This is a genomic window from Rhodovarius crocodyli, from assembly GCF_004005855.1.
Taxonomy (GTDB): Bacteria; Pseudomonadota; Alphaproteobacteria; order Acetobacterales; family Acetobacteraceae; genus Rhodovarius; species Rhodovarius crocodyli.
Window position 1 is genome coordinate 50,919 of record NZ_SACL01000006.1, and the last position, 57,013, is coordinate 107,931.

Consider the following 57,013-nt stretch of genomic DNA (forward strand, 5'->3'; position numbering starts at 1 on the left):
GTGACGGGTGTCGGTATCGGCCTCGCCCAGCAGCACGGTCAGCGGGCGCGACAGGCCCGCGCGCAGGACCGCGGCATCGCCCACCCCGCCCAGCCCATAGGGCCAGGCGATCTCCATGCTGGGAAAGCTGTAATAGCCCGCATTGGCGCAGACCATCCTGCCCGCGCCCGGCGCGCCGCACAGCAGCAGGAAGCGGTGCAGGAACTGCGAGCCCGCCGAATGGCCGTAGCAGTCGAAGGGCCGGTTGCCGGTATCGCCCTGCCCGGCCCGGACCGCCGCCATCAGGCGCGGCAGGGCCAGATAGGCGGGCGGATGGCCCGGCACCCCGCCCTCATTATAGGCAGCGCCGCCCGGATAGGCCTGCCGCGAGAAATCCGGGCAGACCAGCAGCGCCTGGGCGGCCTCGGCATGGGGGGCCCAGGTATCGCAATAGCCATCGGCGTTGCGGCTGGCGCCGTGCAGCACGGCCACCACCCGCCCGCCGGGCGCCCAGCCCGCCGGGCGATAGACCCAGGCGGACAGCACGCCGCCGCGCGCCGTCTCCTCCGGGGTATCGACCTTGAAACGTGCGGTCGGCGCGGCCGAGCAGGCAACGCCGGGCATGGCCAGGCCCAGCAGCGCCGTCCGGCGCGTCAGCTCAGGAAACGTCCATCTGCAGGCCTTCGCGGCGGATGACACCACCCCACTTCTCCATCTCGGAACGCACGAAATTCCCGAAATCCTCGGGCGTGCCCGGCATCGGCACGCCGCCCATCTGGGCAAAGCGCGTCTTCGTCTCCTGCAGGCCCAGGAAGTAATTGATCTCGGCATTATACGCGAGAATGGCCTCACGCGGCATGTTCGCGTGGGCGAAAATGCCGAACCAGGTGTTCACGTCATAGGGCGCCAGTTCCGGCATCGTCTCGCGGATGGGCGGCAGTTCCGGCATCTGGGCGTTGCGGTCGGCGCTGGTCACGCCCAGCGCACGCACCTGGCCGCTGCGGATCTGCTGCACGCTGCTGGTCAGGTTGTCGAAGCTGAACTTCACGTTGCCGGCGATCAGGTCGACCATGAGCGGACCCGCGCCGCGGAACGGCACATGGGTGGCCTCGGTGCCCGTCAGCTGGGTGAACCACACGCCCGAGAGGTGCGGGGACTGGCCGACGCCCGAGGAACCATAGGGCAGGCCCGGATTCGCCTTCAGATAAGCCACGAATTCCGGCACCGTCCGGGCAGGGATCGAGGGATGCACCAGCAGCGCGTTCGGCCCGCGGATCATGTTGCCGACAGGCGCGAAGGAATCCGGCCGGTAAGGCAGGTTGCGGAACAGCGAATAGGCGATGGCATTCGGCCCGATGTTGCTGGACAGCAGCGTCGTGCCGTCAGGCGCGGTGCGGATGGCCTCGGCCGAGCCGATGGTGCCGCCGCCGCCCGAACGGTTGTCGGCCACGACCTGGATGTTCCAGCGCGTGCCCAGATGCTGGGCCAGCATGCGGCCCATGATGTCCGTCGTGCCGCCCGGGGCCGCGTTGATGACGATGCGCACGGGGCCGGGCGGGCGCCAGCTCGGCGCCTGGGCGCGTGCGGATACGGAAAGCAGCGCGGGCGCTGCGAACGGCGCCAGAAGGGCCGTGCGGCGATCGATCATGGACAGGTTCCCCGTTATTCAAACGTTGCACCAACCATGGCACAGCGCCGGGGAACGCGCCAGATTCCGTGAGCCGGCCCTACGGTTCAGCTTCTGGCCATGGCCAGCAGGAAACGCCCCTGCTCGCTGCCGGGAAAGCGGCGCATGATCGCCTCGGCCATCAGCTCGGCCGAGCCGCGCTCGCCCCGCGTGATCAGGCGGCCGAGTGCCAGGCCCGCGCGCGGCAGCTCATCCTCCGCCAGGCCCGATATCACCGCCTCGACCCAGTGGCTGTCGAGCGGCAGCGGCACGCTCTCCTCCTCGCGGCCGATGAGCTCGAGCGCGACGCGTGGGGCGCTGGGCGCGATCGCCAGCGCCTGGCGCAGCAGCATCAGCCCGGTCTCGCGGTCTCCGCGCTCGGTCACATGGTTGGCGGCCGCCACCAGCCCGTCGATGCCCAGAAGGCTCGAATGCGCGATCTCCCGCAGGCCGGGGTCGGGGTTCACATGCAGGCTCCAATAGCCCTCGCCCCGGCGCTCGGCAGCGGCGAAATGCGCCTCCAGGCCGAAGCGCACCGCCATGCGGAGCGCCGGCGGCACGGTCTCGAGCGCGTGGCGGTCGACGCGCTGGAAGCCGTCATACAGGTTCTTGCGGGTCTGCCTGCGGGAGTTGCTGGTGTTCCACACCCGGTAGGCGAACAGGATCTCGGGCAGGCATTCCAGGTGATACCCGGCAAGCCCCGCCCGCATCAGGAACTCCCAATCCTCGTTGCCGGTGCGGTCCTCGGAGAAGCCGCCCAGCGTGTTCCACACCGAACGCCGCAGCAGCATGTTCAGGTCACCCAGGCAGTTCTCCATCATGCCGAGAGACAGGTTGGGCCCGATGGGCATCCAGCCGAGCGGGAAGCGCGCCACGTCCTTGGGCGGTTCGCCCCCGCCGCTGAAGGGCTGCGGCTGGCAGGTCACGATGTCCGCACCCGAGGCCTGGGCCGCGCGCACCAGCGTCTCGACCTCATGCGGGAAGGCCGCGTTGTCGTCGTCCATCAGCAGCACGAAGTCGCCGGTGGCGGCCGAGACCGCGCGGTTGCGGGTGCGGCCGGTATAGCGGTTGGTCTCATTGCGCAGCAGCTTCCAGCCGCGCGCGGCGAAATCCGCTTCGAGGCTGCGCAGATAGGCCTGGGCCTCCGGCAGCGGGCTCGCGTCATCGACCAGCACCACCTCGATGCGCGGATAGCTCTGCGCCTCGATGCTGCGCAGCGCCTGGGCCAGCTGCACGGGCCGGTTATGGGTGGCCATGCAGATGGAGACGAGCGGCGTGGCGGCGGTCACTGCCGGGGCGGCCACCGGCCGGGGCGTCAGGCCCGCATGCCATTCGGCCCAACGCGCCCGGTTCTCGGCCAGGCCGATGGCCGGGCGGGCGCGCACCGCGCCCTCGGTCAGGGCGCGCTGCATCGCATCGGCCATGGAGGCGGCGTTGAGCGCATAGACGGTCGCGGGCTGGTCATCGACATGCACCAGTTCCCGCACCCCGCCCACGTCGGAGGCGATGAAGGCCTGGCCCGCCGCCAGGCATTCGAGCACGGTATAGGGCGAGTTCTCGACCAGCGAGGCGATGACCGCGAGCCGCCCGGGCTGGGAGAGGAACTGCTTGGCGCCGTCCGTATCCAGGTTGTTGCGCACCATCCAGGGCACGCCCCAGCCGGCCGAGGCCTCGGTGATATGGGCCAGCGCGTTGCCGCCGGCGACCTCGCCGATCTTGCCCAGGAAGGCGATGCGCCGCGGCTTCACGCCGCGCGCGATCAGGCGCGTGACGGCCGCGCAGAATATTTCGAGCCCCTTGCGGGTCTCCAGGCGCCCGAAGAAGACCAGCTCCTGCACCGGCACGCGCCCGCCATCGGCTTCCTGCCCGGCGATGAAGCTGTTGGGCAGCAGGTTGGGGGTGACGAAGCGCCGCTCCGGCAGCTGCCAGCCGCGTTCGCGCATGTAGTCGATGAAATACGCGCTGGGCGAGTAGAGGACATCCGCGCCCTCGACGCTGCGCTGCTCCGTCCAGTCGATCTCGAGCTCGGCCGGGTCGCTCATGAACTGGCCCGAATGCTCCAGGTGCCAGAAGCTCTGGCCATGGGCCTGGCAGACCAGGGTGGTGTTCTGAAAGGCGAGGCCGCAGCGCTTGGCGACCGTCAGCCAGTAACCGGGGCCCTTCCAGTCGTGATAATGGATGACGTCGAACTGCCGGGTCTTGAGCCACTGATAGGCGGCATAGGCGTGCAGCTTGGCCGGCCCCTCCACGAACAGCGACACCATCTCGACCCCGCGCGCCCGCCAATGGTCGATCCAGTGGGAGACAGGCAGGTTCTCGGTATAGGCCGACGGATAGAGGACGGTGACCTGGTGCCCCGCTGAAACCAGTTCCTCGGCCAGGGCCCGGAAGGCGGTGCCGATGCCGCCATTGCCGATGGGCCCAGGGAAATCAAAGGTGCACAGGCATACCTTCTGGACGTTCATGCCCGACGCTCCGCAACGAAAATGGCGGACCTTCCGCCCCAACAGGGTTCGACGGCGACCACCTCGTAACCCACTTCGGCGAGCATCCGCCGGACGGCGCCATGGCCCATGAACCACCACCAGGGCGCACCGCCCGCGGCGCGGAAGGCCTGCACGCTGCCGCCACGGGGCAGCAGGCGGAACTGGTCGGGCAGCGGCTGCTTCGCTTGCCAATAGGCCGCCATGGCCTCGCACTGATCGGGCGTCATGGCCGCGGCGAACCAGGCGCTGTCGGTGCTGAAGCCGCTCTGCGGCGGCATCGCCTCGGCCTCGACGATCACGGTGTCGATCACGAGGGTGGAGGCGCCCAGCGCCGCGAGCCGGTGCAGCCTGCGCCGGACATCGAATTCGTGGAAAAGCGTGCCGATGTCGACCACGACATCCGGCAGGCCGAGCCTGCCGCGCAGATCCGGCAGATCGAGCGGCGCGCGGACGAACCAGCAATGCGCCGTGTCCGTGTCCAGATATTCGCCACGGGGCCCGCTGTCGGCCTCATTGGAGTGGCGCGACAGGAAGTCACGCGCCAGGGCCTCTACCTCGGGGCCTGCCTCGGCGGCGGCCTGGAGCAGCTGCCCGTCCAGCTCGGCGGGCCGCTCGGGGCCCACGGCAGCCACCCCGGTCGCACCGGCATCCAGCCCCACGAGAACTCCGCTCAGGATACGGGTCATCGCCCATCCCGAGAACACGACGACCTTTCCGGGCGCACGCTGGTGGACGATGGGCATCAGTTCATCCGCGAACAGGACGGCTGTCCTGGGCGGGGCAGCCTGCGGGCTTTGCATGGGTTTAACCTTCAACTCGGAAGCCCACATCTCATGACGTTGGCCATCATGATCGGCGGCTGTGGCGGAAACGCTATCCGTGAGAACGCGGCAGTAAACAGAACGTGTCCCTGGCTTCAGCAGCCAGTCACGCATCCGTGCCATGTGACCCATGTCGCAAGGGCATGCCTGACCGCCGGAGGGCTGACAAGCTAAAGTTTTGCAATGACATGTCCGGATTTTGCGGGTCAGCCCCACCGAATTGGGATTTGATAACCCACGGCAGGACTTCTAAGGAAACGCGCCGTCATGATGCCGACACGAAAAACCATGCCCACAACAAGCCCCACCGACGCACGCCCCCAGGGCAACCGCGCCGGAAAGACGGGCCCCGTCGCCGCCAACCAGGATGATCCGATCTCGGTGCCGCAGAAGCTGGGTTTCAAGCCCGGCATGGTCTGCTCGGTGCTGGATGTTCCGAACGGTTTCCGGCACGGCCTTCCGGCCACCAGTGCCGCCGAACCCGAGCTGATCCTCGCCTTCGCGACCGATCGCGCCTCGCTCGGCCGCGTCGCCGCGCGCGCGCTGGATCTGTACGGGGTGGGTGGCCGCCTGTGGTTCGCCTATCCGAAGAAGGGCGGGCCGATTCGCTCCGACCTGGACCGCGACCATGGCTGGGAGCCGCTGACCCAGGCCGGCCTGCTGCCCGTCACGCAGGTCGCGCTGGACGGCACCTGGTCCGCGCTGCGCTTCCGCCTGCGCGAGGAAGTACCGACGCTGACCCGCAAGGGCGGCTGATCTTTTTCAGGTTTTTTTCGGAACACGGCGGGCCGGGATGGAAACATCCCGGCCCTCGCCGTTTCTGGACCCCGTGATGACGATGCCTGGCGGCGCCGTTCAGCCCGCGCGCTTCAGCAGGTCACGCAGTTCCGCCGCCACGGCCTCCAGCGAGGCCATGGCCGCATCCACGCCTTGGGCGGGCGTGTCGGCCGCGGGGGCGGTATCGTCGCTCAGCAGGCGCTGCACGCCCTTGATGGTGTAGCCCTGGCTGTAGAGCAGCCCCGCGATGCGGCGCAGCAGGGCGATGTCCTCGGGCCGGTAGTAGCGCCGCCCGCCGCCGCGCTTCAGCGGCTTCAGCTGCGGGAACTTGCCTTCCCAGAAACGCAGGACGTGCTGGGGCACGTTGAGGTCCTCAGCGACCTCACTGATCGTACGATAGGCCTGCGCGCCCTTGCGCACGCGGGCCTCGGCCGTATCGGCCGTCGCATCCAGTCCGAGAATGGCTTCCTGTCCTCTCACGAATCCTCGTCCATGGCGCTGCCCACGGGCTCATTGTTGATCCGCGCCTTCAGCACCTGGCTGGGGCGGAAGCTCAGGACCTTCCGCGGCATGATCGGCACCTCGACCCCGGTCTTGGGGTTGCGGCCGATGCGCTGGGACTTCTGGCGCACCGCGAAGGTGCCGAAGGCCGAGATCTTCACCGACTCGCCCTTGCCCAGCGACGTGGCCATCCGGTTCAGGACCGATTCGAGCAGCGCCGCCGATTCATTCCGCGACAGCCCGACCTGCGCATAGATCGCTTCCACGAGCTGCGCGCGCGTCAGTGTTTCCATGGGTGAACGAAGCCTCGCAAGATGCTGTGTCTCAACAAAAGCCGTTCCAGGGGGGGCACGTCAACCGTGCTCATCCCGCGGCAACCCCATTCCAGTGGATCGAAAGTGCCGTGCCGCAGGAATCGCAGCGCGGGCTCCAGTGGGCATGGTCGGTTCCGCAATGACCGCAACGCCAGCCTGGAGCCTCGGGGGCGGCCTGCGCCGCGGCCTCCGCGCGCGCCAGGGCCATGTGGCCGGCGTCGCCCTGCTCCAGCCGTTCCAGCGCGGCCAGCGCCTCGAACACACGGCGATCCGCGCCCGACATGGCGGCGGCCGTCTGCAGCTCGGCGCGCGAACGCCCCGTGAGGCCGGCGCGCAGCGCGGCCTCGCCCACCATCAGCCGGCTTTCGAGATGATCAGGGTTGCGGCGCGCGAGCGCCTCGGCGGCCTTCACGCGCTCCAGCGGCTCGGGCGGGGCCAGGTCCAGCCAGGCGCGGGCGATATCGGGGTGCGGCGCCACCTGCCAGCCCTGTTCCAGTACCTGCCTTGCGCGGCGGTGGCTGCCCTCGGCCTCAAGCCGGGCGGCATGGGCCAGCACGGCGGGCGCGAAGGCAGGGTCCGCGATGAAGGCCTGGCGTTCCAGCTCCGCGGCCTTGAGGGGGTCCGTCTCCTCACGCGCGGCGGCGAGCGAGAGCGCCGCGCGCGGCGCGGTGGCAGGCGCCAGGGACAGCGCCTCGCGCCAGGCGGCGGTGGCCAGCGCCATCTCGGCCCGTTCCTGGCGCAGCCAGGCCGCGCCGGGCTCTGCCTTCTCGGCCTGCTCGGCCAATTGGCGCGCACCCTCGAAGTCACGCTGCGCCACGGCCTGGCGCAGCAGGCCGCGCAGGCCCAGGAAGCGCGAGTCCTCCCGCGCGGCCAGGGCCCGGAAATGCCCGGCGGCCGCTTCCTCGCGGCCCGCCTGGCGCTCGGCCTCGGCGGCCAGCAGCAGCAGCTGGGGGTTGTCGCCCAGCAGGCGGCGGGCGCGGCCGAGTTCCAGCAGCGCCTGTTCCGGCGCGCCGGCCGCAAGCCGCACCAGGGCGCGCGTCACGGCACCCTCGGCCTGCTCATGGGCCGAAAGGCGCAGGCGCAGGCGGCGCCGCGCGGGCCAGCCGCGCAGCCAGCCGATGGTGCGCAGCACCAGGTGCAGCACGGCGAACAGCACCGCGAGCAGCACCAGCGTCACCGCCAGCGGGGCCGCGATCAGCCAGTCGCCCAGCCGCAATTCCACCGTCCCGCCCAGGCCCGTCAGCCACAGGGCGGCGGCGATCGCCAGTGCGGCCAGCACCAGCAGCTTGATGGCGCGCTTCATGGTTCAGCCCGCCAGCAGGCTGGAGATGGCGGCGCGCGCTTCCTGCAACTGCCGGGCGCGCGCGATCCAGGGGGCCATCGCCTCCTTGGCGGCGGGGTGCAGCGGCTCCAGCGCGGCCAGGGTCGCGTCGATCTCGCCCGCGGCGAGCGCACGGCGCGCGCGTTCCAGATGCGCCTCGGTCTCCTCGCCCCAGACCACCTGTTCACCACGGCGGATGGTGACCAGCCCGCCCAGCCGCGCCAGCGCCGATTCGGCCAGGCTGCCGCGCGGGGTGGCATCCTGCGCCGCGCGGGCGGCGCGGGCGGCTTCCTCGAACTCCAGCCGCAGCCGGGCCTCGGTGGGCGCGCCGGTGGCGGCGAAGCGGGACAGCGCCTCGGGCTGGCTGCCGAGGGCGGCCAGATGCGGGCCGAGCGGACGGCCGGCCTCAAGCGCCGTCGCGACACCGACCACGGCGGTCAGGGTGCGGGCGCGGGTTTCCAGCGCGGTCAGCGCCGTGCGGCTCGCGCTCTCCTGGCGGGCCAGCGCCTCGTTCACGCCGCGCTCCAGCGTGGAGAGCCGGCCTTCCAGCCGGGACTGCGCCTCGGTCAGCCCCGCCTCGAGGCGGCCGCGCAGGGCCTCCGCGCGCTGGGCGTCGGCGGCCTCGACGGAACGGGTGGCGGCGACGGCGGCGTCCAGGCGCTCACCCAGACGGTCCAGGCGGCCCTGCAGCCCCTCGATCTGCGTCACGCGGGCGGCGAGCGGGGCGATGTCCGGCATGCTGGGCGCGGGGCGCGCCTCCAGACCGGCCAGGCGGCGTTCCAATGCCTCGATGGTCGCCGTGTGGTCGGGCGGCAGCGCGACCTGCGGGGCGGGCGCCGGCGGGGCGTCCGGTGCATCGGGCTTCTGCAGCGCCAGGAAGCCCAGCGCCGCCAGCAGCACCACCCCCGCCAGGCCCAGCATCACCGCGGGTGCCAGCGCGCGCTGCGCGGGCGCGGCCGGGGCGGCAGTCGCCGGGGCCGGCGTGGGTGCCGGTGCCGGTGCGGCCGCTTGGGCAGAAGGTGTTTCAGAGACGGTTTCGGTCATCGTGCTTCGCCCAGGGCTTCCATCATCGACAAATGGTCCGGCCGCGTGGCGGTTGCCACCTCGGCCCAGGGAAGTACCGCGAGAGTGTCCGTCACGCGGCGGCTGATCGCCACGGCACGGATGGTGCGCGCGGCCTCGGCAAGCCCCGCCGCGCGGATCAGGGCCATGCTGGCCCTGGCCGTGCGCGGCGAGAAAAACAGCGCGGCCCCTACCCTGCCCTGCCTCAGCGCCTCCAGCGCCGGGGCCGGAAGATGCCGGGCCGCATGGGCGGCATAAGCCACCCGGCGCTGCACCGCAAACCCCGATGCCCTGAGTGCCGCCGCGAGCTCCCGGCCATAGCCCTCGCCGATCGCCAGCAGCAGCGGGCCGTCGGCCGGCTGAAGGGTGTTGCGGACGAGCGCGGCCAGGGCCTCGGCATCGCCCTCGGCGGCGGTGACGTCGGGGTGGCCGCACAGCCGGGCCTCGGCGGCCGTGGCCTCGCCCACCGCCAGCACCGGCAGGCCGAGCGGCGGAACCGCCCGCGCCGCGGCGCGGCTGGTCAGCAGCAGCGCCTGCGCGCGCGGCGGGGTGAAGGGCTTGGGCAGCAGCTCAAGGCCCGGGGCCGCGATGGGCCGCCAGCCGAGCGCCGCCACTGTCCGCATCGTCTCGGCCAATCCCGGCTCGGGCCGGGTGACCAGCACGGCGTCAGCCAAAGACATCCGCCGGGGTGTCGCGGCGCAGGGCATCGCCCAGCTCACGCCCGATGGCCACCGCATCGGCGGCGGCACCCTCGATGGCCCGGCGCAGCAGGAAGGTGCCGTCGGCGCGCGCGGTCATGCCCACCAGCCGCAGGCGCCCGTCCTCCAGGAAGCGGGCATGGCCGCCGATGGGGGTGCGGCAATTGCCGTCCAGGGCCGCCAGCAGCGCGCGCTCGGCCTGGCTCACCGCCTTGGCCTCGGGGTCCTCGATGCCGGAGAGCAGCTCCAGCAGCTCCGTATCGGCCGCGCGCACCGTGATGCCGATGATGCCCTGGCAGGCGGCCGGCAGCATGATCTCGGGCGAGAGCACGGCGGCGGCCTCGCTCTCCATGCCCATGCGCTTCAGGCCCGCCAGCGCCAGCAGGCTGGCCACCATCTCGCCGCCCCGCACCTTGGAAAGCCGCGTCTGCACATTGCCCCGGATCGGCACCACCTGCAGGTCGGGGCGGGAGGCCAGGAGCTGCGCCTGCCGGCGCAGGCTCGCGGTGCCTACCACCGCGCCCTGGGGCAGCACGGCATAGGGGTCGGCGATGTCGGCCGTGCCCTCGGGGTCGGCCAGGATCAGCGCCTCACGCGCATCCTCGCGCTTCAGGGTGCAGGCCAGGACGATGCCGGCGGGCAGCTCCGTCTCCAGGTCCTTGAGCGAATGCACGGCGAAATCCACGCGCCGGTCCAGCAGCGCCTCATGGATTTCCTTGGCAAACAGGCCCTTGCCGCCGATGTCGGCCAGCCTGCGGTTCTGCACCGCGTCGCCGGTCGTGATGATGTGGTGTTCCTCGAACGCATCCATGAACTTCAGCACCGGGCAGAAGCGGATCAGCTGTTCGAGGAAGAAGCGCGTCTGCCACAGCGCCAGCGGGCTGGCCCGGGTGCCGACTCGCAACGGCAGGCCAGGCATGGCGGCATGCGGGCGCGCGGGCGGCGTCAGGGGAGCATTCTGCGGCATTGCGGGGCTATAGTCCGCCCAGCCGCGCAACGGAAGTGCTTGGCGCATGGCGGAGGAGCGGAGGCAGCGCGTTCCCGCGCCGGCCATTCTGCTGTAATCGGCCCGCATGTCCGTAAACGGCCCCATCCTGGGCATCGAAGCCTCCTGCGACGAAACCGCGGCTGCGGTGCTGGCCCCCGACGGGCGCATCCTGTCCGAGGTGGTGCATTCCCAGCTGCAGGAACACGCGCGCTTCGGCGGTGTGGTGCCTGAGGTCGCGGCGCGCGCCCATCTGCAGCGCCTGCCCGAGCTGACGTCGCGCGCGATGCGCGAAGCGGGCGTGGAGTACCGGGACCTGGCCGGGGTGGCCGCCACTTCCGGCCCCGGGCTGATCGGCGGGCTGGTGGTGGGCGCCTGTTTCGGCAAGGGCATCGCGCTGGCGCACGACCTGCCCTTCGTGGCCGTGAACCACCTGGAGGGCCATGCGCTGACCGTGCGCCTGACCCATCCGGGCACCGAATTTCCCTATCTGCTGCTGCTGCTGTCGGGCGGGCATTGCCAGTGCGTGGCCGTCGAGAGGCTGGGCCGGTATCGCCGCCTGGGTTCCACCCTGGACGATGCGGTGGGCGAGGCCTTCGACAAATCCGCCAAGCTGATGGGCCTGCCCTGGCCGGGCGGGCCTTATCTGGAACGCCTGGCCCAGGAGGGCGACGCGCGCCGCGTCACCCTGCCCCGCCCGCTGGTGGGGCGCGAGGGCTGCGACTTCTCCTTCTCCGGCCTCAAGACCGCCGTGGCGCGGGCGCTGGCGCAGGGGGCGGAGAAGGCCGATGTGGCGGCGGCCTTCCAGGTCTCGGTGGCGGCGGTGCTGGCCGACCGGGCGCGGCATGCGCTGGCGATGCTGCCGGGCGCGCGGGCGCTGGTGGTGGCCGGCGGTGTCGCCGCCAACCAGGCCGTGCGCGGGGCGCTGGAGAAGGTGGCGACAGGCGCCGGCATCCCGCTGATCGCGCCGCCCATCAGGCTGTGCACGGACAATGCCGTGATGATCGCCTGGGCCGGGCTGCTGCGCTTGCAGGCGGGGGCGGCCGATGCGCTGGATCATGCGCCGCGGCCGAGATGGCCCCTGGATGAAATGGCGTTGAATTGACGTTCTTTTTTGGAAAAAAGAACCAAAAAACTTTTATCTGATAAAAGTCTTTTTGCTTCTTTTTCTACAGAAAAAGAAGAATTCTTATAGCATCTTCTCCAGCGCCTTATTGAAGGCTTCGGGCGTCTCATACATCACCCAGTGCCCCGAGCCCTCGATCACTGCTTCACGCAGTTCCGGCCGTTGCTCGCGGATTACCTGCAGCCGCTCCGCGATATGCGGATAGGCCACCACATCCCGCCCGCCCCAGATCGCGCGCACCGGCGCCACGATCTTCGGCAGCTGGTCCTTCAGCGAGGTGCCGGAGGCAAGGCCCTTGCTGACCAGGCGGGCATGCACCGTGTTCCATTCCTGGATGTCCAGCGCCTCATCGTCGATCAGCGCGGGATCGTGGAACATCAGCCGCTCCAGATTGGTGCGGTTCGCCTCGCGGCGTTCCTCGCCCTGCTTGTTGCGCACCTTCACCAGCTCCGTCGGCTGGCGCGGCAGGCCAAGCGAGGGTGCGCCCACGATGGTCAGGCTGCGCACATGCGCGCCCTCGATCGCGGCCAGATGCGCGGCGCAATTCGCCCCGAAGGAAAAGCCCGCCAGGTCGTAGGAGCGATCGGCCCCCAGGATCTGCGCCAGCCCCGCCGCCATCACCACCGCGATGCCGGAGGGATGGGCCTCACCGGGCGGGCGCTCGCTCTCGCCCAGGCCGGGGGTGTCGGCCGCGATCACCGTATGGGTCTTCGCGAAATGCCCGATGTTGCGCGCCCAATGCTTCCACGACCCACTGCCGCCATGCAGCAGCACCAGCACGGGCCCGGCACCCCAGCGGCGCCAGACCATCTCGCCCTCCCCGCACGGCGTGGTCAGGCGTTCGGCGGAGGCTTCGAGTGCGGCGACGCTCATGCGGCTTGCTTGCCTTTCTGCTTGGCGGCGCGCGCCTCGCTGCGCGCGATCCAGGTGGTGGCGACGAAAATGACGGCGGCCCCCATCAGCGTGGTGGTGCTGGGAACCTCATGGAACAGCAGGAAGCCCCAGCTGGCGGCCCAGATCAAATCCAGGAACTTCAGCGGCTGGCTGGCGGAAATATCGGCCAGGGCGAAGGCGCGGGTCAGAAAGAAGTGCCCGGCGCTGCCCAGCAGGCCGCAGCCCAGCAGCAGGAACCAGATCCAGGGGCTCGGCCAGCTCCATCCCGGAATGGCGAAGGGGATGGTGAAGATCGTGACCGTCAGGGCCTGCCACACCACGATCACCTGCGGCGAGTCGCGCTTGGTCAGCGCCTTGGTGATGAGGAAGCTCGCGGCGAACAGCGGCGAGGACGCCAGCATCACGAAATTGTAGACCCCGCCCGAGGCCGAGAACCCTGGCGCCACCACCACCATCACGCCCAGGAAGCCGATGCCCGCCGCCGTCCAGCGCCGCCAATCGGGCTTCTCGCCCAGGAACACCACGGCGCCGATCATGATGAAGATGGGCGTGGTGAAGCCCAGCGCCGTCACATCCGCCAATGCCAGGTGCGGCAGGGCCGTGAACCACAGCGTCAGGCCCGCCGTGTGAATGACGCCGCGCCAAGCCTGGCCCCACATACCGTTCGGTCGGTAGGCCGCGATGCCGTCGCGGAAGATCGAGGGGAACATCACGACCAGGCCGAAGAAATAGCGCAGCATCTGCGCCTGGTAGACGTCGATCTCGGCCGTCACCTCGCGCATGATGGCGTTCAGCGTCGTCAGCAGCATGCCTGCCGAAATGGCAAACGCCACACCCTGCGCCGCGCGCGACATGCGTTCCTCCCCCTGTCACGAACAGGTTGCAGCGCAAACCGCCCTTGCGGAACCCCCGATGCGCATTACCCTCCCATGCAACGCGGTCGCTCCGGGGCGGCCTGTGCGCTGAGGAGCCTGCCCATGCCCGATACCCTTCTGCCCAGCCTGAAATTCGGAATCGGCCAGCCCGTGCCCCGGCAGGAAGACCCCACCCTGCTGACCGGCCGGGGCCAATACACGGATGACGTCTCCAAGCCCGGCCAGCTCTATGCCTATGTGGTGCGCAGCCCCTACGCCCATGGCGTGATCAACGGCATCGACACCGCGGCCGCGCTGGACATGCCGGGCGTCAAGGCGATCTATACCGCAGCCGACCTCACGGCCTATGGCCCCATGGGCTGTGCCATGCCGATGAAGAACCGCGACGGCACGCCCATCCTCAACACCCGGCGCATGCCGCTGGCCGAGGACAAGGTCCGTTTCGTGGGCGATCCGGTCGCGGTCGTCGTGGCCGAAAGCAAGGCCGAGGCCAAGGACGCCGCCGAGGCGGTGTTCCTGGACGTGGACTCCCTGCCCGCCGTGACCGAGGCCAATCAGGCCCATGACGGCCCGCAGCTGTATGACTACATCCCGAACAACCTGGCGCTGGACTTCCTGTTCGGTGACCCGGAGAAGGTGGGCGCCGCCTTCGCCTCGGCCGCGCATGTGACCAAGCTGTCGCTGCGCAACAACCGCCTGGTGGTCTGCCCGATGGAGCCCCGCGCCGCGATCGGCGAATGGATCGACGGGCGCCATGTGCTGACGCTGGGCAGCCAGGGCGTGTTCGGCATGCGCGCGCAGATGGCCGCCATCATGAAGGTGAAGACCGAGGACCTGCGCATCCACACCTACAATGTGGGCGGCAGCTTCGGCATGAAGGCCGGCGCCTATCCGGAATATGCCGTGCTGCTGCATGCGGCGCGCGAGCTGGGCCGGCCGGTGAAATGGACCGACGAGCGCACCGGCAGCTTCCAGTCCGACGCGCATGGCCGCGACCATGACGTGACGGCGGAGCTGGCGCTGGACGCCGAGGGCCGCTTCCTGGCCGTGCGCCTGACCAGCTACGCCAACATGGGTGCCTTCCTGACCGCCGTGGGCCCGCTGATGGGCACCGCCAATTTCAGCAAGAACATCCAGAGCAACTACGCGGTGCCGCTGATCGAGGTGGCGACCAAGAGCTACATGACCAACACCACGCCCATCACCGCCTATCGCGGTGCCGGCCGCCCCGAGGGCAACTACTTCTTCGAGCGCCTGATCGAGACCGCCGCCAAGGAGATGGGCAAGGACCCCGTGGCGCTGCGCAAGCTGAACCACATCCCGCCCGAGGCGATGCCCTACAAGGCGGCATCCGGCAGCGTGTATGACGGCGGTGAGTTCAGCGCGATCCTGGACGAAGCCATGGAAGCCGCCGACTTCAACGGCTTCGAGACCCGCCGCGCCGAGGCAAAGGCCCGCGGCAAGCTGCGCGGCATCGGCATCGGCAACTTCCTGGAATGCACGGCGCCGCCGAGCAAGGAACAGGGCGGCATCCGCTTCGGCGCCGACGGCACGGTCACGATCATCACCGGCACGCTGGACTACGGCCAGGGCCACTGGACGCCCTTCGCGCAGGTGCTGCACAGCCAGCTGGGCGTGCCCTTCGACAAGATCCGCCTGCTGCAGGGCGACAGCGATGAGCTGGTAGCCGGCGGCGGCACCGGTGGCTCCAAGTCGCTCATGGCCTCCGGCGCCGCGATCATCGAGGCCTCGGCCCTGGTGGTCGAGAAGGGGCGCGAGCTGGCGGCCGAGGCGCTGGAAGCGGCCGTGGGCGATATCGAGTTCGACGGCGGGGACTTCACCATCGCCGGCACCGACCGCTCCATCGGCATCATGCAGCTGGCAGAGCGCAACCCCGGCAAGCTGGACGTGCGGCATGTGTTCGACGAAGCCCCCCAGGCCTACCCGAACGGCTGCCACATCGCGGAGGTCGAGGTGGACCCCGACACCGGCGAGGTGAAGGTCGACCGCTACACCACCGTCAACGACTTCGGCGTGCTGGTGAACCCGCTGCTGGTGCAGGGCCAGGCCCATGGCGGCATCGCCCAGGGCATCGGCCAGGCGCTGTATGAGCGCGTGGCCTATTCCGAGGACGGCCAGCTGCTGACCGCGAGCTACATGGACTATTGCCCGCCCCGCGCGGACACCATGCCGATGATGGAGTTCCACTCCCACCCCGTGCCGGCCAAGACCAACCCGCTGGGCGCCAAGGGCTGCGGCGAGGCCGGCTGCGCGGGCAGCCTGCCGGCGGTGATGAACGCGCTGTGCGATGCGCTGGGCGTGGTGCACATCGACATGCCGGCGACGCCGGAAGTGGTGTGGCGGGCGCTGGCCGGGAAGTAATGGACGGGGGCTTTGCCCCCGGAGCCCCCCCAGTCAGGGGCGCTGCCCCTCGGTCCTTCTTAGAAGCAATCAGGCCGAAGCGCAGCGCTTCTCACTAAACACCCAGGCACCGTCCTCCAGACCAAAAGGTTGCAGGATCAGGTCGCCTCCTTGGACCAGCGCCTCGCACCTATTTTCGGCGTTCAGAAACCCGGACAGTCCCGTTGGCAACCACACGGCATATTGCCGGGCACACATGATCGGCTTGGCGCTCAAAGTGACCGTTAGTTCTGAAGCACACACGGCCTCTGTCTTTAGTTAAAAAACGACCCACAGTTGCGCAGCCCCAATGTGTGCCGGCTGACGGCAATCCAGCGTTCGGCCGCGTCATGCCGCAGGACGTCGCGGGCAGTCTGTTCCTCACTCAGCGGCGCAGGTACTGTTGCAAGGACCAGAAGCCGCAAGTGCTTCGGTTAGGAGTGAGGAAGCTGTTCAGCCCATGAATAACCCACACAGGGTGAAAGGCGCGCGCTCGCCGTTTTCCGAGCGGAACTTTCGCTTCCAGTGGCTGGCCGATCTGACCACCTCCCTGGGGTTCGAGATGGAAACCCTCATTCTGGGCTGGTTCGTCCTGACTTCGACCCAGTCGGTCGTCTGGGTCGCGGGATTCGGTGCTCTGGTCTTTTCCGGAACCCTGCTCGCACCGTTGCTGGGTACGATGGGTGATCGGATAGGCCACCGGAATCTATTGGTCTGGATGCGGGTGACCTTCCTGCTGGCTGCGCTGTGCATCGCGACGCTTGCGCTTCTGGACCTGTTCACGCCCGTGATGGCCTTGGTCGCCGCAGGGCTGGTGGGGTTGATCCGGCCTTCGGATGTCGGCGCGCGCAGCACGCTGACGGCAGACATTCTGCCCATGGACATGCTGTCCGGTGCTCTGGGCATCAGCCGTATCAACACGGAGGGCGCGCGCATTCTGGGCGCCGTGGCCGGGGCGGGCAGCATGGCGGCTCTTGGCGTGGGGCCTGCCTATGTCATCGTCGTGCTGCTGTACCTGAACTGCACCATGCTGACACTCGCGGTGCGGCAATCGCCACGCGAGGTGCGGGAGAAGACGGCGCCATCGCTGTGGCGCGACCTGCTCGAGGGTTTCTCGATGGCCAGGTCATCGCCCACGCTACTGGCGGCGTTGTGGCTGGCATGGTTGGCCAATTTCGCGGCCTATCCCATCTCGAATGGCCTGCTGCCGCATGTCGCGCGTGAGGTCTATGGCATGGATCAGTCAGGGCTCGCCCTGCTGCTATCGGCTTTTGCCTTCGGAGGCCTGAGCGGCGCGGTCATCATCGGGGTGTGTGGCGTGGGCCGGCGGCCGGATCGCCTCATGATGTTCAGCGCCGCCTGCTGGTTCGTGGCGATCGGCGCATTTGCCCAGAGCACGGATGCCGTGGTCGGTACGCCGCTGATGTTCGCCGCCGGGCTCGCGCAGGCATTCTGCATGCTGCCCATGGCTGTGCTGCTGCTGCGCTCTACCGAGCCGCGTTTCCGTGGCCGTGTGATGGGCCTGCGCATGCTGTCGATCTATGGCCTGCCGCTCGGTCTGCTAGTCGCCGGAGCGGTTATCGAACGGTTTGGCTTTGCGCTGGTGGCAAGTTGCTATGCCCTGCTGGGGCTTCTCGCGATGCTGCTGATCAATTGGCGATGGCGCGCGGCGTTGTGGAAGGATGAGCGGGTGGGCGGCGGATAAGCTGTTGGCCGCCTCAGGCACACCGAAATGGCCACGCAGCGTGTCAGTGTCGTAGTCCCACCTGGCCACGCCCAGGTCGCGCAGCAGCGGCACCACCTGTTCCGTGAAACGGGCAACATCGTCGAGGTGGCTGCATGTCAGGCTGAAACCGTCGGTGGCGCCTTCGCGGAACCAGCGCGCGATCTCCCTGGCCACTGTCTCTGGGGTGCCGACGAACGGAGAACCACATCGCCGCCTCCCGCAGGGTCAGCTTCTGTTCACGCGCCACGCGGATGATCCGCTGAACGGCCGGCTCAGGCGGACAAGTGCCTCGCCGATCATCAGCGGCTTCTTGCCACGCGCGGCGCGTTCCGCTGCCTCCTCTTTGGTTAGGGCGATAATCGGTGCCAGGCTAGGCAGAATCTTGATGGGGGCCGGATCGCGTCCTGCGGCCATCGTGGGCGCTTCACGTCCCGGTAGAACTCCTGCGCGTCCTCGAAATTGTCGGCGTTGCAGTAGATCCCGTTCGCATGGGCGGCGGCGAAATTCCGACCATCCTCTTTGTGAAAAGTGACGGCTGCGACGAGTGAGTTTGGCGCCCGGCCTTCGCAGGTCGGGCGCCATTAAAAATCTGCGGGAACACCTTCACCCGCGAAGGTACCATCTGCTCTAGGTCCAGGACCGAGCACGGTCCTGGCGGGGGTGCCGGGGGCGGAGCCCCTGGCTGAAACCCACCCCCCGCTTCACCCCGCCCCAAGCAGCTTCTTCAGCTTCCGCACCGCGCTGCCCGGCGTGGTGAACACGGGCTTGCCCGTCGCGGCCTCGATGGCGTCCGCGGTGTGGGCGATGCTGAACTGCGCCAGCGCGATCGCCTCCACCTCGGGCCCGAAGCGCCTGGCTGCTTCCACCAGCAGGCGGTCGTGCTCGGCCACGTCGCCGGCGTCGAGGGCCGCCAGCGCGCCCTCGGCCAGCATGGGCGTCAGTTGCACATGGGCCGGGAACTCCGGCGGCATGGAGGCCAGCGTGGCCGGGAAGGTCGAGAGCAGGCCGATGCGCGAGTATGTCGCGGTGGCTTCCTCGATCATCGCCTCATTGGGCTTCAGCACCGGCATGGGCGCGAATTCCGCCGCCACCGCCTCGATGCAGGGCCCGAAGGCGGAGCAGGTGAACAGGATGGCCTCGGCGCCCGTGCCCACCGCATAGCGCGACAGGGTCAGGAAACGCTCGGTCATCCTGGGCGTCAGCTTGCCCTCGGCCGCCAGATCCGCCGACAGCGACATGTCCAGCAGGTTCATCAGCGTGGGCTCGGGCCACATGTCCCGGAACGCCTTCTCGATCGGCGGCGGGCTGTGGCGCAGGGCGTGGATCAGGGCGATGCGCATGGCGGCTCAGCCCGGGGTGGTGCAGCGGCGCAGGATGGCGGGGAACTCGACGCAGCCCGGGAAGGCGATCTCGTTCGGCCCGCGGCGCTGCACGCGCAGCAGGTCCGGGTTGTTGTCGCAGGAAAAGCCGATGTCGGGCGGCAGGCGGCTGGCCAGCACGCCGCCCTGGGCGGCGGCGGGGGCGAAGCGGAACTCCAGCCCGTCCGGGATCAGCGCCACCGTCTCGATCACCCGCTGGCGATAGGCGATGTCGAGTGCGGAGGCACGCAGCACCACGTCGCGCGTGAAGATCACGGTCGCGCCGCCGAAGCATTCCGTCGTGTTGCCGTCACCGGGCGGGAACTGCCCGCCGATCCAGCTGCCGAAGATCCAGGAATGCGGGGGGGCCGGACGCTGCGCCTCCGCCCGGCGGATGGCGGGGGTGGCGAGCAGGCTGGCGGCGGCGAGCAGGGTGCGACGGCGCATCGTGGCTGGAACTCCTTGGATCGGCCCGTCCCTGGTAGGCGGGCCAGGACGTTACAGCAAGGCCCCCAGCACCTGCCCGCCGGCCAGCGGCCAGGGCACGCCGGTCGTCGTGGGGTAGGAAAGCGGCAGTCCGCGCGTGACGCGGGCGGCCAGCACCGCGAAGCACTGGGCCTCCAGCGCGTCGCCGTTCCAGCCGGCGACCTCGACCGGGCGCACCGGCTCGGACAGCACGGCGGACAGGGCCTTCATCATGGCCGGGTTGCGGCGCCCGCCGCCGGTCACTAGCCACTGCATCGGCGGCTCGGGGAAGTGCCGCGCGGCCGAGGCCACGCAGATGGCGGCGAAGGCCACCAGCGTCGCCGCGCCGTCGGGGGGCGAGAGCTGGTCGGCGCCGGCCTCCTTCAAGGCGCGGCAGAAATCCAGCCGGTCCAGCGATTTCGGCGGCGGCGCGGCCAGGTACGGGTGCTGCATCAGCCGCGCCAGCACGGCGCCGTCGGCCGTGCCCGCGGCGGCCAGGTTGCCGTCCTTGTCATAGTCGCGGCCGGTGGATTTGCGCGCCCAGTCGTCCAGCGGCCCGTTGGCCGGGCCGGTATCGAAGGCCAGCAGCGTGCCGTCCGGCCCGATGAAGGTGACGTTGCCCACCCCGCCCAGGTTCAGCACCGCCAACGGCTTTGGCAGGTTGGAGGCGAGCGCCACATGCGCGATGGGGGCCAGCGGCGCCCCCTGCCCGCCCGCCCTGACATCGGCCGAACGGAAATCATGCGCGACGGTCAGCCCGGTCATCCGCGCCAGCAAGTTGGCGTCGCCCACCTGCCAGGTCCGGCCCTCATCCGGGCGGTGCAGGATGGTCTGGCCGTGGAAGCCCAGCAGCTCCGTATCCTCGCCGAGCGTGCGCCGCGTCTCGTCGCGCACGCGGATCACCGCCTCCGCATGGCGCTGGGTCAGGCGCTGGACCACATCGGCCAGGAACTCGTCCTGCGGGTGCAGGTCCGGGGCCGCGTCCAGCAGCAGGCGCAGGTCGCGCCGCAGCTTCGGCTCATAGGGCACGGTCAGGGCGGGGCCGAGGCGCGACACGCTCTCCCCGTCCGTCTCCACCCAGGCTGCATCCACCCCGTCCAGGCTGGTTCCGCTCATGAGACCGATGGTCCTGAGCGTGCGGATCGCCAGCATCCGGCCTCCTCATGATCCCCGTCCGCCTGAAATTGGCGATGATGACCGATTCAGTGCAAGAGGGCTGACATGCTGCGGTGCGACGGGCAGAGTTGCGCGATGCAGGAATTGTCAGGACGGATTGCCCTCGTGACGGGCGCGCAGCAGGGCATCGGCGCCGCCGTGGCCCTCACCCTGGCCAAGGCCGGGGCCGATGTGGCGGTGAACTGGCTGGACCAGGAACCGCTGGAACTGGCGGACGCCATCCGCGCCCAGGGCGTGCGCTGCGCCCTGGTCCAGGGCAGCGTGGACAGCGTGGCGGGGGTTCAGGCGCTGCATGCCGAGGCCACCCGGGCGCTCGGCGTGCCCGACCTGCTGGTGAACAATGCCGGTATCTTCCCCCGCTGCGACTTCCTGGACATGCGGGAGGAGGAGTGGGACGCGGTGCTGGGCATCAATGTGAAGGCCGCCGCCTTCCTGACCCAGGCCTTCGCCCGCGCGCTGGGCGGGCGGGAAGGCGCGGTGGTGAACCTATCCTCCTCCGCCGTGCGGGGGGACCCGCGCGGCGTGCACTACACCACCAGCAAGACCGGCATCATCGGGCTGACGCGCGCGACGGCGCTGGCGCTGGCCCCGCATCACATCCGGGTGAACGCCATCGCCCCGGGCCTGACCGACACCGCCCAGCCCCGCTACGGCAATTCCGAGGATGAGCTGGCCGCTCGTGCCGCCACCATACCGATCCCGCGCATGGGCCGGGCGGAGGAAATCGCGGATCTGGCGCAGTATCTGCTGGGTCCGCGCGCCGCCTGGATCACGGGCCAGGTGTGGCACATCAATGGTGGGCTTTATCTTCCCTAAAGCCGCACCTGCATCGCGGCGCGCGCCATAACCCCTTAAGAGCGTTGTCATGAGCGACGATGATGACGACGAGGACGGCCCGCCGCTTCCCAAGGGCCGCCCCTACTACATGACGCCCGAAGGCCATGCCGCAATGCAGGAGGAGCTGCGCGCGCTCTGGTACGGGGAACGTCCGAAGGTGGTGGAGCTCGTCTCCTGGGCCGCGGCACTCGGCGACCGCAGCGAGAATGCGGACTATCAGTACGGCAAGAAGCGCCTGCGCGAGATCGACCGCCGCGTGCGCTTCCTGCGCAAGCGGCTGGATGCGGCCGAGGTGGTGGATGCCGCCAGGCAGACGAAGCGCGACCAGGTGTTCTTCGGCGCCACCGTCACCTATGCCCGGCCCGACGACAGCGAGGCGACGGTGACCATCGTGGGCAGCGACGAGGCCGATGCCGAGCGCGGCCGCATTTCCTGGATCGCGCCCATCGCGCGGGCCCTGCTGGGCAAGCGTGAGGGCGACGTGGCCCGCGTGCCCCTGCCCGGCGGCGCGGAGGAAATCGAGATCGTGGAGATCCGCTACCCATGAAGCCCGAGACCCGCGCCGTCATCGCGCTCGGCCTGGGTCAGACCCTGGCCTGGGGCGGCAGCTATTATGTGCCGGCCATCCTGGCGGCCCCCATGGCGGCCGAGCTGGGCGTGCCGACATCCCTGGTGTTCGGCGTCTTCTCGGCGGCGCTGGTGCTGGCGGCGCTGGTCGGGCCCTGGGCCGGGCGCGCGATCGACCGGCATGGCGGCCACGGCGTGCTGGTGGCGTCGAACCTGATACTGGCGCTGGGGCTGGCCGCGCTGGCCTTTGCCCAGGGGCCCGTGACGCTCACTCTCGGCTGGCTGGCGATGGGGCTCGGGATGGGGCTCGGCCTGTACGAGTCCGCCTTCGCGGCGCTGGCGCGGTTGTTCGGCAAGGGCGCGCGCGCGCCCATCACGGGCATCACGCTGATCGCGGGCTTCGCCTCCACCGTCGCCTGGCCGGTCAGCACCTGGCTGGAGGCCCGGTATGGATGGCGTGTCGCCTGCCTTTCCTGGGCCGGGGCGATGCTGGTGCTCGGACCGCTGCTGAACGGGCTGCTGCTGCCCCGCCCGGCGGCGCCCGTGGCTGCCGCAGCCGGCGCCGCGACGGCCGAGCCCGCTGCCGCGCGGCCGGGCTGGGTTGTCCTGCTGCTGCTGGGCTTCGTCTTCGCGGTGTCGGGCTTCGGTGCATCCGCCCTGGCGGCACACTTGCCGGGGCTGCTGGCGGCGGCGGGCGCGACGCCCGCCACTGTGGTCGCCGCCGGCGCCCTGCTGGGCCCGGCGCAGGTGGCGGCACGGCTGCTGGAGTTCGGTCTGCTGCGCAAGCTGGACCCGGTGCTGAACGCGATGATGGCCAACATGCTGCCGGCGCTGGGTGCCGCCGTCCTGCTCGGCCTCGGCGCGCCGGGGGCCGTGGCCTATGCCATGCTGCACGGCGCGGGCAACGGCATGCTGACCATCGCGCGCGGCACGCTGCCGCTCGCGCTGTTCGGGCCAGCGGGCTACGGCAACCGCGCGGGCTGGCTGTCCATCGGCGCGCGTTTCGCGGGGGCCGCCGCACCGCTGCTGTTCGGCCTGGCCGTGGTCGATTGGGGGGCCTGGGCGCTGCTGATCACCAGCGCGCTGTATGTGGGTGCGGCGGCGGCGCTTCTCGGCATCCGCCTCGTGATCGGGCGCACCGCCGGCTGACGTCTTGCGGGCGGGCGCCGCCCGGCCCTAGCCTGCGCCCCAGGGAGGATCGGGCCCGTCGCGGCGGCATTGCTCGCAGACAGGATGTTCGACCATGCTGAACTTCAAGCGCCGCGCCGCATTGGCCCTGGCCCCGGCGCTGCTGGCGCGCCCCGCGCCGGCGCAGAGCTTCCCCAGCCGCCCGGTCCGCCTCGTTGTAGGCTTCCCGCCCGGCGGGGCCACCGACGGTTCCGCCCGGGTGATCGCGGAATATCTCGGCCAGCGCTACGGCACGGCCATGGTGGTGGAGAACCGGCCGGGCGCCAGCGGTTCCATCGCCGGGGAATTCGTCGCGCGCTCCGCACCCGACGGGCACACCTGGCTGATCGCGGCGAATTTCGCCCTGGCCAACGGGCATCTGCTGAACCCGCGCATGTCCTACCAGCCGCTGCGGGACCTGGCACCGGCCTCCATGGTCTTCACGACCGACCACGTCGTCACCGTCAACGATGCCATGCGCGCCCGCACCATCGCGGAATTCGTGGCCGAGGCGAAGGCGCGCAACCTGGCGGTCCGCTACGGAACCTCCGGCATGGGCAGCACCTCTCACATGCTGGGAGAGATGCTGAAGCAGCAGACCGGGGTGGACCTGATCCATGTGCCCTATCGCGGCCAGGCGGGGGCGGTGACGGACCAGCTGGCCGGCACGATCGAGATGGTGATCGACCAGATCCCGACCTCCATCGCGCATATCCGGGCCGGCCGCGTGAAGGCGCTGGCCACCACCGGCGCCACCCGCCACCCCAGCCTGCCGGACGTGCAGACCACGGGCGAAACGCTGCCGGGCTTCGAGGCGCGGTCCTGGAACGGCATAGCGGTGGCGGCAGGCACGCCGCCCGCGCTGGTCGCCCGCATCTCGGCCGACATCCGCGAGGCATTGTCCGCCCCCGCCAGCCAGGCGCGGCTGGCCCCGATGGGCGCGGACTACGCCGGCAGCACGCCCGAGGAGATGGCCGCCGTGATCGGGGCCGAGGAAGCGCGCTGGGCGCCGGTGATCCGCGCGGCCGGGATTACGGTGATCTAGGGCCTGCGGACACTTGGCTTGCGGGCGCGTTTGGCGGTGCTTTTCCGCGCCTACCGCATCCCGCCACCAACTGTCCGCAGGCCCTAGGCCGCATGGCCATGCAGCAGCGTGGCCACAGCCTCGTCGATCGCGGCCTCGCGCTCCTGCGCGGCGGGGGGCGTGCCGAGCAGGGCCTGATACAGGCCGTTGGTCACGATCATGTCGTGAAAGCGCGTGGCCATGCGGGCCGGGTCAGCCGGGCGCAGGCGGCCCGCCTGCTGGTGGAAGGCGATGCAGCGCGCGATCACGGCGCGGGCGCGCTGGGGGCCTGCCTCGAACCAGGCGCGCGCCATGGCGGGAAACCGGCCCGATTCCGCGATGACCAGGCGCTGGAAGGCGACATGGCGTGCCTCCAGCAGCACGGCCACCAGGGCGCGGCCGATGGCCCGCAGCCCGGCGGCCGGGTCGGGGTCCGTGGCCTCCATGCCCTGCAGCCCGTCCAGGAAATCGCCGCACATCTCCTCGACCACGGCGGCGAACAGCCCCTCCTTGCCGCCGAAATGGCTGTAGACATTGGTTTTCGAACCGCCGACCACCTTCACGATGTCGTCGATGCTGACCCCGTCATAGCCATGGGCGAGGAACATCTCCGCCGCGACCTCCAGGATGCGGTCGCGGCGTTCCAGCCCGCGCTTCGTGACGCGGGGCGCGGTTGCCGCCACCCCGGCTTCAGGGCTTGGCGTGGTGGTGCGCGGGGCGGAACGCCTTGCGGTCGACATGCTGGCTGTAGAGCAGGCTTCCGATCACCAGGGCAACACCCGCCAGCTGCACGGCGCCCGGCACCAGGCCGCGGAAGATGATGTCCACCACGAAGGCGGTCACGGGTGTCAGCAGCAGGAAGGGGGCGGCGGCGGCAGGCCCGCCGGCCTCGATGGACTGGAACCACAGCACGAAGGCAAGGGCGGTCAGGAACAGGGCCAGGATCAGCAGGCCCAGCAGGTTGGTCCCGTTCAGCGTGGCGGGCAGGTCGCCCACCAGCAGGGCCACGGCCGAAAGCTCGACACCCGCCACGATCAGCTGCCAGGCGGTGAAGCCGAGCAGCGAGCGCGGGCGGCCCCATTTATGGGAAAGCAGCGCGCCCAGCGCCACCGACAGCGCGCTGCCGAGGGCCGCCAGCACGCCCACCAGGTCGATCGCGGCCCCGCCGCGCAGCACCACGAGCGACACGCCGACCGCCCCCACCAGCACCGCCCCCACCTTGCGCGTGGCGGGGATGGCGCCCAGCAGCGGCCAGGCCAGCAGCACCATGAACAGCGGCCCCAGCGCCTGGAAGGTGGCGGCCACCCCGCCCGGCAGCCGCAGCGCCGCGATGAACAGCAGCCCGAAGAAGAAGCCGCTGTTCAGCGTGCCCAGCACGATCAGCCGCCCCCACCAGCCGGCGGGCGGCAGGTCGCGCACCAGCAGCAACAGCAGCAGCCCGCCGCCCAGCGCGCGCATCGCCGCGATGAACATGGGGTTGGGCGGCAGCATGGTGCTGGTCAGCACATAGGTGAAGCCCCAGAGGATGGTGGCGCCGGCGGCGGCGTGCTTCGGGTTCATGACGAGGATCTTCCGATGGATCACCGCCAAATATACCATACCGGATGGTATTAAAAGAGTACTGAAAAAGGGGAGGCCACGCCCTCCCCTGGTTTCAGTATCCCTGGCGCAGCAGCGGAAAGGCGCTGTGCACGTCCGGCCACACCACAGGCGGCGCCCCGACATGCACATGGCCCTTGGTCAGTTCCTTGAACCCGTTCACGCCGCACAGGCCGAGCGCCTTGATGGTCTCGTCCTCCAGGATCTCGAACAGGTTGGTGATGCCCGCATCGCCGTCGGCGGCCAGGGCATAGAGATACAGGCGCCCGACACCGACCCAGTCCGCCCCCAGGGCCAGCGCCTTCACCAAATCCGTGCCGCGGCAGAAGCCGCCATCGACCATGATCTTGGCCCGGCCGGCCACCGCCTCGGACACTTCGCGCAGCACGTCCATGCTGCCTCGCCCGTGGTCCAGCTGCCGACCGCCGTGGTTCGAGACATAGACCACGTCCACCCCGTACTGGACCGCCAGCGCCGCGTCCTCGGCGGTGCCGATGCCCTTCAGGATCAGCGGGATCTTGTGGGTGTCCTTGAAGCGGCGGACATCCTCCCAGTTCAGCGCGGCCTGGTGGTTCATGCCGACATTGGCCGCGCGCCAGCTTTTGACGAAGCGCTTGGAGATGTCGCGCTCGCGGCGGGAATAATGGGCCGTGTCCACCGTCATGGCGAAGGCGTCATAGCCGGCGGCGGCCGCACGGCGGGCGTAGTCGTCGATGAAGCCGGTATCCCCGCGCGTGTAGAGCTGGAACACCTTGGGGCCCGTGGCGGCGGCCGCCGCATCCTCCAGCCCCGGCTGGCTGACGGAGGACAGCATGAAGGGCACGCCGAACTGCCCTGCCCCGCGCGCCACGGTGGCGCCGCCCCCGGGCTCGAAGCTTTCCAGCGAGCCGACCGGCGCGCAGAACACCGGCAGGCGGATCTTGTGGCCGAAGAAATCGACCGAGGCATCCACCTTGGACACGTCGTTCAGCACGCGCGGGCGCAGCGCCACCGTGTCGATGGCCATGCGGTTGCGGGCGACGGTCGTTTCGGTCTCGGTGCCGCCGATCAGGTAGTCCCAGATATTGGCATTGAGCTTCTGCTTCGCCGCCTTCACGAACTCATGCAGCGTCAGATACTTGCCGCCATCCAATTCGTTGCGATGGAACCTGTCGGCCATTGCTTCCCCCAATTTTTCCCGGACGGGTTTAACGGCCACGCTAGGCGCGTCATGATGTCCTATCAAGTCACGGAGGAAACGAGATGCGGTGGAAAGCCAGGCGCGAGGCGGCGCGTGCGGTGCTGGAGGGGACGGCGTGCATTCACCCGGCCTCGGTGCATGATCCGGTGTCGGTGCGCATCGCGGAGGGGCTGGGCTTCGAGCTCGGCATGTTCGCGGGTTCCGTGGGGTCGCTGACCGTCCTCGGCGCGCCGGACCTCATCGTGCTGACGCTGACCGAATTCGCCGAGCAGTCCCTGCGCATCAACCGCGCGGCCAGCCGCCTGCCGCTGGTGGTCGATGCCGACCATGGCTACGGCAACGCGCTGAACGTGATGCGCACGGTGGAGGAGCTGGAGATAGCCGGCGTCTCGGCCATGTCCATCGAGGACACGGAACTGCCCAACCCCTATGGCACCAGCAAGCCGCGCCTGATCACGCTGGACGAGGGCGTGGGCAAGATCCGCGCGGCACTCGCCGCCCGGCAGGACAAGGGGCTGTCCATCTTCGCGCGCACGGGCGCCGTCTCGGTCAACGGGCTGGAGGATGCGCTGGTCCGCGCCAAGGCGTACTGCAAGACAGGCGCCGACGGGCTGTTCCTGACCGGCGTGACCAAGCGCGCGGAGCTGGACGCGATCGCGGAGGTGGCCACCATCCCGATCATCCTGGGCACGCTGTCGCCCGAGATCACCGACCGGGATTATCTGGCCAGCCGCGGCGTGCGCATCGCGCTGCAGGGCCACCTGCCCTTCCAGGCCGCCATCCAGGCGCTGCACGCCACCATGAAGGCGCTGCGGGACGGCGTGGCGCCCAAGGATGTGGGCGGCATGCCGGATGCGGCGCTGGGCAAGGCGGTGACGCGGGAAGCCGACTACGCGGCCTGGGCGAAGGGGTATCTGGGGGCATGACGGCGGGGGCTTTGCCCCCGGCCCCCAGCAAGGGGCCCTGCCCCTTGCATCCCCGCCAGGACCGTAGCGGCCCCGGACCCCAGGAAATTGGCACAAATAACTGATAATACTGATTTTTTATAATAGAATGGCGCCCCAACTACCCAGCTGAGGCGCCAAACTCTCATCAGGTCCAGGAGATATTATCTCCTGGCGGGGTCGCCAGGGGCAGCGCCCCTGGCTGGGGCCTGGGGCAACGCCCCAGCCTGTCCCCCTCTTGCCGCAGCGCGCAATTCATTTCATGTAGCCGCCACACCACGGAAGATCATGCCGCACGACATGGCTTTCGCGTAACTTTAGATAAGCCGGAGGAAACGGTCATGAACCGACGTCACCTGCTGGGACAGGCCGCGACCGCGAGTGCGGCCTCTGCCGCCCTTGCCGCCCCTGCCTTTGCGCAGACCAACCAGCCGACGCTGCGCTGGCGCCTGACCTCCAGCTATCCGAAGTCGCTCGACACCCTGTATGGCGGCGGCGAGGTGTTCTCCCGCATCGTGTCCGAGCTGACGGACGACCGCTTCAAGATCCAGGTCTTTTCGGCCGGTGAGCTGGTGCCGGGCCTGCAGGCGCTGGATGCCGTGCAGTCGGGGTCGGTGGAGTGCACCCACACCGCCTCCTTTTTCTATACCGGCAAGAACGACGCCTTCGCGCTCGGCACCGGCATGCCCTTCGGCATGAACACCCGCCAGCACCACGCCTGGATGTATGAGGGCGGCGGGATCGACCTGATGAACGAGCTGTACAACAAGTTCAACGTGCACGGCCTGCCACTGGGCCAGACCGGCGCGCAGATGGGCGGCTGGTTCCGGCGTGAGTTGCGCGGCCTGGAGGACGTGAACGGCCTGAAGATGCGCATCGCGGGGCTCGCGGGCCAGGTGATGCAGCGCCTGGGCGGCGTGCCGCAGCAGCTGGCGGGCGGCGACCTGTATCCGGCGCTGGAACGCGGCACCATCGACGCCGTGGAATGGGCCGGCCCCTATGACGATGAGCGCCTCGGCTTCCATCGCGTGGCGCCCTACTATTACTACCCGGCCTGGTGGGAAGGCACGGCGATGACCCACCTGTTCGTCAACAAGGACAAGTGGAACGAGCTGCCCAAGAGCTATCAGGCCGCCATCCGCACCGCCGCCAGCGAGGCGACGCAGTGGATGGTCGCGCGTTATGACACCCGCAACCCGGCCGCCCTGCGGCGCCTGGTCGCGGCCGGCACCCAGCTGCGGCCCTTCCCGCGCCCCATCACCGAGGCCTGCTATCGCGAGGCGATGGCGCTGGAAGGCGAGCTCGCGGCCCGCAACCCGGATTTCAAGAAGATCCATGACCAGTGGGCGCCCATGCGCGACGACATGCGCCAGTGGTTCCGTGTGGCGGAGCTGGGCTTCGACAACCTGGTGAGCTCCCTGGGGCAGCGGCGCTAGGTCGCTTCTCTCCTAGGGCTGCACATAGCAAGGCGCCTGCGCTCCTCCGGGCGCGGCGCCTTTTTCGTGCCGGGGCCGTGCGCGGGCGGCTGACCCGCAGGCCCGGCAATTGCCTTCCCCCCGCGCGGGTGTAAAAAGTCTGCCCATCACCGCCGATAGAGCAACTCACCGCCACGGATGCGGCGCGCGCGAAGGGAAAAGCATGTCTGATCTCGAAATCGTCTGGACCAAGGTAGACGAAGCCCCCGGTCTCGCGACCTTCTCCCTGCTGCCGATCGTGCAGTCCTTCGTCGGCGCCGCCGGCGTGAAGATGACGCTGAAGGACATCTCCCTGACGGGGCGCATCATCGCGAACTTCCCCGAGAAGCTGAAGCCGGAGCAGCGCATCCCGGACCAGCTGGCGGAACTGGGCCAGCTGGCCAAGAAGCCCGAAGCCAACATCATCAAGCTGCCGAACATCTCGGCCTCCATCCCGCAGCTGAAGGCCGCGATCAAGGAGCTGCAGGGCAAGGGCTATGACGTGCCGGATTATCCGGACAAGGACGCGACGCCCGAGGACAAGGAAATCCGCGCCCGCTACGGCAAGGTGCTGGGCAGCGCCGTGAACCCCGTCCTGCGCGAGGGCAATTCCGACCGCCGCGCCGCCGGCGCCGTGAAGCAGTACGCGCGCAACAACCCCCACAAGATGGGCGCCTGGAGCAAGGACTCCAAGACGCGCGTGGCCCATATGTCGGGCAAGGATTTCTACGGCTCCGAGGTCGCGACGACGATCGCGGCGCCGACCAACGCCCGCATCGAGCTGGTGACCGGCGACGGTTCCGTCACGGTGCTGAAGCCCAAGATCCCGCTGCAAGCCGGTGAGATCATCGACGCCTCGGTCATGAACCGCCGCGCCCTGCGCGCCTTCTATGCCGAGACGATCGAGGCCGCGAAGAAGGACGGGATCCTGTTCTCGCTGCACCTCAAGACCACCATGATGAAGATCTCCGATCCCATCCTGTTCGGTCACTGCGTGTCGGTGTTCTTCGCCGACGTGTTCGAGAAGCATGCGGCCACCCTGGCCAAGCTGGGCGTCGACCCCGACAACGGCCTGGGCGACATGCTGAACCGCATCGAGACCCTGCCCGAGGCCGAGAAGGCCGCGATCAAGGCCGACATCCAGGCCGAGTACGCGAAGCGCCCGGGCCTGGCGATGGTGAATTCCGACCGCGGCATCACCAACCTGCATGTGCCCAGCGACGTGATCATCGATGCCTCGATGCCCGCGATGATCCGTGAATCGGGCAAGATGTGGGACGCGCAGGGCAAGCTGCAGGACTGCATCGCGACCATCCCCGACCGTTGCTATGCCACGCTGTTCCAGGCCGTGATCGAGGATTGCAAGGCGCATGGCGCCTTCGACCCCAAGACCATGGGCTCCGTGCCGAATGTGGGCCTGATGGCGCAGCAGGCCGAGGAATACGGCAGCCACGACAAGACCTTCGAGATCGCCGAGGACGGCACGATGCGCGTGGTCGCCGAGGACGGCACCGTGCTGCTGAGCCAGCCGGTCGAGGTGGGCGACGTGTTCCGCATGTGCCAGGTCAAGGACGCGCCGATCCGCGACTGGGTGAAGCTGGCCGTGCGCCGCGCGCGCCTGACCAACACGCCCGCCGTGTTCTGGCTGGACGCCAAGCGCGGCCATGACGCGCAGCTGATCGCCAAGGTCGAGAAGTACCTGAAGGAAGAGGACACCGCGGGCCTCGACATCCGCATCCTGGCGCTGGTCGATGCGATGAAGCTGTCGCTCGACCGCATCCGCCAGGGGCTGGACACCATCTCCGTCACCGGCAACGTGCTGCGCGACTACCTGACCGACCTGTTCCCCATCATGGAGCTGGGCACCAGCGCCAAGATGCTGTCGATCGTGCCGCTGCTGAACGGCGGCGGTCTGTTCGAGACGGGCGCCGGCGGGTCCGCGCCCAAGCATGTCGAGCAGTTCCAGCATGAGGGCTATCTGCGCTGGGACTCGCTGGGTGAGTTCCTGGCTCTGGGTGCCTCTCTGGAGCATCTGGCCCAGACCAGCGGCAATGAGGACGTGAAGGTGCTGGCGGAGACGCTGGACCAGGCGAACGGCAAGATCCTGGAATTCAACCGCAGCCCGGCCCGTAAGGTGGGTGAGCTGGATAACCGCGGCAGCCACTTCTACCTGGCCCTGTATTGGGCGGAGGCGCTGGCGGCGCGCGGCAACAGCTCGGCTCTGTCCGCGCGGTTCAAGCCGGTGGCGGATGCGCTGGCGGCCAATGAGGCGAAGATCAACGCCGAGCTGATCGCGGCGCAGGGCAAGAGCGTGGATACGGGTGGGTATTACCTGCCGGATCAGGCGAAGACTTCGGCTGGGATGCGGCCGAGCGCGACGCTGAATGAGGCGTTGGCGAAGCTTTAAGTTTCAACTAGGGTGAGGCTGCTCGAAGTCAGCCTCACCCCTCAGCACTAATCCTCACGAGTATCCAACATCACAACCACTCAAACGGCTGATTATTCTGTTGGGGTTGGAAGAATTTCAACAACAATCATACGAATCATTTCACCAGCCTGATCCCGCACAAAAAATGCCTTCAAATAGACCAAATCTCGTTTCATGTTATCTATTAATTCTTTCTTTACAGATGACAATATGTATCGCGGAATATTGAATGTCGCAACTTTATTTTCATTCGTTTCGCTACGTATTTTTATTTTTCCCCAGCCCGTAACTTTATTAAATTGTTCAATATCACCCAATATATCCGTTATGTCTTCATCAACTATAGCAACCTCTATATCTTCAGCCATGTCTTTATTTAGATAAAATACTATCTGCTGGCCATCTCGATTCGTGGATCGCACTTCCATTGTTTCGGCGCTAGTTCTCAATATCGTTGCCATCTCGCTCATTAAGGGGGCGGACATAGCAACCAGTTTCGGACCAGAACCTGCGTCCAATTTGATCATTTTATCTTTTAATACAGATAGTCGGCGCTCACGGGAGATTTCCGCGACTCTTCGCCTCACTAAATCAGACGAACCTTGCGGAACTTCAGATAAAGTCGTTTTCTTCTCAATCATGTCTTGAGCGAGTTGATCTAATTGTGTAAAATCCGAGCTTCCTTCGCCCTCACTATCATCAATGACACCAATAGAGTCATCTCCGATTTTCTTAAGTAGCTTCTCCGCTACATACGCAATCAGGTCAGATAAATTCGAATCAAAGTGCGGAGATTTTTTCTTATCTTCTTTTTGAGGTTCATCTGGGATATCTTCCACATTAAGATTGAATGAACCCTCTGCTTGAGCAACAAGATTTATCTGTGTGTTTTTTCCTGGCGTAATCTTTTGCGGAATATTTCCAGATCTTCTGAAGCTGGATAGCTTCACCAACAAGCGAGCTGCCGCGTACTGAAAACGTGAGCTCTCGTAAAAATTTAACCGGTGCGAATCCGCTAACGCGCCTTCGAAGTGAAATACTATGGTTTCCTTCATGTTTCCTCGAGCCCTCAGGTGCCGCGCGGCGGTAGTTCAACCATACCATTCGCGCATCGATTCTCGTGAAGATACATGAACAGTAGCATGCGCTAACGCAAGTTGCGCAAGGAGCATATGCATGGAGTCGATAAGTGTTGGCGCAGTAGGTGCCGCAGTCATTGCAGGCATATTTTCTTTGGTTGGCTTAATAATAACCAAAGAACAAAAAGTTTCTGATTTTCGACAGGCCTGGATCGACGAACTTAGAAAATGTTTTATTTTTTATATATCAAATATAAATTCTATTTCAGACATTATTAGATCAAGTCCAGGAAAACTAGACATAGAGAAATTGAATTCGAAATACGTGTCTCTAAATGAGGCTAATGTAGGAATAAAATTAAGAATAAATCCGACGGAAGAATTGTCGAAAAAACTACTCGATATTATGAATAAATTTGAACATCTAGCCAGTAAAAACGCGCTATTGACCCCGGAAAACATCAGAAAATTAGAATTGGAGTTCTTTAAATGCTCACAAGAAATATTAAAATTTGAGTGGAAAAGAGTAAAAAAGGGTGAGTTAGCATTTATTATGACGAAATATATTGCAGGAATAAGCGTCATAATTGCCGTATTTTTGCTTGTTTGGTCCGCTCTCAGCAATAAAGCGATGGACTCCACACAAAATTCTCCAAACCCAATTCTGCCGATTTATCTAATTTCAAATCCTTAGTTCTGGTGTGGGCCGTCACTCCCACTCAATCGTCCCCGGCGGCTTGCTCGTAATATCGTAAGTCACCCGGTTAATCCCCCGCACCTCGTTCACGATCCTGGCCGACACCCGCGTCAGGAACTCCATCGTGAACGGGTACACATCCGCCGTCATGCCATCCGTGCTCGTCACCGCCCGCAGCGCGCAGGCCTGGTCATAGGTTCGGCCATCGCCCATCACCCCCACCGTGCGCACCGGCAGCAGCACGGCGAATGCCTGCCAGATCGCGTCATACAGCCCGGCCGCGCGGATCTCCTCCAGATAAACCGTGTCCACCTTCCGCAGCAGGTCCGCCTTCTCCCGCGTGATGTCGCCCGGGATGCGGATGGCCAGCCCCGGCCCCGGGAAGGGGTGGCGGCCCACGATCTCCTCCGGAATGCCTAGCTCACGCCCCAGCACCCGCACCTCATCCTTGAACAGGTCGCGCAGCGGCTCCACCAGCTTCATGCGCATGCCCTCGGGCAGGCCGCCGACATTGTGGTGGCTCTTGATGGTCACGCTGGGCCCGCCGGTGGCGGAAACGCTCTCGATCACGTCGGGGTACAGCGTGCCCTGCGCCAGGAAGTCGGCGCCGCCGATCTTGGCCTGCTCTTCCTCGAACACCTCGATGAACAGGCGCCCGATGATCTTGCGCTTCTGCTCGGGGTCCGTGACGCCGGCCAGCTGTCCCAGGAACAGCTCGGACGCGTCCTTGTGGATCAGCTTGATGTTGAAGCGGTCGCGGAAGGTGGCGACCACCTGGTCGCTCTCATTCGCGCGCATCAGCCCGTGGTCGACATAGATGCAGGTCAGCTGGTCGCCGATCGCCTCATGGATCAGCACCGCCGCCACCGAGGAATCGACACCACCCGACAGCCCGCACACCACGCGGCCCTTGCCCACCTGGGCGCGGATGCGCTCGATGGCCTCGGCCCGATAGGCGCCCATGGTCCAGTCGCCCTGGCAGCCGCAGACGAGGTGGGTGAAGTTCTTCAGCAGCGCCGCGCCATGCGGCGTGTGCACCACCTCCGGGTGGAACATGGTGCCGTAGTACCGGCGCTCGTCATTGGCGATCAGCGCGAAGGGCGCGCCCTCGCTCTGCGCCACCACGCGGAAGCCCGGCGGCAGCACCGTGATGCGGTCGCCATGGGACATCCAGACGGTTTCCTTGGCACCCTTCGCCCAGACTCCCTGGGTGATGATGCACTCGCCCGTCACCTCGACCACGGCGCGGCCGAATTCGCGGGCGTGCCCGCCCTCGACCGTGCCGCCCAGCTGATGCGCCAGGGTCTGCTGGCCGTAGCAGATGCCCAGGATCGGCAGGCCCATCTCGAACACGCATTCAGGGGCGCGGGGGCTCTCGCCCTCCGTCACGCTGGCCGGCCCGCCGGAGAAGATGATGCCCCGCGGCGCGAAGGCGCGGATGCGATCCTCAGGGGCGTTGTTGAAGGGCCAGACCTCGCAATAGACCCCGGCCTCCCGCAGGCGGCGCGCGATGAGCTGCGTCACCTGGCTGCCGAAATCGAGGATCAGGATGCGGTCGTGATGCTGGGCGTCGGGGTTCATGGCGCCTTCCAGCACAGGCGCCGCCGCTGTTCAAGCCGAGTCGTGGGATGGCAGCGCTACGCGCCCCGCATCGCCGCCTCGACCTGCAGGGCGGCACTCAGCGCCGCGCGGGCGATGGCGCCGTTTGCCTCGGGCGTCTGGGCCTTGATGATGGCGGCCATGAAGGCGTTCTGCTCGGCCTCCAGGCTGTCATGCTCGGTCCAGGTCGCGGCGTCGCGGCCCCAGCGGGGCATGTTCTCGGCCGCTTCCGCGCCGCCGGGGCGCAGGGCGCGCAGCTCGCGGGCCAGGAAATCCACCCGCACCTCCCCGGCATCGCCCAGCAGGGTCAGGCGGCGCTCCATGGCCACCGCCACCCGGCTGGCGGTTATCTGCGCCTGGGTGCCGTCCGCGAACAGCAACTGCGCCACGGAATAGTCGGGAAGCTGGCTCATCACGGGCCGGCCCACCGCCCGCACCTCGGCCAGCGGCGAGGGCACCAGCGAGAGGACGAGATCCAGGTCATGGATCATCAGGTCCAGCACGACCGAGACATCCAGGCTGCGCGGCCGGAAGGGCGCGACGCGGGTCGCGGTCAGGCTGCGCGCCGAAAAGCCCGCCAATTCGCGCCGCAGCGTCATGATGGCGGCCGAATACCGCTCGATATGCCCGACCTGCAGGGTCAGGTTCCGGGCGGCCGCGGCCTCGATCAGGGCGTCGGCCTGCTCCAGCGTGGCCGCGATCGGCTTTTCCATGAACAGGTGCCGCCCGGCGGCCAGCACCTGCATGCCCAGGTCGAAATGAAAGGCCGTGGGGGCGGCCACCACCACCGCGTCGCTGGCGGCCAGCAGCCCGGCCACATCCAGGGCGGGTGCGCCGGTCTCGGCCGCGATCTGCCCCGCGCGCTCGGCCGAGGCATCCGCGATGCCCGAAAGCACCCCCGCCTTGGCCAGTTTCAGCGCGTGAAAGCGCCCGAAATGGCCGGCACCGATGACGCCGATCTTCAAGACATGTATCCCGTCTTGCATAGCAGGGCCTCGCAACGCATGTTCCGCGCGGCTTTGGGCACCCGCGAGGGCCGCCCGTCAACCCCGGGGCAGGCCCCGGCAGTTCGGCAAGGTAAGGATAAGCGTCGCCTATGATGTATTTTTCGCGTTGGAAGACCGCTGGAATCCTTGCCGTCTGTCTGTTCGGCATCCTGGTCTGCCTGCCGAATCTGCTGCCGCGCTCCGCTTTTCCCTCCTGGTTCCCGACGCGCCAGGTGAATCTGGGCCTCGACCTGCGGGGCGGCTCCTACCTGCTGCTGGAGGTCGATACCTCCGCCCTGCTGCGGGAGCGGCTGGAGAATATCGTCGAGGGCGCGCGCCGGGGCATGACCCAGGCGAACCCGCGCATCGGCTACACCAACCTGCGCGCCGAAGCCGCGGAGCGCCGCGTCAGCTTCCGCCTGACCAATGCCGCCCAGCGTGATGCCGCCCTGCGCGTGGTGCGCGACCTGGGGCTGGAGGTGAGCCTCGGCGCCGGACAGACCGGCACCGACCTGGATGTGCAGGGCAATGCCGACGGCCTGATCACCGCCACCGTCACCGAGCCCGGCCTGCGCGCCCGCGCGAGCAACGCGGTCGAGCAGTCCATCGAGATCGTCCGCCGCCGCATCGACGAGACGGGCGTGGCCGACGCGCTGATCGCCCGCCAGGGCGCCAACCGCATCCTGGTGCAGTTGCCCGGCCTTGAGGACCCCAACCGCATCAAGCAGTTGCTGGGCCGCACCGCCCGCATGACCTTCCACCTGCTGGACGACACCGCCAACGTCACGGCCCCCACCCCGCCGCCGGGCGTGATGTTCCTGAACGGCGAGCAGGAGGGGCAGCGCTACGCCGTCCGCCGCCGGGTCGAGGTGGACGGCGCCAACCTGTCCGACGCGCGCGCGGGCCAGGATGGCCGCACCAATGAATGGGTGGTCAATTTCAGCTTCGATTCCGTGGGCACCCGCCGCTTCGCGGACGTGACGCGCCAGAACACCGGCCGCCCCTTCGCCATCGTGCTGGACGACAAGGTGATCACCGCCCCGGTGATCCGCGAGCCCATCACGGGCGGCCGCGGCCAGATCAGCGGCAGCTTCAACGCGCGCTCCGCCAATGACCTGGCGGTCCTGCTGCGCGCCGGCGCCCTGCCCGCGCCGCTGACCGTCATCGAGGAACGGACCGTCGGGCCCGAGCTGGGTGCGGACGCCATCCGCGCCGGCATCATCAGCCTGGCCGTCGGTACCGTCTTCGTCTTCCTCTACATGGGCCTGGCTTATGGCCTGTTCGGCTGGTTCGCCAACATCGCGCTGCTGATCAACATCATCCTGGTGATGTCCTCGCTGTCGCTGCTGGAAGCCACGCTGACCCTGCCCGGCATCGCGGGCATGGTGCTCACGCTCGGCACCGCGCTCGACGCCAACATCCTGATCAATGAGCGCATCAGGGAAGAAGTCCAGAACGGACGCAGCCCCTTGAATGCCATGGAGGCAGGCTACGCGCGCGCCTCCGGCACCATCCTGGACTCCAACCTCACCAACCTGATCGCCATGGGCTGCCTCTATGCCTTCGGCTCGGGCCCGGTGAAGGGCTTCGCGGTCACGGTGGCCATCGGCACCATCATCCAGATGTGGACGGCCACGGTGCTGACCCGCCTGCTGATGATGTGGTGGTACCGCGCGACCCGCCCGAAGGAACTGCCGGTGCTGCACCGCCCGGGCCTGTCCATCCTGCAGCTGCTGGCCCGCCCGCTGTTCCGCATCTTCCCGGACGGCACGCGCATCCGCTTCATGAAAGGCGCCCGCGCGGGCCTGATCATCTCCGCGATCCTGTCCTCCGCCTCCCTCGCCGGCGCGCTGTATCCGGGGCTCGAGAAGGGCATCGACTTCAAGGGCGGCATCGTGATGGAGGTCCGCACCGAGGGCCCGGCCGATCTGGGCCAGCTGCGCAATGCCGCCAGCGCGCTCAACCTGGGCGATGTGGGGGTGCAGCAGTTCGGCGACGCCTCCACCGTCATGCTGCGCATGCCCGCGCCCGAGGATGAGGCGCGCGTGCAGCAGGTGGTGAACCAGGTGCGCACGGCGCTGGAGGCGGCCTCTCCCGGCCTGCGCATCATGCGGGTGGAGGCGGTGGGCAACCGCGTTTCCGATGAGCTGTTCATCGGCGGCATGATCGCCCTCGGCCTGTCGCTGCTGGCGATGCTGCTCTACATCTGGTTCCGCTTCGAATGGCAGTTCGCCATCGCCGCCATCGCCACCCTGGTGCTGGACACCACCAAGACCATCGGCTTCATGGTTCTGTTCCAGGTGGAGTTCAACCTGACCACCATCGCGGCCATCCTCACCGTCATCGGCTTCTCGGCCAACGACAAGGTGGTGGTGTTCGACCGGATGCGAGAGAACCTGCGCAAGTTCAAGCAGATGCCGCTTGAGGAACTGGTCGATCTCTCGATCAACGAGACGATGAACCGCTCGCTCGGCACCTCCATGACGCTGCTGCTCTCGGCCCTGCCGCTGGCGCTGTTCGGCGGTGACGCGCTGGCGGGCTTCGCCTGGGTGATGGTGTTCGGCATCGTCGTCTCGGCCAGCTCCTCGGTGTTCATCGCGGCGCCGATCGTGCTCTACAGCGGCCGTAACCGGCTGCGCCGGCCCGAGAGGGCCGATGCCAAGGCGGGGGCATCCACGCCCCCCGCCACACCGGCGTGATCGCCCGCCGCGCCCTGCTCGCCTCGGCGCCCGCCCTGCTGGCGGCGCCCCCGGTGCGCGCGGGGATCGCGGCGACACTGCTCGTCGGTGCCTCCGCGGGCAGCGGCGTAGACCAATGGGCGCGCGGGCTGGCACCCTTTCTGGAACGCCATTGGGCCCATGCCGCCGTCACGGTGGTGAACCGGCCGGGTCAAGGCGGGCTGGCCATGGCCCGCACCCTGGCCGGCGCCGCCGCGGATGGCCGCACACTGGGCGTGGTCAGCACCCCTTCCCTGCTCGCCCGCGCGGTCGAGAAGGGCCAGGAGCGGCTGCTGGAATCCCTGTTCTTCGTGGCCTCCGTGGCGGATGAGCCGATCGTGCTGGTCGCCCCCGCCGGTGCCCAGCCCAGCCTCGCCGCGATCTCACGCATGGCGCCCGGCGCGCTGATGGCCATGCCGCCGGCCGGCAGCGCGCCTCAGCTGCTCGGGCTTCGGCTGGCGGCGCAGCTCGGCCTCTCGCCTTTCCCCTTCGCCAATTCGGGCGCCGTGCGCCAGGCGGTGCTGCAGGGCCATGTGCCGGTGGCCATCCTGGCCGCGCCGGAGGCACTACCGCTGGTGCGGGAGGGCCGAATCGTTGCGCTTGCGGTCGGGGGCGAGTCGCGAACCGACCTGTTGCCGGACACACCCACGCTCAAAGAGCAGGGCGTGGCGCTTTCATCCGCAAGTTGTAAGGGCTTTGCCATTCCGAGCGGCACGCCTGCCGAACTCGTGTCTTCCATTTCCGACGGGCTGTCGCGCATGATTGCGGACCCGGAATTCCTGGCTTTTCTTGAAAGCTCAGCACTTCGTCCGCTTTTTCAAGGGCCTGACAAGTGGCCGACCCAAGTTCGCGGCACGCTTGAGCAATTAGCTCTGCGTTGGCGTCAAGACCCATGGGCGCAAACTGCAGGCTAATTGATGCAGATTGAGGATGGCGCCGCGCGCCATTTGCGTTAAATTTAGACGAACGTATCAAATTAGAGAGGTATCAGGCCGGTGCTCCCCCCAGCACGCCCTGGGGGATTTCATGCCTGAAAGGTCAAGCGCCTTGTCCAGACGCCCGGTGTCACCGGCTGAAGTGCTGATCCTCGCCCGCCACCCACGCGTGGTTGCAGCCGCTCGGGCTGCCGCCCAGCGTGTGTCGGGCCTGACGCCGCGCCTGACCGAGAGCGCGCAGGAGGCCCTGGTCCATCTCAGCCGGCCCGGCCTGCCGCCGCGCCGCGTGGTGCTGGAACCCGAGGCCGTCGGCACCGCCTGGACCGAACTGCTTTCCACCATCGACGACCCGGCGCTGACCGATGCCATGGTGTTCGTGGCCGCGGAGGGCGGGCAGGTGCCCGACGGCGTCGCCGCCCTGCCGCCCGAGGCCGAGGAGCTGGAGCGCGCCCTGGCCGAGACCACGGGCCGCCCCCGCCGCATTCCCCTGCGCAGCGCCGAGGCCTTGGCCGCCGGCCTGGACCGGGGCGCCCTGCTCGTGCGCTACCAGCCCATTGTGGACATCGCCTCTCGCCGCCTGGTGATGGTGGAGGCGCTGTCGCGCTGGCGCGGCAGCCCGATGGCCCACAGCCCGCAGAGCTTCCTGCCCCAGCTGGAACGCGCGGGGTTGTCCCGCGCCCTGGCCGTGGCCGTCGTCTCGCGCGCTGCCCAGGATTTCGGCACGCTGGCGCCGGAGCTCGGCATCAAGGTCGCGGTCAATGTCTCGCTGGAGCAGCTGCTACAGATCGACCTCAAGGTCTGGATCGCGCGGGCGCGCATGACCGGCCACCTGCCGCCGCAGAACCTCAGCGTCGAATTGACCGAGGACATGCCGGTGCGGGATCTCTCGGTGCTGCGCCGAGCGATCGGGCGCCTGGCCGACCAAGGCATCGACGTCCATCTGGACGACCTGACGATGGATGACGGCCGGATGCACCTGATCCGGCTGCCCTTCTCGGGCATCAAGCTGGACAAGGGGCTGGTGATGCGCCTGCCGGAAGATGCCCGCGCCCGCCGCTTCGTCCAGCGCGTGGTCGATCACGCGGACCGCCACGGCCAGTATGTGGTGGCGGAGGGCGTGGCCGAGGAAAGGCTGTGGCAGGCGGTCGCGGCTCTCGGCGTGCATCGTGCCCAGGGTTTCTGGGTGGGTCGCCCCCTGCCCCATTCCGTGCTGCCCGCCTGGCGCCGCAGCTGGGCCGGCGGGCACCGGGGCTGAACCCTCAGCGGCGGCGCATCAGCCACCAGCCCACCACGAAGCCCGGCGCGCCGCAGATGGCGAAACCCAGCCCATGGCTGCCGGTCGTCAGCAGCACCCCGGCATAGACCAGCGGCAGGATCAGGGCCCCGACCTGGCCGAAGGACAGCACGCCGCCCGTGCAGTGCCCGTGCATGCCGTCGGGCGCCAGGCGCGCGGTCTCGGCCAGCAGAACCCCGTGCCAGGACATGGCGGTGGCTGAGAAGCCCGTGGCGATGACGCCGATGCCCAGCATCGGCCAAGCCGGGGTCACCAACGGCATCAGCACGGCGCTGCCGGCCATGCCCAGCGACAGGCCGCCCAGCAGCAGCCGGGGCTCAACCCGGCCTGAGCCCAGCCAGCCCCAGAAGATGCGCCCGGGCACGGCGATGATCATGGCCACGGCGAACAGCGCGCCCGCTGCCGTCAGGCTGTGGCCGAGTTCCGTCAGGAACAGCACGAAATAGGTGGTGAATACCGCCTGCAACCCGTTGAACATCAGGCAGCCGAAGGCATAGGGGCGCAGTCCGGGCCGCAGCACCACCTGGATGGTCGTCCAGAAATCCGACAGGCGGAAGCTCTTGCCCGGCAGGCGGTCCGAATCGAATTCGGCGCGCAGCGGCTGCAGCACCAGCGCGAACGCCACCGCGGCGATGGCCGAGGCCACCAGCGCCCAGCGCCAGCCCCACATGCCCGTCAGCAGCGGCCCCAGCAGCCCCGCCGCCAGCAGCCCCGCGGGCACGGCGGTCTGCTTGATGGAATAGATCAGCGGCGCCTGGCGCGCCGTGACATAGCGCCCCAGCAGATGCGAGCTGGCGGGGGTGGATGTCGCGGCCCCGCCCCCGCCCAGAATGGCCGAGAACAGGAAGAACACCATGGGGCCCGCGGCCGCGAGGCCCAGCCCCGCGGCCAGCAGCAGCAGCGCGATCTGGCTGAAGCGCAGCGCGCCATAGCGCAGGATGAAGCTGCCGCAGCCCAACTGGAACACCAGCGCCGCCGCCGAGGATATGCCGATATAGACACCGAGCCAGGCCGGATCGAGCGACAGATCCGCCACGATCGCCGGCGCGAGGATCGGCGGCAGCGACCGCCCGAGGGTCGCGAAGCTCTGCTGCAGGAACATCGCGCCCAGGGCCAGCATCAGGATACGCTGCGGATGCGGCGCGTATGTGCTCATTCGACCGGCTGCCCCTACCCTTCCTGGACCGGCCCAGCTTGGCGCGGGCCGGTAAAAAGGGGTAGCCCCGCTTGCCTATACTTCTTCGCCCACGATCTGGGCGTTGGCCATTTCCAGCAGATCGAGGTCGCGTTCCAGCGCGTGCAGCGTCTCGTCATGGATGCGGCCGGACCGGTGCAGGCGCAGCATCTCCGCGCGGCCGGCCTGGATCGCGGCCAGCAGCACCGCGAAATGCGCGTCACGCTCCCCCACCAGCGATTGCGGGTTGCGGCTGAAGCGGTCGGCGGCGCGGGCGCGATAGGTGAACTGGTCCAGCAGGCGCGGATGGATCAGGTTGCCCTCCTTGTCATAGGCCAGCTTCCTGACTGCCTCGGCCTGCACGGCCGCGATCTCGGCGCGCGCCTGGGGCCGCGTCAGATGCCCGCCCCGGCGCGGCGTGCCCTGCAGCCGCAGCAGCCGGATCAGCACGCCGAGCGTCGTGCCCTGCAGCAGCACCGTGACCAGGATGACCGCGAAGGCCGAGGCCAGGATCAGATCGCGCCCGGCCATGTCGTCGGGCACCGACAGCGCCACCGCCAGCGTCACCACGCCGCGCATGCCGGCCCAGCTCAACACCGTGCAGGCGCGTGCCGAAAAGCGGGTATCGCCGTGTTGGGACATGCGACACCGGGCGCTGCGCAGCCCCTCGGCCGCGAAAACGTAGACGAAGCGCGACAGGATGACCGCCAGCACCACCCCGAGCACCGGCAGGCCCAGCTGCGCCAGCGTCTCACCGGCGCCGCCCAGCCGTTCCACCACCCCGCGCAGGGACAGGCCGATCAGCACGAAGACCAGTGATTCGAGGATGAACACCACCACTTCCCAGGTGGCGGTGCCGCGCACCCGCACGGAGGCGGTGAAGACCTCATGCTGGTACCAGCCGAAGACGAGCCCCGCCGCCACCGTGGCGATCACCCCCGAGACATGCGCGCGCTCGGCCGCGACATAAGCGACCCAGGGCAGCATGAAGGTGGCCGCGATGATCAGGTGCGGCTGCTTCAGCCGCGGCATCAGCCAGACCAGCAGATAGCCCAGCGCGGCACCCAGCACCGCGCCGCCCACCGACAGCATGGTGAAGGTGACCACCGCCTCGCCCAGGCTGAAGGTGCCCGTCAGGGCCGCCGCCACCGCGAAGCGGAACAGCACCAGGCCCGAGGCATCGTTCAGCAGGCTCTCGCCCTCCAGCAGCACAGAGAGGCGACGCGGCAGGCGCACACGTTCCAGCACGGCCTTGGCGGCGACCGCATCGGGCGGGGAGACGACCGCCCCCAGCGCGAAGCAGGCGGCCCAGGGCAGGCCGGGCACCAGCCAGTGCACCACCACGCCGACCGCCAGGGTGGTGAAGATCACGGCGCCCACCGCCATGCTGAGAATGGCCGAGATGTTGCGCCGGAAATCCGACAGCACGGTGAAATAGGCGCTGACCATCAGCAGCGGCGGCAGGAACAGCAGCAATACCAGCTCATGGTCCAACTGCAGCGCGGGCGTGCCGGGAATGAAGGCAAGCGCGATGCCGCCCAGCATCTGCGCGGCCGCGGGCGGCAGGCGCAGGTATTGGGCCAGCCATTCCAGCGCCATCACCGCCAACAGCAGGAACAGGACGAACTCAAAGGCATGGACGAGGTGCATGGCCCCTGATGCGCGAGGGAATGGGGGGCGCGCAAGTGACTGTTACCGGCAGAGGTGAATTCTGACGCCGCGCTCATTTGCCGCGATGCGGGCGGCGGCGCATAGTCCGCCCGGATGCCGCGCAGACGGCATCATCGAGGGAGAATCCACCATGACCCAATCCGGGCGCCGCACGGCGCTGATCGCTGCCGCCGGCGCGGCATTGCTGCCCGCCGCCGCGCAGGCCGCAGGCGACGAGACCGCCGTGAATGAGGCCGTCGAGGCCTTCCGCGCCGCGCTCAAGGACGGCAACCGCGCGCGGCTCGATGCGCTGGTCGCGCCGGAGCTGAGCTACGGCCATTCCTCCGCGCGGATCGAGAACAAGCAGCAGTTCCTGGACAACGCGACGGCCGGCACCTCGCCGTTCAACTCGCTTACCCTGCCGAACCAGACCGTGGCCGTGGTGGGCGACAGCGCGATCGCGCGGCATCATTTCGTGGCGGAGCAGATGGTGCGGGGCGCGCCGGTGAACATCCGCATCGGGGTGTTGCAGGTGTGGCAGAAACAGTCCGGGCGGTGGCTGCTGCTGGCGCGGCAGGCGTTTGCGTTGCCGGCGGCTTAAGAGTTCACGTTCTTTTTTGTAAAAAAGAACCAAAAAACTTTTGGCAGTTTTGTATGCCCTGGCGGTGAAGTGCGGTCTTTACCACCAGGGCCAATAGATAAAGTATTTTTGCTTCTTTTTCTTCAGAAAAAGAAGATCAATCCGTCACTTCCACCCTGGCATCCCGCACCACCTGCTGCCAGCGCGCCATATCCGCGCGCCAGGCTGCATCGAACTCGGCAGGGCCGGCCACGGCCACTTCGGCGCCCAGCGCCTTCAGGCGGCGCTGACCTTCGGCCGACAGCGCCGTCTCGCGGATCACGCCCGACAGGCGCTCCACCAGCGCCGGGTCCATCCGCGCCGGGCCGAACACGCCCACCCAGCTGGTCACCACGAAGTCAGGCATGCCAGCCTCGGCCATGGTCGGCACATTGGGCAACGCCTCGACCCGCGCGGGCGAGGTCACGGCCAGCGCGCGCATGTTGCCCGACTGGATCTGCCCCAGCACGGAAGGCAAATTGTCGAACATCACGTCCACCAGCCCGGCATTGATGTCGATCTGCACCTGCGCGCCGCCGCGATAAGGCACATGCGTCATGTTCAGCCCCGTGCGCAGGCGGAACAGCTCACCGGTCAGATGGATCGAGGTGCCGGCCCCCTGGGAGCCGAAGGTGATGCCGCGCGGCTTGGCGCGGGACTGCTCGATGAATTCCTGCACCGTGCGGGCCGGATTGTCGGCCTTCACCACCATCACGTTCGCGAATTCGGCGATGCGGGCCACGGCGGTGAAGTCGCGCGCGGTGTCGAAGGGCAGGTTGCGCCGCACGGCGGGAGTCACGCCATGGGTGCCGGCGCCGCCGATCAGCAGCGTGGTGCCGTCCGGCGCGGCGCGGGCCACCACCTCGCTGCCGATGGAGCCACCGGCACCGGGGCGGTTCTCCACCGCGGTCGGGTTGCCAAGGCGCTGCTGGATGCCCTCGGCGAGCGCCCGGCCCACCAGGTCGAAGGAGCCGCCGGGCGTGTAGCCCACCACGAAGCGCACGGGGCGCGTGGCATCCCAGCTCTGCGCAAAGGCGGGGGTGGCCAGCATGGTACTGGCCAGGAAGGCGCGTCTGTTCATTCGGGGGTTCCCCATCCTCCGGCACCGGCGGTGGCCATCACCAACCGGTCGCCCGTCTGCAAGACCGTGCTCAGCTTCGAGCGGATTTCCTCACGCCGGCCATCGGCGCGCAGCACATGCGCCTCCGACATCCTGCCGTCGCCGCCGCCGGCCGCCCCGCGCGCGGGGTGGAAATGGCGCTCGCCGCGGAAGGTCAGCGTCAATGGGCCCTTCAGGACCTCGTATTCACGGATGGTGCCGCAGCCGCCGGGATGCAGCCCGGGGCCGCCGGAACCGCGCCGCACGGCCAGGCGGTGCACGCGCACGGGGGCGTCCATCTCCATCGCCTCGGCGGGCTGGTTCATGGTGTTGCCGATATCGGTCGAGACGCAGTTCACGCCCGGACGTTCCGCACTGCCGCCGCTGCCGCCCTGCAGGGCCTCGGTCACGACGAAGGCCGCGCCGTTGTCGTCGCGCCCGGACAGCGCCATCACGACGCTGACGCCGGAATTGGCGGCCGGAATGCGGTCGGGCATCGCCTGCGCCAAGGCACCCAGGACCGCATTGGTCAGCAGCTTCACCGTGCCGGTGCGCGCATTCACCGCCGCCGGCGCGCGCGGGTTCAGCAGCGAGCCCTCGGGCAGGATCACCGCCAGCGGGCGGAAACAGCCGCCATTGTTCGGAATGTCGTGGCCCGTGACGGCGCGGATGGCGAAATAGGCGCCGGCCATGACGCCGGCGGGCACGGCGTTCACCGGGCCCTTCACCTGCGGCGAGGTGCCGGTGAAGTCCAGCGTGATGGTGTCGTCCCGCACCGTCACGGTCACGCGCAGGGGCACGGGCTGGTCGAGCACCACGCCGTCATTGTCCAGCGCGTCCTCATACACCCACCGGCCATCGGGCATGGCGCGGATGGCCGCACGGGTGGCGGCCTCCGCCCGGTCCACCAGCTCCCGCATCATGGCGGTCAGCGGCGCTGCGCCGTGGCGGGCGGCCAGTTCCTGCAGGCGCGTGACCGCCGCGCGGCAGGCGGCGATCTGCGCGTTCAGGTCCCACTCGAAGGCATCGGCGGTGCGGATGTTGACGCCGATGATGCGCAGGATCTGCTCATCCACCACTCCGTCCCGGCCGAGGCGCAGGGGCGGCAGGCGCAGCCCCTCATGGAAGATCTCGGTGGCGTTGGTGGGCACGGAGCCCGGGGTCAGCCCGCCCATGTCCTGGTGGTGGAAGATGGTGCCGGCCAGCGCCACCACCTGCCCATCCACAAAGACCGGCATCATCAGCGACAGGTCGGGAATATGCGTGCCGCCGTCATACGGGTCGTTCATCGCGAAGATGTCGCCCGGGGCCATGCTCTCGACCGGGAATTGCTTCAGCAGGCGCTGCACCGCCGGCAGCAGGCAGCCCAGCAGCAGCGGCAGGGAGACGGACTGCGCCATCACCGTGCCGTCCGGCAAGAAGATGCTGGCCGAGGCGTCATTCGCCTCCCGCACGATGGGCGAGACGGCGCTGCGCAGCATGATGCCCTGCATTTCCTCCGCGATGCCTTCCAGGCGGCGGCGGATGATCTCGAGGGTCGCGGGGTCGTGCTTCATGGCGAGACCTCCAGCAGCAGATGGGTGGGGTGCGCGGTGAAGGCCCAGCCGGGCGGGACCACCGTCGTGCTGTCCGCCTGCTCGATGATGGCGGGGCCCTGGCGGCGTTCGCCGGGGGCCAGGCGCGCGCGATGCAGGATCGGCACGTCCAGCGCCTGCCCGTAGATGGTGGCGGCGCGGGTGCCGTCCGGCGTGGTCGCATGCGCGGGCCAGCGCATGGCCCCGGTGGTCGAGCGTTTCCGCTGCACCACCCGCAATTCCACCAGCCGCACCGGGGCATCGCGGGTATGGCCATAGGCCAGGCGATGCGCCTCGATGAAGCCCAGGCGGATCGCCTCGCCCGGCGTGTCGGTGCCGGTCGGGATCACCACATCCAGCGTGTGGCCCTGGCCCATGAAGCTGGCGGCGGCGGAAACCTCGGTCTCGTCGGCCTCGGCGCCGTCGGCGGCCATGGCGGCGGCGCAGCGGGCGGTCAGGCCCGCGATCGCCTCGCGCAGCGCGGCCTCCGGCAATTGCGTGAGGGAGCGGAAGAAACCGCGGCTCGCATCATGTTCAAGCGGTGCCTCCAGCAGGCCGGTCGCGGCCAGCACGCCGGGGGCGGCGGGCACCACGATGCGGGTCATGCCCAGATCCTCCGCGATGGCGGCCACATGCAGCCCGCCGCCGCCGCCCGCCGGCATCAGCGGAAAGTCGCGCGGGTCGATGCCGCGGGCGACCGTCATCTGGCGCACCGCCTCCGCCATGGTCGCGTTGATCACGCGGTGGATGGCGGTCGCGGCCTCGACCAGGCTCATGCCCAGCGGCTCCGCGATGTCGCGGCGGATGGCGGCCTCGGCCAGGTCCGGGCGCAGCTGCAATTCGCCATTGGCGAAGCGGGTGGGATCCACCAGCCCCAGCACGACGGAGGCATCGAGCACGGTCGGCAGCACCCCGCCGCGCCCGTAGCAGGCGGGGCCCGGGTCGGCGCCGGCCGAGCGTGGCCCGACGCGCAGGCCCCCGGCCGCGTCGATCCAGGCGATGGAGCCGCCGCCGGCGGCCACCGCCAGCACATCGGCGGTGGGCACCCGCACCGGGTATTTGCCGATCCGACCGTCATGCCGCAGCGCCGGCGTGCCGTTCTCGATCAGCGCCACATCGGCGCTGGTGCCGCCCACATCGATGGACACGCCCTGCTCGAAACCCGCATCGCGGAACACGCTGGCGGCCCCGATCGCGGCCGCCGAGGGCCCGGACAGCGTGAGGCGGATCGGCCGCCCGCGCGCCGCGCCCGCCCCCAGCAGGCCGCCGCGCGAATGCATCACCTGCAGGGGCACGCTCACGCCCTGCCCGGCCAGGATGGTTTCGATGCGGGAGAGATAGACGTTCATCACCGGCTTCAGGGCGGCGTCGAACACGGTGGCGCAGGTGCGCTCATATTCGCGGATCGCGGGATCGACCTCGCTGGACAGCGAGACGGCCAGGCCCGGCGCCTCGCGCGCCACGATCTCCCGCGCGCGCTGCTCATGCGCGGGGTTGATGAAGGCGAACAGGAAGGAGATCGCGATGGCCTGCACGCCCTGGGCCAGCAGGTCATGCACGGCCCGGGCCACGGCTGCCTCATCCAGGGCCGAGACCTCCGCGCCGTCGGGGCCGATGCGGCCGGCGACGCCCAGCCGGCGCTCGGCGGGCACCACATCCACCGGCGTCTGCGGGCCGAAGCTGAGGTCGTAATTGGCGGCGCGCACCATGCGGCCGATTTCCAGCGCGTCCTCGAAACCCGCCGTGGTGATCAACCCGACCTTGGCGGCAGTGCCCTCCAGGATGGCGTTGGTCGCGACCGTGGTGCCGTGCAGGAACCGCGCCACGCCCCCGCCATCGGCCAGCAGGCGCGCCAGCGCCACCCCCACCGCCTGGGACGGATCGCGCGGGGTGCTGGGCACTTTCAGCAGCCGGGTGCTGCCGTCAGCGGCGCGGCACACCGCATCCGTGAAGGTGCCGCCAATATCGATACCGATCTCGTACATCATCGGCACGGAGGTTCCTGTCGTATTGTATGACAGTCAACCCGCAGGAACAGTGTTTCTAGGCGTTGTGCGCCCGGTCGGCGACGAGCAATGCCTCGTCCAGGATCGAGAGCAGGGTTTCTGCCTCCGCCTCGCTCATGACCAGGGGCGGGGCCAGGAACAGCGAGGTCTGCTCGCCGCTGGTGCCGATGACGGCGCCCAGTTCCAGCGCGCGTCCCGCGACCTGCGAGGCGATGGGCGATTCCGGCGTATCGGCCAGCCACTGCTTCCAGCTGGGGCCATGCAACTCGATGGTCCAGTGCAGCCCCTGCCCCGCCACGCGGGCGACAGCCGGGTGGCGCTGCGCGATCTCGCTCAGCCGCGCGCGGAAGCGGGTTTCATGCGCCGCCACGCGCTGCAGCAGCGCCTCGTCGCGCATGATGCGCAGATAGGCCGAGACGGCGGCCATGGTCATCGGGTGGCCGCGCAGCGTGCCGTAATTCTGCCAGGCCGCGCCCTTCATGCGGTCCAGCACCTCATGCGACAGCACGATGGCGGCCACAGCCACCATGCCGCCGCCCAGCCCCTTGCCCAGCGTGACGATATCCGGCCGCGACTGCCCGGCCTGAAAGGCGAAGGGCCGGCCCGAGCGACCCAGCCCCGTCACCACCTCGTCCGCGATCCACAGCGCGCCCGCATCGCGCGTCGCGGTGGCCATCGCGTCCTGATAGTCGGGGTCGTGGTAGTAGCCGCCCTGGGTGTAGTCGAGGATGACGGCCGCCGTTTCGGCCAGCTTCGGCGCCATGGCGGCCAGCGTGACCGGCAGCGGTTCCGCCTCGCGACGCCTGGCTTCGAGAGGGTGGATCCAGGCCGCGTTCTCGGGCGGGGGCAGCACATGCACCGGCGCGTTGGGGAAAGGCAGGCGCGTGGCACCGGGGGCCGCCAGCCCGCCATGCCAGTGCGGCTGCACCGTCACGTCGCGCGACAGGCCGACGATGCCGTGATAGGCGCGCTCCCGCGTCGCGATCGCCTGCCGCCCGGTCAGCGCCTGGGACAGCGAGAGCGCCATGTCGTTCGCCTCGCTGCCCGACAGGCAGAAGCGCACGGCGCCGGCCCAGGATTCCTCGCCGGAAAGCCCGATCTCGAAGAAATCCTCCGCCGCCTGGTCGCGGCCCTTCCAGGCCCAGCCCTCACTGACCATGGGCAGGGCGGCGGCCTCACGCAACGCTTCGATCATGCGTGGGTGGCCGTGGCCGAGCGGGCCGCCGGTGTTGCTGCCATCCAGCACGCGCCGGCCGTCCGAAAGCTCGAAATACACGCCCTTGCCGCCGACCACGCGCGGCGGATCGCCGCCCGCGTTCAGCCCGGTGCGCAGCAGCCTCGCCATCAGACGGGCTCCCCGAAGCCGCCGCCGCCCGCACTCTCCAGCGTCAGCACGTCATCCTGGCGCAGCAGCATGTTCAGCTTGCCGTCGAGCTGGGTTTCCACCCCGTCGCGCAGCAGCGTGAGGCGGAAGGTCTGGCCCGGCTTGCCGCCCTGCAGCCCGAAGGGTGGGTTCTTGGAACGCTCCAGGCAGGCCGTCAGCCACATCTCGGGCGCCATGACGCGATAGCGGCGGATGATGCCGTCACCACCCTTATGCCGCCCCGCACCACCCGAACCGCGCCTGATCGCCTGTTTCTCGACCCGGATCGCGTAGTTGGTCTCGATCATCTCGGCCGGGGTGTTGGAGGTGTTGGTCAGCAGCACGCGGGTGGCGGAAACACCGTCGCGCTCGTGCCGCCCGCCCTCGCCGCCGCCATGCACCTCATACAGCATGCGCCAGGGCTCGCCCTTGCGGGGCTCGCAGAAGTTCAGCAGGCCGGAGGTGGAGGCCCCACCGGCCGTCAGGCGCTCAGGGATCACGCCCTCCATCGCCTTGAACATGGCCTCCACGATGCGCATAGACGTCTCGTGGTTGCCGGCGGCCACCGGCGCGTCGAAGCCCGGCTCCAGGATGGAGCCCGGGCGGGTGATGATGGTCAGCGGCCGCAGCGCGCCCGCATTCTGCTGCATGTCGCGCCCCGACAGGCAGCGCGCGCCGTAGGCGACAGCGGAGCGCGCGATATAGGGCGTCATGTTGCAGAAATTGGCGAGCCGGTCGCAGCTGCCCGAGAGATCGAAGACCGCGCGGTCGCCCTCGATCTCGATGCGGATATGGATGCGCGCGGGGTCGCCGTTCGCGTCCAGGTCGTCAAGGAAATCCTCGCCCTCATACACGCCATCCGGCAGGTCGCGGATCGCCTCGCGCATCTCGGCTTCCGAGAGGTCATGCAGGCGCTTCAGCGCGGCCAGGAAGGTCTCCGTGCCGTATTGGGCGCACATCTCGCGGATGCGCTTCTCGGCGGCACGGGTGGAGGCGAGCTGCGCCAGCATGTCGCCCTCGCAGGCCACCGGGTCACGCACGTTGGACAGGATCATGTCCATCACGCCGCGCTGCACGCCCTCGGCGGTGGCCAGCAGCACGGGCGGGATGCGGATGGCTTCCTGGAAGCTGTCCACCGCGTTGACCAGATAGCTGCCGGGCCAGGTGCCGCCGACATCGGGCCAATGCGCCAGGCTGATCGCCCAGGCCACCACCCGCCCGTCCACGAAGACGGGCCGGGCCACCTTCACATCGTTCAGGTGGTTGCCACCCAGCTTGCCGATGTTGAAGATCAGCGCATCACCCTCGCGCATGGTCTCCAGCGGCTTCAGCTTCAGCAATTCCGGGATCGCATAGGCCATGGCCCCCATATGGATGGGGATGTCCTTGCCCTGCCCCGCGAGGCCGCCCTCGGCATCCGTGACGGCGGAGGACAGGTCCCCGGCCTCCCGCAGCAGCGGAGAGCGCGCGGAGCGCGTCATCACCAGGCTCATTTCCTCGGCGGCGGCCGAGAGCCCGTGGCGGATGACTTCGACGACGAAGGGATCGAGCGGGCTCATGCGGCGCTCCGGTTCAGGAAGAGATTGCCGATCGCGTCGCCGCGCGCCTGCCAGCCGGGCGGCACGATCACGGTGGACCAGGCGTCCTCGATGATGACGGGCCCCTGCACGGCGTCGGTCAGGGTTTCGCGCGGCAGGATGGGGGTGGGCAGGCGCCCTTCGGCGAAGACGCAGTCGCGGGTGCGGGCGGGCTTCTGCGCGCGGCCCACATCGGGGCGCGCGACGGGGGTGGAGGACGGGCGGCGCGCCTGGATGCGCAGGCTCTCGATCACCACCTGCTCGGCGGTGGCGTAGCCGAACAGTTCCTGATGCCGGCCGGTGAAGGCCGCATGCAGCACGCCTGGGTCGAGCGGCATGGCGAAGGGCACCGGGATCGCCTCGCTCTGCCCCGCGTAGCGCATCAGCGCCGTGTGCTCCATGCCGATCTCGGCGGCCGGGATGCCGTTGGCGATCAGCGGTTCGCTGGCCTCGGCCTCCATCTCCGCCACGCGGTCCGCGAAGGCCCGGGCGGGAAAGTCGTCGAGCGGCATGCGGATGGTGCGCTGCTGCAGAACCGAGAAATCCGCCGTCAGGCAGCCGAGCGCCGAGAAGGCAGAGGAGGCCGCGGGCACGATGATCTCGTTCAGCCCGTACAGGTCCGCGAGGCCCACGGCATGCATCGGCCCGCCGCCGCCGAAGGCCAGCAGCGTACAGTCGCGCCCATCCACGCCGCGCTCCACCGTCACGCGGCGCAGCGCGCGCGCCATGGCGGCATTGGCGACCCGCACGATGCCGAGCGCGGTTTCCTCGATCCCCATGCCGAGCTTTTCGGCAATCGGGGCGATCACGGCACGCGCGGCCGCGACGTCGAGCTGGATGGTGTCACCGAGCTTCGCCTCGGGGTCGAGGTAGCCCAGCACGGCGTTGGCGTCGGTGATGGTTGCCCGGGTGCCGCCGCGCCCGTAGCAGGCCGGGCCCGGTTCGGAGCCGGCACTTTCGGGGCCGACAGACAGGCCGCCCGAGCCGAGCTTCACGATGGACCCGCCGCCCGCGCCGATGGAATGCACCGCCAGCATGGGCTGGCGCAGCGGGCGGCCGCCCATCATGCGGGTGTCCGTCATCTCGGCCACGCCATCCACGATCAGGCAGACATCGGTGGTGGTGCCGCCCATGTCGAAGGTCAGCACGCGCGGCCGGTCCAGGCTGCGGGCGATGCGGGCCGAGGCCGAGACACCAGCCGCCGGGCCCGACATGGCCATCACCAGCGGCCGGCGCTTCACCGCCGGCAGCGGCACCATGGCCCCCGCCGAGTGGAACACCTGAAGCCCCGGGCCGATCGGCAGCTTCTCCTCCAGCTCGGTCAGGTAATCGACCGCGACCGGCATGGCCGCCGCGTTGAAGGCGGTCGAGGACGCACGCTCATACTCGCGCGCCTCGGGGTTGATCTCATGGCTGACGCACAGATGCGGCACATGGGGCGCCAGCGCCTCCATCAACTGTTTCTCATGCACCGGGTTCGCATAGGCATGCAGCAGGCAGATGCCCACGGATTTCGCGCCCGACGCCTTCACCCATTCCACGCAGCGCGCGATCTCGGCCTCGCTCAGCGGCAGCAGCACCGCGCCCGTGTGGTCCAGGCGCTCCTTCAGCCCGAAGCAGAGCGCAGGCGGGACCAGGGGCGGCGCCTTGGGCGGAACATCCAGCCGGTACAGCTCGGTGCGGCGATAGCGGCCGATCTCCAGCACATCCTCGAAGCCCTCGGTCGAGATCAGCGCGACCTTGGGCAAGCGGCCTTCCACCAGCGCATTGGTGACGCGGGTGGTGCCGTGGATGAAGCGGCGGACGTCGGGTTCGGAAAGCCCCACGGCGGCGATCGCCTCCAGCATCGCGCGCACCGGCGCGTCTGGGCGCGAGGGCACCTTGGCGATGCGCGTGGCGCCGCTTTCAGTGTGTACCGCCAGAATATCGGTGAAGGTGCCCCCGATATCGGTGCCGATATCCCAAAGCCTGCTCTGCACGCGCACGTCCCTCGTTCAACCGAGGCGATCATGCCGCAACATCGGGGGGTGGCCACCCCCCGGCGGGATCGAAGGGCGGCGCATTTCCGGCGAACCGGGCACGGGCTGGGCAGACGGCCCGGCCGTTGGGCAGTTCAGACCCGCAGGGCCTCCGCATGGCGGGTGGCGGGGTTGCCCACGCACATGCCGGCCTCGATGCCGTTCGGGTTGCCGTGGGCGACGATGGAACGGTAGTGCTGCATCGCGTCCTCGAAGGCGAAGGGCAGTTCGCCGCTGTTCTTCACCTCGGCCCAGTAATGCTTCTGCACCTGCGGCCCCTTGATGGTGATGTGGAATTCCATCTGCTTCCCGCTTTCCGCGGCTCCCGATTGGTCTGACACCCGTCAGAACGCACGGTTTCGGGAGAGGATGCGTGAGAAGGAAATTAATTCCTTCTCAAGCGGCCACCGGGTCGAAATGCGGAATCGCGGTCAGCAATTCCCGCGTGTAGGCATCGGCCGGCGCGTCGAAGATGGCGGCGCTGTCGCCCTGCTCCACCACCTGGCCCTGGCGCAGCACGATGGTGCGCTCGCACATCATCCGCACCACGTTCAGGTCATGGCTGACGAACAGGAAGGCCAGGCCATCCTGCCGGCGCAGGTCGTCCAGCAGCTTCAGCACCACCGCCTGCACCGAGACATCGAGTGCCGCCGTCGGTTCATCCAGCACCAGCAGCCGGGGCCCGACCGCGATGGCGCGCGCGATGCCGACACGCGCCTTCTGCCCGCCAGAGAGCTGGTGCGGAAAGCGGCCCAGCAGGTTGCGCGGCAGGCCGCAGCGTTCGGCGGCTTCCTCGACGCGCCCGGTCAGTTCCTTGCCGTCCTTCACACCCAGCAGCCGCGTCACGGGGCGCGCGATGGCATCGAAGGCGGTGAAGCGCGGGTTCAGGCTCTCATGCGGGTCCTGGAACACCAGCTGGATCTCGCGGCGGAAGCGGCTCGCGTGGAAATCCCGCGCCTTCACATCGCCGATATCCTGGCCGTCGAACACGATGTCGCCCGCCGAATGGTCGATCAGCCGGCACACCATGCGCGAGATGGTGGATTTGCCGGAACCGCTCTCACCCACCAGGCCCAGGCTCTCACCCGCGCGCAGGGTGAAGGATACATCGTCCACCGCCTTGAAGCCGTCATACAGCTTGGTCAGGCGATGCACCTCCAGCAGCGGGGCCTGGCCCGGGCGTTCGGGCGGGCGGATGATGGGCGGGGCCGGTGGTTCGCCCACCAGCTCCTGCACGGTGGAACGCGGCGTGGGAGAAGCCGCGACCAGGCGCTGCGTGTAGGGGTGCTGCGGGCGCTGGAACAGCTGGGCGGCCGGCGCGCGCTCCACCAGCACGCCCTCCTGCATCACGGCCACATTGGCGCAGTACTGCGCGGCCAGGCCCAGGTCATGGGTGATGAGGATCATCGCCATGTCGCGCTCGGCGACCAGCTTGGTCAGCAGGTCCATCACCGTCTTCTGGGTGGTGACGTCCAGGCCCGTGGTGGGTTCGTCCGCGATCAGCAGAGCGGGCTCGCAGGCCATCGCCATCGCGATCATCACACGCTGGCACATGCCGCCCGACAGCTCATGCGGATAGGCGTCGAAGCGGCGCTCCGGGTCGCGGATCAGCACGGCGCGCAGCAGGTCCAGCGCCTTCTCGCGCTTCTCGCGGCCGGAGAGCGAATTATGCGCCGACAGCGCATCCATCACCTGCCGGCCGACGCTGCGGATGGGGTTCAACGCCGCGCGCGGGTTCTGGAACACCATGGAGATCGCGGCGCCGCGCAGGGCACGCAGCTCGCTTTCCCGTGCGCCGGTGATGTCGCGGCCCTTGAAGACGATCTTGCCGCCGGCGATGCGCCCCGCACGGTCGAGCAGCCCCGTCACGGCATAGGCGGTGACCGACTTGCCCGACCCGCTCTCGCCCACCACCGCGAGCGTCTGGCCGGGGGCGAGGTCGAAGGAGATGCCGCGCACGGCCTCGACCACGCCGCGGCGCGTCGAGAAGGAGACGCGCAGGTCCTGAACCGAGAGCAGGGTCATGTGCGCATCCTCGGGTCCAGGATGTCGCGCAAGCCGTCACCCAGCAGGTTGAAGCACAGCACCGTCAGCATCAGCGCGAGGCCCGGATAGGCCACCAGCCACCACTGACCGGCCGTGATGAAGCGCGCGCCCTCCGCGACCATGATGCCCCATTCCGGGGTGGGCGGCTGCACGCCGAGGCCGATGAAGGAAAGCCCCGCCGCGTTCAGGATGGCCCAGCCGAGGTTGAGCGAGATCTGCACCGCCATGGCCGGCAGGATGTTGGGCAGCAGGTAACGCAGCACGATGGTCATGTGGCTCTCGCCGCCCGAGCGCGCGGCCTCCACCCAGCCCAGGTTGCGCCGCACATTCACCTCGGCCCGGGCGAAGCGGATGTAGAAGGGCAGATTGATGAAGGCGGTGGCGATGACGATGTTCTCGACCCGGTTGCCGAGGGCCGCCACCATCGCCATGGCGAGCACGAACAGCGGGAAGGCCATCAGCACATCCACGAGGCGCCCCACCGACTTGTCCAGCCAGCCGCCGATATAGCCGCAGAAACTGCCGATCACGGCGCCAGCCGCGAAGGAAATGCCGACCGCCGAGACGGCGATGGCCAGGTCCAGCCGGGTGGCGACCAGCAACCGCGAGAACACGTCCCGCCCCAGCTGGTCGGTGCCGGCCCAATAGGTGGCGGAGGGCGGCTGCAAGGCCATCGGCACGTTGGAGAGGATGGGGTCGTGCGGTGCCAGC

At 68.8% G+C, this 57,013-nt stretch carries 47 protein-coding genes and 1 pseudogene (2 of these 48 only partly in view); 16 read left to right on the forward strand and 32 right to left on the reverse strand.

Going from position 1 to position 57,013, the window contains the following annotated elements; genetic code table 11:
- The 4 genes from EOD42_RS17025 to EOD42_RS17040 all read right to left on the reverse strand — a co-directional run.
- Positions 1 to 678: the 5' portion of an alpha/beta hydrolase gene (locus EOD42_RS17025; RefSeq protein WP_127788773.1), read on the reverse strand. Its footprint begins 198 nt before the window's first position; the window shows 678 of its 876 coding nt (coding positions 1-678); the start codon lies at positions 676 to 678; the stop codon falls past the left edge of the window.
- The gene (locus EOD42_RS17030) at positions 638 to 1,627 is read right to left on the reverse strand and encodes a Bug family tripartite tricarboxylate transporter substrate binding protein (RefSeq protein ID WP_127788774.1); all 990 of its coding nucleotides are present in this window, start codon (positions 1,625 to 1,627) and stop codon (positions 638 to 640) included. Before EOD42_RS17030 ends, EOD42_RS17025 begins: the two co-directional genes overlap by 41 nt.
- A gap of 86 nt (positions 1,628 to 1,713) precedes the next feature.
- Entirely contained in the window at positions 1,714 to 4,110 is a 2,397-nt protein-coding gene (locus tag EOD42_RS17035) for a glycosyltransferase (protein WP_127788775.1), read from the reverse strand.
- A complete protein-coding gene (locus EOD42_RS17040) occupies positions 4,107 to 4,874 on the reverse strand; it encodes a hypothetical protein (protein ID WP_127788776.1) in 768 nt (255 codons plus the stop codon). The genes EOD42_RS17035 and EOD42_RS17040 overlap by 4 nt, the downstream gene beginning before the upstream one ends.
- A 366-nt stretch (positions 4,875 to 5,240) precedes the next feature.
- Between EOD42_RS17040 and EOD42_RS17045 the strand changes: the two genes are divergently transcribed.
- Positions 5,241 to 5,708 (forward strand): hypothetical protein, encoded by a 468-nt coding sequence (locus tag EOD42_RS17045; RefSeq protein WP_127788777.1) that lies wholly within the window; start codon positions 5,241 to 5,243, stop codon positions 5,706 to 5,708.
- 177 nt (positions 5,709 to 5,885) lie between these two features.
- Here EOD42_RS17045 and EOD42_RS26670 read toward each other — a convergent pair.
- The 6 genes and pseudogenes from EOD42_RS26670 to hemC all read right to left on the reverse strand — a co-directional run.
- Positions 5,886 to 6,191: pseudogene (locus tag EOD42_RS26670) on the reverse strand (MerR family transcriptional regulator); the annotation flags it as partial.
- A 14-nt stretch (positions 6,192 to 6,205) separates the two neighbouring features.
- On the reverse strand, positions 6,206 to 6,523 hold the full coding sequence (locus tag EOD42_RS17055) for an integration host factor subunit alpha (protein ID WP_127788778.1): 318 nt from the start codon (positions 6,521 to 6,523) through the stop codon (positions 6,206 to 6,208).
- Between the two features lie 70 nt (positions 6,524 to 6,593).
- Complete coding sequence (locus EOD42_RS17060) at positions 6,594 to 7,847, reverse strand: heme biosynthesis HemY N-terminal domain-containing protein (RefSeq protein ID WP_127788779.1); 1,254 nt, start codon at positions 7,845 to 7,847, stop codon at positions 6,594 to 6,596.
- A gap of 3 nt (positions 7,848 to 7,850) precedes the next feature.
- Positions 7,851 to 8,909 (reverse strand): COG4223 family protein, encoded by a 1,059-nt coding sequence (locus EOD42_RS17065; protein ID WP_127788780.1) that lies wholly within the window; start codon positions 8,907 to 8,909, stop codon positions 7,851 to 7,853.
- Entirely contained in the window at positions 8,906 to 9,607 is a 702-nt protein-coding gene (locus EOD42_RS17070) for a uroporphyrinogen-III synthase (protein WP_164867988.1), read from the reverse strand. Before EOD42_RS17070 ends, EOD42_RS17065 begins: the two co-directional genes overlap by 4 nt.
- Positions 9,594 to 10,592 carry a hydroxymethylbilane synthase gene (gene hemC, locus EOD42_RS17075; RefSeq protein ID WP_240655194.1) on the reverse strand — a complete coding sequence of 333 codons (999 nt, stop codon included), beginning with the start codon at positions 10,590 to 10,592 and terminating at the stop codon, positions 9,594 to 9,596. The genes EOD42_RS17070 and hemC overlap by 14 nt, the downstream gene beginning before the upstream one ends.
- Before the next feature lie 106 nt (positions 10,593 to 10,698).
- Between hemC and tsaD the strand changes: the two genes are divergently transcribed.
- A complete protein-coding gene (gene tsaD, locus EOD42_RS17080; RefSeq protein ID WP_127788783.1) occupies positions 10,699 to 11,715 on the forward strand; it encodes a tRNA (adenosine(37)-N6)-threonylcarbamoyltransferase complex transferase subunit TsaD in 1,017 nt (338 codons plus the stop codon).
- Between the two features lie 84 nt (positions 11,716 to 11,799).
- Here tsaD and EOD42_RS17085 read toward each other — a convergent pair whose 3' ends face one another.
- Complete coding sequence (locus EOD42_RS17085; protein WP_127788784.1) at positions 11,800 to 12,609, reverse strand: alpha/beta fold hydrolase; 810 nt, start codon at positions 12,607 to 12,609, stop codon at positions 11,800 to 11,802.
- Entirely contained in the window at positions 12,606 to 13,484 is an 879-nt protein-coding gene (locus EOD42_RS17090; protein ID WP_127788785.1) for a DMT family transporter, read from the reverse strand. Before EOD42_RS17090 ends, EOD42_RS17085 begins: the two co-directional genes overlap by 4 nt.
- Positions 13,485 to 13,607: 123 nt before the next feature.
- Here EOD42_RS17090 and EOD42_RS17095 point away from each other — a divergent pair, with 123 nt between their 5' ends.
- A complete protein-coding gene (locus EOD42_RS17095) occupies positions 13,608 to 15,887 on the forward strand; it encodes a xanthine dehydrogenase family protein molybdopterin-binding subunit (RefSeq protein WP_127788786.1) in 2,280 nt (759 codons plus the stop codon).
- Between the two features lie 478 nt (positions 15,888 to 16,365).
- Positions 16,366 to 17,610: an MFS transporter gene (locus EOD42_RS17100; protein ID WP_127788787.1), complete on the forward strand. Its 1,245-nt coding sequence runs from the start codon at positions 16,366 to 16,368 to the stop codon at positions 17,608 to 17,610.
- A 722-nt stretch (positions 17,611 to 18,332) separates the two neighbouring features.
- Here the strand turns inward: EOD42_RS17100 and EOD42_RS17105 are convergent.
- The 3 genes from EOD42_RS17105 to EOD42_RS17115 are packed head-to-tail and all read right to left on the reverse strand — an operon-like array spanning position 18,333 to position 20,606.
- Positions 18,333 to 18,971, reverse strand: a complete 639-nt coding sequence (locus EOD42_RS17105) for an aspartate/glutamate racemase family protein (RefSeq protein WP_127788788.1) — start codon at positions 18,969 to 18,971, stop codon at positions 18,333 to 18,335.
- Positions 18,972 to 18,977: 6 nt separating this feature from the next.
- The gene (locus tag EOD42_RS17110; RefSeq protein WP_127788789.1) at positions 18,978 to 19,436 is read right to left on the reverse strand and encodes a hypothetical protein; all 459 of its coding nucleotides are present in this window, start codon (positions 19,434 to 19,436) and stop codon (positions 18,978 to 18,980) included.
- Positions 19,437 to 19,487: 51 nt separating this feature from the next.
- Positions 19,488 to 20,606, reverse strand: a complete 1,119-nt coding sequence (locus tag EOD42_RS17115; RefSeq protein WP_127788790.1) for an anhydro-N-acetylmuramic acid kinase — start codon at positions 20,604 to 20,606, stop codon at positions 19,488 to 19,490.
- A gap of 69 nt (positions 20,607 to 20,675) precedes the next feature.
- Here EOD42_RS17115 and EOD42_RS17120 point away from each other — a divergent pair, with 69 nt between their 5' ends.
- From EOD42_RS17120 to EOD42_RS17135, 4 genes are all read left to right on the forward strand, one after another.
- Complete coding sequence (locus tag EOD42_RS17120) at positions 20,676 to 21,446, forward strand: SDR family NAD(P)-dependent oxidoreductase (protein ID WP_127788791.1); 771 nt, start codon at positions 20,676 to 20,678, stop codon at positions 21,444 to 21,446.
- Positions 21,447 to 21,495: 49 nt separating this feature from the next.
- Positions 21,496 to 22,014, forward strand: a complete 519-nt coding sequence (greB, locus tag EOD42_RS17125; RefSeq protein ID WP_127788792.1) for a transcription elongation factor GreB — start codon at positions 21,496 to 21,498, stop codon at positions 22,012 to 22,014.
- On the forward strand, positions 22,011 to 23,183 hold the full coding sequence (locus tag EOD42_RS17130) for an MFS transporter (RefSeq protein ID WP_127788793.1): 1,173 nt from the start codon (positions 22,011 to 22,013) through the stop codon (positions 23,181 to 23,183). The genes greB and EOD42_RS17130 overlap by 4 nt, the downstream gene beginning before the upstream one ends.
- Positions 23,184 to 23,277: 94 nt before the next feature.
- Positions 23,278 to 24,246 carry a Bug family tripartite tricarboxylate transporter substrate binding protein gene (locus EOD42_RS17135; RefSeq protein ID WP_127788794.1) on the forward strand — a complete coding sequence of 323 codons (969 nt, stop codon included), beginning with the start codon at positions 23,278 to 23,280 and terminating at the stop codon, positions 24,244 to 24,246.
- Between the two features lie 83 nt (positions 24,247 to 24,329).
- On the opposite strand, the gene EOD42_RS17140 is transcribed toward EOD42_RS17135, so the two are convergent.
- The 3 genes from EOD42_RS17140 to EOD42_RS17150 all read right to left on the reverse strand — a co-directional run bounded on the left by EOD42_RS17140 (position 24,330) and on the right by EOD42_RS17150 (position 27,022).
- Positions 24,330 to 25,004, reverse strand: coding sequence for a TetR/AcrR family transcriptional regulator (locus EOD42_RS17140; protein WP_127788795.1), 675 nt, complete (start codon positions 25,002 to 25,004; stop codon positions 24,330 to 24,332).
- A complete protein-coding gene (locus EOD42_RS17145; protein ID WP_127788962.1) occupies positions 24,955 to 25,824 on the reverse strand; it encodes a DMT family transporter in 870 nt (289 codons plus the stop codon). The genes EOD42_RS17140 and EOD42_RS17145 overlap by 50 nt, the downstream gene beginning before the upstream one ends.
- A gap of 94 nt (positions 25,825 to 25,918) precedes the next feature.
- Positions 25,919 to 27,022: an alpha-hydroxy acid oxidase gene (locus EOD42_RS17150; protein ID WP_127788796.1), complete on the reverse strand. Its 1,104-nt coding sequence runs from the start codon at positions 27,020 to 27,022 to the stop codon at positions 25,919 to 25,921.
- Between the two features lie 83 nt (positions 27,023 to 27,105).
- Between EOD42_RS17150 and EOD42_RS17155 the strand changes: the two genes are divergently transcribed.
- The 3 genes from EOD42_RS17155 (at position 27,106) to EOD42_RS17165 (ending at position 31,848) form a co-directional block, all read left to right on the forward strand.
- Positions 27,106 to 27,969 carry an isocitrate lyase/PEP mutase family protein gene (locus EOD42_RS17155; protein WP_127788797.1) on the forward strand — a complete coding sequence of 288 codons (864 nt, stop codon included), beginning with the start codon at positions 27,106 to 27,108 and terminating at the stop codon, positions 27,967 to 27,969.
- 359 nt (positions 27,970 to 28,328) lie between these two features.
- Complete coding sequence (locus EOD42_RS17160; protein ID WP_127788798.1) at positions 28,329 to 29,423, forward strand: TRAP transporter substrate-binding protein; 1,095 nt, start codon at positions 28,329 to 28,331, stop codon at positions 29,421 to 29,423.
- Positions 29,424 to 29,625: 202 nt separating this feature from the next.
- Positions 29,626 to 31,848, forward strand: coding sequence for an NADP-dependent isocitrate dehydrogenase (locus EOD42_RS17165; RefSeq protein ID WP_127788799.1), 2,223 nt, complete (start codon positions 29,626 to 29,628; stop codon positions 31,846 to 31,848).
- Between the two features lie 92 nt (positions 31,849 to 31,940).
- Here the strand turns inward: EOD42_RS17165 and EOD42_RS17170 are convergent, their stop codons facing one another.
- The gene (locus tag EOD42_RS17170) at positions 31,941 to 32,924 is read right to left on the reverse strand and encodes a hypothetical protein (RefSeq protein WP_127788800.1); all 984 of its coding nucleotides are present in this window, start codon (positions 32,922 to 32,924) and stop codon (positions 31,941 to 31,943) included.
- Positions 32,925 to 33,045: 121 nt separating this feature from the next.
- On the opposite strand from EOD42_RS17170, the gene EOD42_RS17175 reads away from it, so the two are divergent.
- Complete coding sequence (locus EOD42_RS17175) at positions 33,046 to 33,642, forward strand: hypothetical protein (RefSeq protein ID WP_127788801.1); 597 nt, start codon at positions 33,046 to 33,048, stop codon at positions 33,640 to 33,642.
- 15 nt (positions 33,643 to 33,657) lie between these two features.
- Here EOD42_RS17175 and guaA read toward each other — a convergent pair whose 3' ends face one another.
- Complete coding sequence (gene guaA, locus EOD42_RS17180) at positions 33,658 to 35,226, reverse strand: glutamine-hydrolyzing GMP synthase (RefSeq protein WP_127788802.1); 1,569 nt, start codon at positions 35,224 to 35,226, stop codon at positions 33,658 to 33,660.
- Positions 35,227 to 35,282: 56 nt separating this feature from the next.
- Positions 35,283 to 36,209, reverse strand: a complete 927-nt coding sequence (locus EOD42_RS17185) for a Gfo/Idh/MocA family protein (protein ID WP_240655195.1) — start codon at positions 36,207 to 36,209, stop codon at positions 35,283 to 35,285.
- A gap of 131 nt (positions 36,210 to 36,340) precedes the next feature.
- Here EOD42_RS17185 and secD point away from each other — a divergent pair, with 131 nt between their 5' ends.
- The 3 genes from secD (at position 36,341) to EOD42_RS17200 (ending at position 41,137) form a co-directional block, all read left to right on the forward strand.
- Positions 36,341 to 38,929 carry a protein translocase subunit SecD gene (gene secD, locus EOD42_RS17190; RefSeq protein WP_127788804.1) on the forward strand — a complete coding sequence of 863 codons (2,589 nt, stop codon included), beginning with the start codon at positions 36,341 to 36,343 and terminating at the stop codon, positions 38,927 to 38,929.
- Positions 38,926 to 39,861 carry a tripartite tricarboxylate transporter substrate binding protein gene (locus tag EOD42_RS17195; RefSeq protein WP_127788805.1) on the forward strand — a complete coding sequence of 312 codons (936 nt, stop codon included), beginning with the start codon at positions 38,926 to 38,928 and terminating at the stop codon, positions 39,859 to 39,861. The genes secD and EOD42_RS17195 overlap by 4 nt, the downstream gene beginning before the upstream one ends.
- A gap of 133 nt (positions 39,862 to 39,994) precedes the next feature.
- Entirely contained in the window at positions 39,995 to 41,137 is a 1,143-nt protein-coding gene (locus EOD42_RS17200) for an EAL domain-containing protein (RefSeq protein ID WP_164867989.1), read from the forward strand.
- 4 nt (positions 41,138 to 41,141) lie between these two features.
- On the opposite strand, the gene EOD42_RS17205 is transcribed toward EOD42_RS17200, so the two are convergent.
- Both EOD42_RS17205 and EOD42_RS17210 read right to left on the reverse strand, forming a co-directional pair.
- Positions 41,142 to 42,332, reverse strand: coding sequence for an MFS transporter (locus tag EOD42_RS17205; RefSeq protein WP_127788807.1), 1,191 nt, complete (start codon positions 42,330 to 42,332; stop codon positions 41,142 to 41,144).
- 75 nt (positions 42,333 to 42,407) lie between these two features.
- Positions 42,408 to 44,000: a Na+/H+ antiporter gene (locus EOD42_RS17210; RefSeq protein ID WP_127788808.1), complete on the reverse strand. Its 1,593-nt coding sequence runs from the start codon at positions 43,998 to 44,000 to the stop codon at positions 42,408 to 42,410.
- Between the two features lie 151 nt (positions 44,001 to 44,151).
- On the opposite strand from EOD42_RS17210, the gene EOD42_RS17215 reads away from it, so the two are divergent.
- Positions 44,152 to 44,601, forward strand: a complete 450-nt coding sequence (locus EOD42_RS17215) for a nuclear transport factor 2 family protein (RefSeq protein ID WP_127788809.1) — start codon at positions 44,152 to 44,154, stop codon at positions 44,599 to 44,601.
- Positions 44,602 to 44,737: 136 nt separating this feature from the next.
- Here EOD42_RS17215 and EOD42_RS17220 read toward each other — a convergent pair whose 3' ends face one another.
- The 9 genes from EOD42_RS17220 to EOD42_RS17260 form a co-directional block, all read right to left on the reverse strand.
- Complete coding sequence (locus EOD42_RS17220) at positions 44,738 to 45,700, reverse strand: Bug family tripartite tricarboxylate transporter substrate binding protein (protein ID WP_164867990.1); 963 nt, start codon at positions 45,698 to 45,700, stop codon at positions 44,738 to 44,740.
- On the reverse strand, positions 45,697 to 47,274 hold the full coding sequence (locus EOD42_RS17225; protein WP_127788811.1) for a hydantoinase B/oxoprolinase family protein: 1,578 nt from the start codon (positions 47,272 to 47,274) through the stop codon (positions 45,697 to 45,699). The genes EOD42_RS17220 and EOD42_RS17225 overlap by 4 nt, the downstream gene beginning before the upstream one ends.
- Complete coding sequence (locus EOD42_RS17230; protein ID WP_127788812.1) at positions 47,271 to 49,280, reverse strand: hydantoinase/oxoprolinase family protein; 2,010 nt, start codon at positions 49,278 to 49,280, stop codon at positions 47,271 to 47,273. Before EOD42_RS17230 ends, EOD42_RS17225 begins: the two co-directional genes overlap by 4 nt.
- A 55-nt stretch (positions 49,281 to 49,335) precedes the next feature.
- Positions 49,336 to 50,643, reverse strand: coding sequence for a class-III pyridoxal-phosphate-dependent aminotransferase (locus EOD42_RS17235; RefSeq protein WP_127788813.1), 1,308 nt, complete (start codon positions 50,641 to 50,643; stop codon positions 49,336 to 49,338).
- Positions 50,643 to 52,220, reverse strand: a complete 1,578-nt coding sequence (locus EOD42_RS17240; protein ID WP_127788814.1) for a hydantoinase B/oxoprolinase family protein — start codon at positions 52,218 to 52,220, stop codon at positions 50,643 to 50,645. Before EOD42_RS17240 ends, EOD42_RS17235 begins: the two co-directional genes overlap by 1 nt.
- On the reverse strand, positions 52,217 to 54,217 hold the full coding sequence (locus tag EOD42_RS17245; protein WP_240655196.1) for a hydantoinase/oxoprolinase family protein: 2,001 nt from the start codon (positions 54,215 to 54,217) through the stop codon (positions 52,217 to 52,219). Before EOD42_RS17245 ends, EOD42_RS17240 begins: the two co-directional genes overlap by 4 nt.
- 134 nt (positions 54,218 to 54,351) lie before the next feature.
- Positions 54,352 to 54,558: a hypothetical protein gene (locus tag EOD42_RS17250; RefSeq protein WP_127788816.1), complete on the reverse strand. Its 207-nt coding sequence runs from the start codon at positions 54,556 to 54,558 to the stop codon at positions 54,352 to 54,354.
- A 94-nt stretch (positions 54,559 to 54,652) separates the two neighbouring features.
- Positions 54,653 to 56,281: a dipeptide ABC transporter ATP-binding protein gene (locus tag EOD42_RS17255; protein ID WP_127788817.1), complete on the reverse strand. Its 1,629-nt coding sequence runs from the start codon at positions 56,279 to 56,281 to the stop codon at positions 54,653 to 54,655.
- Positions 56,278 to 57,013 carry the 3' portion of an ABC transporter permease gene (locus EOD42_RS17260; protein ID WP_127788818.1) on the reverse strand. Its footprint extends 110 nt past the window's final position, so the window shows 736 of its 846 coding nt (coding positions 111-846); the start codon falls outside the window, past its right edge; it ends in the stop codon at positions 56,278 to 56,280. Before EOD42_RS17260 ends, EOD42_RS17255 begins: the two co-directional genes overlap by 4 nt.

Bases quoted from the DNA above. Each gene is read 5' to 3' on its own strand.
- EOD42_RS17030 (WP_127788774.1), bottom strand. From the start codon at position 1,627: ATGATCGATCGCCGCACGGCCCTTCTGGCGCCGTTCGCAGCGCCCGCG.
- EOD42_RS17035 (WP_127788775.1), bottom strand. From the start codon at position 4,110: ATGAACGTCCAGAAGGTATGCCTGTGCACCTTTGATTTCCCTGGGCCC.
- EOD42_RS17040 (WP_127788776.1), bottom strand. From the start codon at position 4,874: ATGCCCATCGTCCACCAGCGTGCGCCCGGAAAGGTCGTCGTGTTCTCG.
- EOD42_RS17045 (WP_127788777.1), top strand. From the start codon at position 5,241: ATGCCCACAACAAGCCCCACCGACGCACGCCCCCAGGGCAACCGCGCC.
- EOD42_RS17055 (WP_127788778.1), bottom strand. From the start codon at position 6,523: ATGGAAACACTGACGCGCGCGCAGCTCGTGGAAGCGATCTATGCGCAG.
- EOD42_RS17060 (WP_127788779.1), bottom strand. From the start codon at position 7,847: ATGAAGCGCGCCATCAAGCTGCTGGTGCTGGCCGCACTGGCGATCGCC.
- EOD42_RS17065 (WP_127788780.1), bottom strand. From the start codon at position 8,909: ATGACCGAAACCGTCTCTGAAACACCTTCTGCCCAAGCGGCCGCACCG.
- EOD42_RS17070 (WP_164867988.1), bottom strand. From the start codon at position 9,607: ATGTCTTTGGCTGACGCCGTGCTGGTCACCCGGCCCGAGCCGGGATTG.
- hemC (WP_240655194.1), bottom strand. From the start codon at position 10,592: ATGCCGCAGAATGCTCCCCTGACGCCGCCCGCGCGCCCGCATGCCGCC.
- tsaD (WP_127788783.1), top strand. From the start codon at position 10,699: ATGTCCGTAAACGGCCCCATCCTGGGCATCGAAGCCTCCTGCGACGAA.
- EOD42_RS17085 (WP_127788784.1), bottom strand. From the start codon at position 12,609: ATGAGCGTCGCCGCACTCGAAGCCTCCGCCGAACGCCTGACCACGCCG.
- EOD42_RS17090 (WP_127788785.1), bottom strand. From the start codon at position 13,484: ATGTCGCGCGCGGCGCAGGGTGTGGCGTTTGCCATTTCGGCAGGCATG.
- EOD42_RS17095 (WP_127788786.1), top strand. From the start codon at position 13,608: ATGCCCGATACCCTTCTGCCCAGCCTGAAATTCGGAATCGGCCAGCCC.
- EOD42_RS17100 (WP_127788787.1), top strand. From the start codon at position 16,366: ATGAATAACCCACACAGGGTGAAAGGCGCGCGCTCGCCGTTTTCCGAG.
- EOD42_RS17105 (WP_127788788.1), bottom strand. From the start codon at position 18,971: ATGCGCATCGCCCTGATCCACGCCCTGCGCCACAGCCCGCCGCCGATC.
- EOD42_RS17110 (WP_127788789.1), bottom strand. From the start codon at position 19,436: ATGCGCCGTCGCACCCTGCTCGCCGCCGCCAGCCTGCTCGCCACCCCC.
- EOD42_RS17115 (WP_127788790.1), bottom strand. From the start codon at position 20,606: ATGCTGGCGATCCGCACGCTCAGGACCATCGGTCTCATGAGCGGAACC.
- EOD42_RS17120 (WP_127788791.1), top strand. From the start codon at position 20,676: ATGCTGCGGTGCGACGGGCAGAGTTGCGCGATGCAGGAATTGTCAGGA.
- greB (WP_127788792.1), top strand. From the start codon at position 21,496: ATGAGCGACGATGATGACGACGAGGACGGCCCGCCGCTTCCCAAGGGC.
- EOD42_RS17130 (WP_127788793.1), top strand. From the start codon at position 22,011: ATGAAGCCCGAGACCCGCGCCGTCATCGCGCTCGGCCTGGGTCAGACC.
- EOD42_RS17135 (WP_127788794.1), top strand. From the start codon at position 23,278: ATGCTGAACTTCAAGCGCCGCGCCGCATTGGCCCTGGCCCCGGCGCTG.
- EOD42_RS17140 (WP_127788795.1), bottom strand. From the start codon at position 25,004: ATGTCGACCGCAAGGCGTTCCGCCCCGCGCACCACCACGCCAAGCCCT.
- EOD42_RS17145 (WP_127788962.1), bottom strand. From the start codon at position 25,824: ATGAACCCGAAGCACGCCGCCGCCGGCGCCACCATCCTCTGGGGCTTC.
- EOD42_RS17150 (WP_127788796.1), bottom strand. From the start codon at position 27,022: ATGGCCGACAGGTTCCATCGCAACGAATTGGATGGCGGCAAGTATCTG.
- EOD42_RS17155 (WP_127788797.1), top strand. From the start codon at position 27,106: ATGCGGTGGAAAGCCAGGCGCGAGGCGGCGCGTGCGGTGCTGGAGGGG.
- EOD42_RS17160 (WP_127788798.1), top strand. From the start codon at position 28,329: ATGAACCGACGTCACCTGCTGGGACAGGCCGCGACCGCGAGTGCGGCC.
- EOD42_RS17165 (WP_127788799.1), top strand. From the start codon at position 29,626: ATGTCTGATCTCGAAATCGTCTGGACCAAGGTAGACGAAGCCCCCGGT.
- EOD42_RS17170 (WP_127788800.1), bottom strand. From the start codon at position 32,924: ATGAAGGAAACCATAGTATTTCACTTCGAAGGCGCGTTAGCGGATTCG.
- EOD42_RS17175 (WP_127788801.1), top strand. From the start codon at position 33,046: ATGGAGTCGATAAGTGTTGGCGCAGTAGGTGCCGCAGTCATTGCAGGC.
- guaA (WP_127788802.1), bottom strand. From the start codon at position 35,226: ATGAACCCCGACGCCCAGCATCACGACCGCATCCTGATCCTCGATTTC.
- secD (WP_127788804.1), top strand. From the start codon at position 36,341: ATGATGTATTTTTCGCGTTGGAAGACCGCTGGAATCCTTGCCGTCTGT.
- EOD42_RS17205 (WP_127788807.1), bottom strand. From the start codon at position 42,332: ATGAGCACATACGCGCCGCATCCGCAGCGTATCCTGATGCTGGCCCTG.
- EOD42_RS17210 (WP_127788808.1), bottom strand. From the start codon at position 44,000: ATGCACCTCGTCCATGCCTTTGAGTTCGTCCTGTTCCTGCTGTTGGCG.
- EOD42_RS17215 (WP_127788809.1), top strand. From the start codon at position 44,152: ATGACCCAATCCGGGCGCCGCACGGCGCTGATCGCTGCCGCCGGCGCG.
- EOD42_RS17220 (WP_164867990.1), bottom strand. From the start codon at position 45,700: ATGAACAGACGCGCCTTCCTGGCCAGTACCATGCTGGCCACCCCCGCC.
- EOD42_RS17225 (WP_127788811.1), bottom strand. From the start codon at position 47,274: ATGAAGCACGACCCCGCGACCCTCGAGATCATCCGCCGCCGCCTGGAA.
- EOD42_RS17230 (WP_127788812.1), bottom strand. From the start codon at position 49,280: ATGATGTACGAGATCGGTATCGATATTGGCGGCACCTTCACGGATGCG.
- EOD42_RS17235 (WP_127788813.1), bottom strand. From the start codon at position 50,643: ATGGCGAGGCTGCTGCGCACCGGGCTGAACGCGGGCGGCGATCCGCCG.
- EOD42_RS17240 (WP_127788814.1), bottom strand. From the start codon at position 52,220: ATGAGCCCGCTCGATCCCTTCGTCGTCGAAGTCATCCGCCACGGGCTC.
- EOD42_RS17250 (WP_127788816.1), bottom strand. From the start codon at position 54,558: ATGGAATTCCACATCACCATCAAGGGGCCGCAGGTGCAGAAGCATTAC.
- EOD42_RS17255 (WP_127788817.1), bottom strand. From the start codon at position 56,281: ATGACCCTGCTCTCGGTTCAGGACCTGCGCGTCTCCTTCTCGACGCGC.